The sequence below is a fragment of the Psychroserpens sp. genome (assembly GCF_045105015.1).
Lineage (GTDB): Bacteria > Bacteroidota > Bacteroidia > Flavobacteriales > Flavobacteriaceae > Psychroserpens.
In genome coordinates this window covers 1-57,168 of sequence record NZ_JBGCCX010000137.1, presented here as the reverse complement: position 1 = coordinate 57,168, position 57,168 = coordinate 1, and the positions used below count along the sequence as shown (strand labels likewise).

Genomic DNA, 57,168 nt, shown 5'->3' with positions numbered 1-57,168 from the left:
ATGAGTTTGAAGGAGGTGGTTTCCATGTTATAAATATATAATAAAAGCTTATACTTTAATTGCAGTTGTATGTTTAACTTCATTTATCATAAAAGCACTCTGTGTACTACCAATATGACTTATAGATGTAAGTTTTTTCACCATAAACTCTCTAAACTCATCCATATCTGCCACTAAAACTTTAAGCAAATAATCATAGTCACCACTGATATGATAACACTCTAAAACTTCATCTAATTTCGCAACCTCTTTTTCAAATTTCATAACATAGTCTTTACTATGCTGAATCAACTTAATACTGCAAAAAGTTACAAATGCCTTGTCGACACTTTTTTTATCAATTAAAGCTACATATCCAGAAATCACACCTTCGCGCTCTAATTTTTTAATGCGTTCATAGACTGCTGTAACTGAAAGTCCTAACTTATTAGACAATTCTTTGTTGGTTTGCTTACTATCATTTTGAATAAGCTGAAGAAGGTTTTTATCAATTTCATCTAATTGGATCATCTCTTGAAAATTTTTCTATTAAAAACGCACTATCACATAAAATTTAGTAAATATAACTACAAAAATTCACTTATATAGTTTTATTTATCATGATAACAATAATCTATTGATTAATATTCTAATTATTACGATTTTTGATGTGAATTAAACTAAACTTAACAATTATGGCTTTTAAACCTGCAAACAATATTCAAGACCTTCAATATTTTGGCGAATTTGGTGGTGTTAATCCTTCTATTTCAGATTCGTCTACTTACACATTTCTTTCTGCAAAAACGATGTTTGATACATTTGAAGGAAATGCTGACGGTTGTTACCTATATTCTCGTCATTCATCACCTTCAAATTTATATTTAGGTGAAGCTCTTGCAGCTATGGAAGGAACTGAAACAGCCAATGTTGCTGCTTCAGGCATGGGAGCAATCACTCCTGTTATTATGCAATTATGTGGTGCAGGTGATCATGTTGTTTCTAGTAGAACAATATATGGAGGTACTTATGCTTTTTTAAAAAACTTCACCCCTCGTTTTAACATTAAAACTTCTTTTGTAGATATCACCAAATTAGATATCGTTGAAGCAGCAATTACGGAAAACACAAAGGTTTTGTATTGTGAATCTGTAAGCAATCCTTTATTAGAAGTTGCAGATATTAAAGGTTTAGCTGAAATCGCTAAACGTCATAATTTAAAATTAGTAGTTGACAATACGTTTTCACCACTTTCTGTTTCACCAGTTAAATTAGGTGCAGATATTGTAATTCATAGTTTAACAAAATTTATTAATGGCTCAAGTGACACTGTAGGTGGAGTTGTTTGTGGTACTCAAGAATTTATTGACGACCTAAGGAATGTAAATGATGGTGCTTCAATGCTTTTAGGATCTACAATGGATAGTTTGCGTTCAGCTTCTGTATTAAAAAACTTAAGAACACTCCATATAAGAATGCAGCAACACAGTCATAATGCTACTTACTTAGCTAAACAATTTGAGAAAGATGGTTTAAAAACTGTTTATCCTGGTTTGACATCTCACCCTTCACATAAATTATTTAAAACAATGATGAATGAAAAATATGGTTTTGGTGGAATGCTTACCATAGATGTTGGAAGTTTAGACAATGCAAACGCGCTTATGGAAATGATGCAAGAACGCAATTTAGGTTACTTAGCAGTAAGTTTAGGTTTCTATAAAACATTATTCTCTGCACCTGGAAGTTCAACCTCTTCTGAAATTCCTGAAGAAGAACAAGTAGCAATGGGATTGAGTGATGGTTTAATTCGTTTTTCTATTGGTTTAGATGCTGATATTGAACGCACATATAACATCATGAGAGAATGCATGGAATCCCTAAATATTTTAGATAAAAAGGAAGATACCGTTGTAGCTTAGAAAAGCTAAAAAATATTATAATCAAAAAACCTTTTGAATGTATTCAAAAGGTTTTTTTATGTGTTTAGTTTATAAATCATATTCCTTTCATACGAATCCAAAGTGAGTTCATCGTAAATTCAAAGTCTTCCATTTCTGGCTCAAATGGCTTCATATCTAAACGATTATTAGATTCAAACAGTTTAAGGTTAAACACAGGCTTGTAACCTTCCTTGGTATTAACCATTGGATATCGCAAATCGAAATAAATGTATTCATTGTTACTAGTTTTCTCAACATTATAATAACCATTACTAAACCAAGCTAGGCAAGCAATATCACTATTATACTTAGAAGTTTCTAATCTTACTTTAGGAATTGTTTTCCATTCTGAAAAGCGATTCGTTCTGTCTAATAATGAATAAAACGCAACTTGATAATTATGTTCAGTTTCAGCAATTCCATACCACAAAATATTATTCAAAATGGACGGTTGTGTGCTAAATCTAGTGTGAACAACCTGGTTTTCGGTTAATGAAGATTTGAAAACAGAATCTATATAAATCTTATTTATTATTGTGAAAATCATGTAAGCAGAACTAATGCCAACTCCCAACTTTAACCACAACTTTCGTTTAGAATTTTGACGTTTAAAGAACATCACTATGATCATACTGAACAAAAAAGGAAGTGTATATCCTAAATCAGCAACCGCTATATTATTGAAAGCTATTCTGTAGTTACTTAAAGGTGCGAATAATTGTGTTCCGTAGGGAGTAAAACAATCTAGAATAGGATGCGTGAATAAGGACCAAAAAAATAATGAGATCCAATTTTTTTGAGTGGTAGTATTTAATCGCTTTCCTGTATTATATAATTTGTGAATTAACCACCCTAAGATGAATGCTGCTAAAACTGCAAAAAATATAGAGTGCATAAACCCTCTATGAAACAACATCGCATCAATTTCATTCCCATACAAAAGACTTCCAATAAAAACATCAAGATCAGGTATGGTTCCACCAATAGCTCCAAAGAGCAAAGCTTTATTTCCTATTTTTCTACCTAAAACAGCTTCTCCACAAGCTGCACCAAGGACGATCTGAGTCAATGAATCCATAACTAATTTTAAATACTTGACAAAAGTACGGAACTCTTCCGATTTGCAATTCGTACCACAAAATCGTAACATTACAAAACTAAAACCATGACCAAATGCAAGAGGACGATAATATTTCCAATTTTAAAGCTGACAAACAGAATATAGTTAAAAACAAAGAACTTAATATTTATGAAGCTCTTGTTCCTGTTGTTATATTAATGGGTTTATTAGCATATAATATCTTTTTTGTTGAAGGACAAGAATGGTTAGGCAGTTACACAAATCAACTGATATTACTAATGGGTGCATTTGTAGCTATGATTGCAGGTTTCATGAACCAAGTACATCCTATTATCATGGTAAAGGAAGTTTGGGAAAACATTAAAAGTGTTTTTGTTCCAATTATGATTTTATTTTTAGTTGGTGCTTTAGCTGGAACCTGGTTAATTAGTGGTGTTATACCTGCAATGGTTTATTATGGTTTACAAGTTTTAAGCCCTGAAATATTTTTGCCTGCTTCGGTTATTATTGCAGCTGTAATATCTATTGCTACAGGAAGTTCTTGGACAACCTCAGCGACTGTTGGAATTGCTTTAGTTGGAATTGGAACTGCTCTTGGAATTAACCCAGGAATGATTGCTGGTGCTGTAATATCTGGCGCTTATTTTGGAGATAAAATGTCTCCTTTAAGTGATACTACTAACCTTGCTCCTGCAATGGCAGGAACCGATTTATTTACACATATAAAATATATGACATATACTACTGTACCTACTATTCTTATTACTCTTGTAGTATTTGCTATAATTAGTATGAATATAGATACTACAGGTAGTGCTGATATAAGTAGCTTTTTAAACACAATACAAAGCACCTTTAATATTACTCCTCTATTATTTTTAGTTCCTGGAATTGTTATTGCGTTGATCTTATTTAAAACTAAACCATTAATTGCGTTAGGAAGTGGTGTATTAATAGCCATAATATTCGCGCTTATTTTTCAACCAGAAATTTTAAGTAAGCTTTCAGATTCAAATTCTGAAGCCATTATAAATTCAATTTTAACAGATACCTCAATCAAAACCGATAATGAAAAACTTAACGATCTCTTTTCCTCAGGAGGAATGAATGGCATGCTTTGGACTATTTATCTCATCCTTTGTGCTATGGTTTTTGGTGGTATTATGGATGCGATTGGTGCTTTGTCTAGAATAACACAAGTGCTTTTATCTGTTGCTACTTCCATTTTTGGATTATTTGTTAGTACAGTTATTAGTTGTTTAGGTTTAAATGCGATTGCTTCAGATCAATATTTAGCATTGGTAATCCCTGGAAAAATGTTTAAAAAAGCATACGAAGACAGAGGATTAGCTCCAGAAAACTTAAGTCGTACACTTGAAGATTCAGGAACAGTTACGTCAGTATTAATTCCATGGAATACCTGTGGAGCCTATCAATCTGGTGTTTTAGGTGTTGGTGTTGGCGAATATTTCTTCTATGCAGTTTTTAACTGGTTAAGTCCTTTCACAACACTATTATTTGCTGCTTTGAGAATAAAAATTAGGATGCTCAAAAACAAATAGTATTCAATTTAGTTATCGATATAAATACATGTGATAGCTAAAAACTATTGTCTTATAAAAAATTAGAATTTCTATAGTACAAATATCTAATCTACTAAAGTATCTTTGTATCGTAAAATATTAATAATTTAAAAACGATAATACAATGGCATTAGTAGGAAAAAAATTTCCAAATTTAAACGTAGACGCGATGAACGAAATGGGTGATACTTTTAAACTCAACGTTCTAGAAGAAGCAGTAAACAACAAGAAAAAAGTTTTATTATTTTGGTATCCAAAAGACTTTACGTTTGTATGTCCAACAGAATTACATGCCTTTCAGGCAGCTTTAGGTGAGTTTGAAAAAAGAAATACTATCGTAATAGGTGCATCTTGTGATACTCCAGAAGTACATTTCGCTTGGTTAAGCACTCCAAAAAATAACGGAGGAATTGAAGGTGTTACTTACCCAATATTAGCAGATAGTAATAGAAACTTATCAAGTATCCTTGGTATTTTAGATATTTCTAACGAAACCTATGATGAAGAAACTGGAACTGTTCAAGTTGATGGTGATAATGTTACCTACAGAGCTACATACATTATTGATGAAGAAGGAACTGTTGTTCATGAAGGTATTAACCATATGCCTTTAGGTCGTAATGTAAATGAATTTTTACGTTTAATCGATGCATACACACACGTGCAAGAAAAAGGAGAAGTTTGTCCAGCAAACTGGGAAGAAGGAAAAGAAGCAATGGCTCCTAATGCAAAAGGTACTGCTGATTACTTAGCATCTCACTAATATTAAATTTATGTCATTGCTAATCATTCGAGATGAAGATTAGCAGTGATATTTTAATCAAATTAAAGTTATGATTCAAGAATTAGAACAAGATAATTTACAAAACATCATCAACGATAATGATACTGTAATTGTGCAGTATTCTGCAACATGGTGTGGCAATTGTAGAATTATGAAACCTAAATTTAAAAAATTGGCTTCAGAAAATGAGGGCGTAATATTTGTTATTGCAGATGCTGAAAAATTTCCTGAATCTAGAAAACTAGCAACTGTAGATAATTTACCAACTTTTGCTACTTTTAAAGGCGGAACTTTCAAAAATCAAGTTCAAACAAATAAATTTGAAGTCCTAAAAGATTTAGTTGAAGAAGTCATATAAACACAAACTATGAAACTACCCGTTATAAAACATCTCACACAATTTATTGAAGATAATGATGAGGATTATTTAATTGAAACGATTGAAACATTAGAGAATCTTACGGAAGTGCCTTCCTTAAAGGATGAAGAACTTGATGTTATTGGTGAGCTTATCTCAAATATGTATGGTGCCATTGAAGTTAATAAAATGATTAAAGATGGTGCCTCAAAAAAAGATGCCCTTAACAATTTCATGAAACGAGTTATGGGTTCAATAGATAACTAATTCTTAACATACATTGTAAAAGCCGCTTCAAATAAAGTGGCTTTTTTTTATAGTTTAACTAAAAAAGCCATGTCCTAAAACATGGCTTTTCAACAACCTAACTAAATCAATCAAAATATTATCTAGCGATAATTCTTTATTGTTTAACAAATATACAAAAACATTAAACAAAAAATTTATTTATTTGTAAAAATTTAACAAATTAATATGAAAAACGTTAATAGAATAAGTGGCATATTTTTTGTAAATTACTAATAGATTAAAACTAAAGATTATGACAGATACAAATTATAACAAAATCTTCTCTGGCAATTTTATAATTGTACAAATGATTAAAGACAGGTTGGAGAGCGAAGGCATCAGCCCTATTATTAAAGATGAATCAGAATCTGGCCGTTTGGCAGGATTTGGAGCTTCAATTCAAGGATTTCAAGAATTATATGTAAGTAATGAAGAACTTACAAAGGCAAATGCTATTGTTGAAACTGTAAATAAAGACTTAGAAAACAAGGAGTAAAAATTATTTATTTAATATTCTTGATCGATTTATTTTAAAACAAAAAAGTTGGTATTTCATTAATACCAACTTTTTTGCTATAAGATGTCTAGTTGCTTAAACAGAAACTGAATACATTTTATCTCTAAGCTCTTTTATTTTTTTGTCACTCATATACTCATCAAATGTTAAGTATCGATCTATGACACCACCTGGAGTTAATTCTATTACTCTATTCGCTACTGTCTGTGCAAACTGATGATCGTGTGTTGTAAACAACACTGTTCCTTTAAAGTTTTTTAGGGAGTTATTAAATGCTGTGATACTCTCTAAATCAAGATGGTTTGTTGGCTCGTCAAGCATTAACACATTAGCTCTAACCATCATCATACGACTTAACATACAACGCACTTTCTCTCCTCCAGAGAGAACATTTGAGGTTTTTAAAGCTTCTTCTCCACTAAAAATCATTTTCCCTAAGAAACCTCTGATATAAACTTCTTCACGTTCTTCTTCAGTTGTCGCCCATTGACGTAACCAGTCTACTAACGTTAAGTTATTACTAAAATATTCACTATTATCTAGAGGTAAGTACGATTGAGATGTAGTAATTCCCCATACATGTTTTCCTGCATCAGCAGCTTGCTTTCCGTTTATTATTTGGTAAAACGCAGTAGTCGCTCTTGAATCTTTCGAATACACTACAACTTTATCACCTTTATTCAAGTTAATGTCAATATTCTTAAATAAGACTTCATCATCAATAGAAGCAGCTAAGCCATCAATATTAAGAATTTGATCACCAGCTTCACGATCACGTTCAAAAATTATTGCAGGATAACGACGACTAGAGCGTCTAATATCAGCAATATTTAATTTTTCAATCATTTTTTTTCTACTAGTTGCCTGCTTCGATTTTGCAACATTTGCTGAGAAACGTCTAATAAATTCTTCTAATTCTTTTTTCTTTTCTTCAGCTTTTTTATTTTGCTGTGCATGTTGTCTAGCTGCAAGTTGAGATGATTCATACCAGAATGTATAGTTTCCTGAATAATGATTTATCTTTCCAAAGTCTATATCAGAAATATGAGTACAAACGGCATCAAGAAAGTGTCTATCGTGAGATACAACAATCACACAGTTATCGTAATTGGCTAAGAAATTTTCTAACCAAGAAATAGTTTCATAATCTAAGTCATTGGTTGGCTCATCCATAATTAAAACATCAGGATTTCCAAACAGCGCTTGTGCTAAAAGGACACGTACTTTTTGTTTACCATCTAAATCTTTCATTAAAGTATAATGATATTCTTCTTTAATTCCTAGATTAGATAGCATTGCTGCAGCATCACTATCTGCGTTCCAACCATTCATTTCCTCAAATTGTACTTGAAGTTCACCAATCTTTTCTGCGTTTTCATCAGTATAATCAGCATACAAAGCATCAATTTCAGATTTTAATTTAAATAAGGGTTTATTCCCCATTATGATAGTTTCTAAAACAGTATGCTCATCATATAAGTTATGATTTTGCTCAAGAACAGACATACGTTTACCTGGTTCTAGATGAACACGTCCTGATGTTGGCTCTTGTTTTCCAGCAAGAATCTTCAAAAAAGTTGATTTTCCTGCTCCATTGGCTCCAATAATTCCATAACAATTTCCATTATTGAAAGTTGTATTTACTTCATCAAAAAGAACACGTTTGCCAAATTGAACTGATAAGTTAGAAACTGATAACATAAATAGTATTTTAATTTTTTGCAAAAGTAGAAAAATCAATCCATTGAAAGAAACAACTTAGAGTAATTTATTTTTTAAAAAATCTATAAAAACTTAGTGTTTACAAGATTTAACAACGAATTAACAAGAGTTAATATCGACAAGTTCTATTTTTGTTTGACATATTGAACTACCCACAATATATATATGAAGTTTTATTTCTACACGTTTATACTAACACTGCTTACATTTAGCTGTGAAAATTCTAGCTCTGTAAAAGGTGATCTTGCGTATTTTGGAGGTGAGATTATAAATCCTTGTAACAGCTATATAACCATCAATAATACAATTGGTAGTAGAGATACAATTTACCTAGATAAGAACAATAGATTTCTTCACAAAATTGATAATTTAACACCTGGATTGTATTCTTTTACACATGGTGGAGAATATCAGTCCATATTACTCGAGCCAAATGACAGCTTATTATTTAGGTTAAATACAAACGATTTTGATGAGTCATTAGTTTACACAGGTTTAGGAGCAAAAAAGAACAATTATCTTATCAAGTCATTTTTAAATGATGAGATTGAAAATAAAGAGTTTATGAATACTAGTCATTTAGAACCAGAAGTATTCATGAAACATATGAAAAAGCTCAGAAAGCGAAAATTGGCACATTTAGAAAAATTTATGTCCAATAAAGAAACTTCTGATTTATTTAAAAACATTGTAAAATCTAGTATCGATTATAGTCATTATGCCTATCATGAAATGTTTCCTTTTGGTTACTATGGAAATAATAAATTAATTCATTTTAAAGATTTACCTGAGGGATTTTATGACTATAGAAATGAAATAAATCTTAATGACGAAAAATTAAGTGATCTCTATGTTTATAATCGATTCCTTTTTTGGCATTTTAATAATATGGCTTTAAAACAATTTTATAGCCATGGTCACCATGAAGCGTTTAATAGAATGGCTTATGATTATAACATTGAAAAACTAAGACTAATAGATAGTACCATAACTAGTGAAAAGATTAAAAATTACTTATTAAAGCACACCACCAAAGACTTTATTCTAAATACCGAAAATAATAGTGAAACGAATAATATGATTAAGTATTATTTAGAAAAAACATCCAATTCGGAAGATAAATCTTATATAAAAGACTTAGCAATTACGGCAGAAACTTTACGTCCACAGAATATACTTCCAGATGCAGGTTTAATAAACTTTAATGGTAATGATTTAAAATTAAGTGCAATTATAGATTCACCTACAGTAATTTATTGCTGGTCTACAAACTTTAAAATGCATTCTAGGAACAGTCATTATAGAATCAAAGAACTAAAAGAAAAATTCCCTAAGGTCAATTTTATTGCGATTAACTTTAATGATAACGATATTCACTATTGGAAGAAAACATTAAGGTCTTTGAAATATCCTTCAAAAAATGAATTTATGTTTTCTAATCCTTCAAAGGCTATTGAAGAATATCTTATTACTTTCTCACATAAAGTTTTTGTTGTAAATGAGCAAATGGAGATCATTAGCTCAAATACTGGTCTTTTCAGTGAAGATATGATAGAAAGTTTAAAAAAAGTATCATCTTTATCTAAGAGTATTAGATAAAACACTCTTGAATAATGTACTACTCAAGAGTGCATAATGAATCCTTTAGATCAGTTTAATTTCCTTTATTATAATCTGCTAAAAACTTTTCTAAACCAATATCAGTTAATGGATGTTTTAACAATCCAACAATCGAGCTAAGAGGTCCAGTCATTACATCTGCTCCTAGTTTAGCACAATCAATAACATGCATTGTATGTCGAACTGAAGCTGCAAGAATCTCAGTATCGAAACCATAGTTATCATAAATCATTCTTATTTCAGCTATAAGATTTAAACCATCTGTTGATATATCATCTAAACGACCAATAAAAGGAGATACATAAGTTGCTCCAGCCTTGGCTGCTAATAATGCCTGTCCGGGAGAAAACACTAGAGTCACATTTGTTTTAATGCCTTTATCACTAAAATATTTACATGCTTTTATGCCGTCTTTAATCATTGGTAATTTGATAACTATCTGGTCGTGAAGTTCAGCTAAAGCCTCTCCCTCTCTAACCATACCATCAAAATCTGTAGAAATTACTTCTGCTGAAACATCGCCATCTACTATATTGCAGATATTAACATAGTGCTTCATAATATTATCATGACCAGTGATTCCTTCTTTAGCCATTAATGATGGATTTGTTGTAACGCCATCTAAAATACCCATATCCTGAGCTTCTTTAATTTGATCAAGATTTGCTGTATCGATAAAAAATTTCATATAAAAATGTATTAGTATTTCTTCATATTAAGCTGAATAAATTTCAGATTTGAAGAAATATATTTGTGATTAATTATTATCACGAAATTACGACTTTAAGGTAGCTTAAATGATATCTTTTTTTCAAAACATATCAACAAATATTGAAAGTATATAAAACCTAGTTAACGGTTATTGAAAATTCCTTTGAAGTCGAGTCAGAGCACATTACATTTTCAAATTCACCAGAATCATTATCATAATTTAAAGGTGGATCGACATATAATAAAAGTGTAAATGTATATGTTCCAGCAACCTCAGGAGTTCCTTCAAATGAAACGGTTCTGTAGTTTGCAAACATCTGAATTCCATCAGGTAATCTTCCGTTTATTTCGTAAAAATAGCCATAATCATTATCACGTGGTTCATTTTTAATTTCAGTAGTGACTTCTTGATAGTAGTACACTCCTATTCGACCATCTCCAAAAGAAGCGTCGTGAATTTGTGGTCGTCTATTAGCCACACAGTCTAAAATATTCTCACAACCAGAGAACATAAAAAAAGAACAAAAAAGTAGAAGGAATAATTGTTTTTTCATGATGATAAGATTTTTTCTATTGTCATCAAAAAATGTACCATAAGCTATAATTTATGGTGATTGAGTAATAATTTCTCGTAGATTTTTCCTGGTAGAATTCTTTTTAGTACTATTGAAAACTTCTGCATAAAAGCACCTGCTTTATAATTTATTTTTGGATTAGGTGTTTTGATAATTCTGTAGACTGCTTTTGCTATTAACATAGGATCGTTACCTTTATCTACATCTTGGTCAATAGCTTTTAAAACAGATCCATATTTCGGATCATAAGGTGAGTTTTTTATTGCTGGTACATGATATCGACCAGCTGCAATATTAGTTGCAATATCACCTGGAGCTAAGTTTGTCATTTGAATATTGAAATCCCTAATTTCCATTCTAAATGCTTCCGTAATTAATGCCAAAGCCCCTTTGCTTGCAGAATATACTCCACGATATGGTAATCCCATAAAACCAGCAATAGATGTAATATTGATTATTAAACCAGAATTTTGCTCTCGCATTTGAGGCAAAACTGTTTTTATGACGTTAATTGGTCCAAAAAAATTAGTTTCAAAATTTCGTTTGATTTCTGTATCAGGAGTTTCCTCAATCGGACCTGTAATTCCGGCACCTGCATTATTGATCAGTATATCCAATCTCCCTGATTGTTCAACCACAGTATAAATGGCTTTTTGAATAGAATTAATATCTGCAACATCTAAAGTTATCAATTTAAACTTTGATGATTCGTAACGTTCAGGATTTCTACTTGTTCCAAAAACTACATATCCTTTAGATAAAAGAAACTCACCTATAGACTTTCCAATACCAGAAGAACCTCCTGTAATTAATACAACTTTAGACATAAATAAATTAAACTATTAAGAGTTAAAAATACAATATAAATAGGAAAGTTTGGGGTACAAAAAAAGGCAAGCTACCTACATCACACTGCTACAACCGCGTACCTTTGCTTCGTTCCCGACCTGGAGGATTAAGCAGGAGCTAGTTGTGTAGGACTTGCCGACTGCAAAGATACAATCTTTTAATACTTCTGCAATGATTTTTTAAACCGAATTTTATTAAATAACTTGCATTAAAATTTGATAAAAAATGTCTGCATTTAAACCTTTCATTCTCATAACCTTATCCCTATTATTAATAAATTGTGGAAATTCGGAAAGTAATACTATTAATTTTTCAATTCGAACAAATGTTAAAGACAATGTTGTCAAATTAGGAGAAACTCTAAAACTTTCAATTGACAATCCCGATAACATTGACATCACTAAAATTAGTTACAATTTAAATGGCACTTCAATAAGTGAAACTACTGACATAAAAAATCAACGTTTAGGTCTGCAAACGTTAACAGCAACAATTAATTATGGTGATTCAAAAAAAGACATCTCAACAAAAATTACAATACTTAATAATGAGCGTCCAAAAATTTATAACTATAAAATTGTAAACCAATATCCTCATGATATTACATCTTATACACAAGGTTTAGAGTTTTATAATGGTGAACTCTATGAAAGTACAGGTCAGTATGGCGAATCTAAACTTAGAAAAGTAGACTATACTACTGGCAGTGTTTTAACGAATATTAGCTTAGCTAATCAATATTTTGGTGAAGGACTTACCATATTAGATGAAAATATTTACCAGCTCACATGGCGAGAAAATACTGGTTTTGTATATGATGTTGAATCTTTTGAAAAAACAAGTAGTTTCAAATATGGTCAAAGTAAAGAAGGTTGGGGAATTTGTAATGACGGAACAACACTTTACAAATCTGACGGAACTGAAAATATTTGGCTATTAAACCCAGAGACACTAACTGAAGATTCTAAAATTCAAGTGTACACCAATAAAGGTAAAATCGTAGGTCTAAATGAAATGGAATGGATTAATAATAGAATCTATGCCAATCGCTATCAAAAAAATGGTGTCGCTATAATAAACCCTAATAATGGAGCAGTTGAAGGTGTGATAGATTTTTCTCCTTTAAGAAAGTTAGTCACACAGCATCAAGGACTAGATGTGCTTAATGGTATTGCTTATAACCCTGAGTCTAAAACTATTTTTGTGACTGGAAAGCGATGGGACAAATTATTTGAAGTTGAAATATTTGAGAAGTAGATTTTTAATAATTTATTTCCTGATCATAACTGTTAAAGTATCATAATCTTCTACTTATTCTCATTCAATTTTTTTTAATTTGAATAGATAAATCATTTAGTTTGACTCGTGAATAAGTTTTTTTTAGTCATTTTTTTATGCTTACCTATCAGTTTGGTGTCTCAAACAATTAATGGAAAAGTTTACGATGCAGAAACCACAGTCAAAGGTGCATTAGTCGTTAATATTTCTCAGAATATTATGACATATACCAATGATAACGGTGATTTTAAAATTGAAGCAAAAGTAAAAGACACTTTGTATGTTAGCTCTCTTTTTCACACAAAAAAGCTAAGAGTCATTAATGCTAAAGACTTCAAACACATTGTAATAATTGAGGTAAAAAAGACAGTTAATGAATTAGATGCTGTACTTCTTAGAGATGAACGGGAAAAGAAATTTGATTCCATAAAGATGGAAACACAAATTAACAACCAAATTAAAGAAGATATAAAAAGGCATCCATACAAATATGGTGTTCAACCTAAGGGTAATATAGATTTCATTTACATTGCAAACATGATTGGTCGTCTTTTTAAAAAGAAAAAACCAATTAAAGAACCCATAATTCCTATTACGTACAAAGATTTCAATAAACTTTTTAAAAATGACCCCTTATTCAATGATGTTTTGCTAACTTTTGATCTAAAAATCCCTAAAGAATATCAAACGTTATTTTTTGACTATTGTGATGCGCAAGAGATAGATTCAAAATTATTAGATAAAAATAAGCAAGTCGATTTGTTAGAAGAACTTGTGATTTGTAGTCAGGAATTTCAAAATATCATAGCGGAAGCAAAAAAAGACAATTAAATTATACGATTTCTTCTAAATTTTGGTTTTTATACTACAAATTGACATCAAAAGTTATATTTTTAACGCATAATGCGCATTAGATTACTCACTATTGCTCAGTATACATTAAAATAATTATGAAAAGAATATTATCATTCCTGTTTACCATTGTCATCTTAGTATTTTGGAGTTCATGTAGAAAAGATTTTGATTTTTCTCCTAGCACTGGAGACCTTGCTTTTTCAAAAGACACGATTTATTTAGATACTGTTTTTGCTGATATTGGATCAAGCACCTACAATCTTAAAGTGTATAACAGAAGTGATGACGATATTTCTATTCCTACTGTACGATTATCACAAGGTGAAAACTCAAACTACAGATTAAATGTTGATGGAATTGCTGGAAAAGTTTTTGAAAATGTAGAATTATTAGCAAATGATAGTCTTTTTATTTTTGTTGAAACTACATACAATACCAATGTAAATCCGCTATCTGAATTACAATTTTTAGATACAGATGCCATAGAATTTGATTCTGGCAGCAACCTACAAAAGGTTGAACTTGTTACGTTAATAAAAGATGCTGTTTTTATTTTCCCAGACAGAGACAATACGACCAATATCATTGAAACTTTAAGCTTTGATGTAGATGGTGATGGTACTCCTGATGAAACCACATTACAAGGTCGATTTCTTGAGGATAATGAACTAACATTTACAAACGAGAAACCTTATGTTATATATGGTTTTGCAGCTGTTGACGAAGGCGATATTCTTACAATCGAAGCTGGAGCACGTATCCATTTTCATGCTAATTCAGGATTATTAGTAACAAACAATGCTTCATTAAAAGTTAATGGCGAATTAAGTGATGATCAAGAATTATTAGAAAATGAAGTCATTTTTGAAGGAGATCGTTTAGAGCCTCTTTTTGAAGATATTCCTGGGCAATGGTCTACCATATATTTGTTTGATGGAAGTGTAGATAATGAAATTAATTACGCAACCATAAAAAATAGTACTGTTGGTGTTTTATGTGAGTTCAATCAAGATGCACCTAATGATAAACTGACCATCAGAAATTCAAAAATTTACAATTCTAGTAACTTTGGAATTTTAGCTAGAGCCACCTCCATTCTAGGAGAAAACTTAGTTATTAATAATTCTGGACAATCTTCTTTTGCTGGAACTTTAGGTGGAAAATATAATTTCACTCATTGTACGATAGCGAATTATTGGAACTCTAGTTTTAGACAGTTCCCTTCTGTTTTGCTTAATAATTTCTTTATAACTGAAGACAATACTGTTGTTGTAAATAATTTAGAAGAGGCTAATTTCAATAATTGTATTATTTACGGAAATGATAACGTTGAAATAGATGTCACAGGTGAACCAAGTGGAGATTTGGATTATAAATTCACAGATTGTTTAATTCGCTTTAATACCAATAATAATCCGTTTGACTTTGATGATGGTATTAATTTTGAACGTATCACTTTAAACGATAATCCAGACTTTAAATCACCTTTTGAAAATGATTTAAGATTGAATGAAAATTCGCCTGCAATAGGATTAGGTAGTGATCTTTTTTTAATAGCTAATGATATTATAGGTACATCAAGAACCTCTCCTCCAGATTTAGGAGCTTATCAGTTTGTGCCTTCAGATGATTAAATAAAATCACTTAGAACAATTTATAAAAAAAACCTCTAAAATTAAATTTAGAGGTTTTTTTATATGTAATAATATATTATGAGAACAATGGTTTATCACTCATCATAGCATTCACTTGTTGGGCAATAGTTTCAAGTTTTACTTCGTTTTCACTGTTATTAATGACCTCATCTATAAAGGCCACAATAGCTTCCATATCAGATTCTTTCAAACCTCTTGTAGTTATTGCTGCAGTTCCAACACGAATACCTGAAGTTACAAACGGACTTTTATCATCAAATGGCACCATATTTTTATTAACAGTTATATCAGCTTTCCCTAAAGCTTCTTCAGCAGCTTTACCAGTTATATCTTTGTTACGCAAATCTATAAGCATCATATGATTATCTGTTCCTCCAGAAATAATATGATACCCTCTATTAACAAAAGCTTCAGCCATAGCAGCTGCATTGCGTTTTACCTGAAGCATATAATGCATAAAATCATCAGACAACGCTTCACCAAAAGCGATAGCTTTTGCTGCAATAATATGTTCTAAAGGACCACCTTGATTCCCTGGAAAAACGGCTGAATCTAGAAGTGATGACATTTTCTTAAGGTTGCCGTTTTTCAGTTTTAGACCAAATGGGTTTTCAAAATCTTGTCCCATCATTATTAATCCACCACGAGGTCCACGCAACGTTTTATGAGTTGTAGTTGTTACAATATGACAATGTGGTAAAGGATCATTTAAAATACCTTTCGCAATCAAGCCAGATGGATGAGAAATATCAGCCAACAATAAAGCATTCACACTATCTGCGATTTCTCGAAAACGTTTAAAATCGATGTCACGAGAATAAGCTGATGCTCCTGCAATAATTAATTGTGGTTTTTCACGCGTAGCAACTTCTTGTATTTTGTCATAATTTAAAACACCAGTCTCCTCTTCTACTCCATAAAATACTGGATTGTATAATTTTCCAGAGAAATTAACGGGAGACCCATGAGTTAGATGTCCACCATGAGACAAATCAAAACCTAAGATTTTATCACCTGGTTTTAAACAAGCTGCAAATACTGCTGTATTGGCTTGACTCCCAGAATGTGGTTGAACGTTAGCCCAAACTGCACCAAATAAGGTTTTCACTCTATCAATAGCAATTTGTTCAACCTCATCAACAACTTCACAACCACCATAATAACGCTTTCCTGGATAACCTTCAGCGTATTTGTTTGTTAAAACAGAACCCGCAGCTTCCATAACTTGATCACTGACAAAGTTTTCTGAAGCAATAAGTTCTAAACCATTAATTTGTCGCTGTTTTTCAGCTTCTATAAGTTCAAATATTTGTAAATCGCGTTGCATAATTACTATTAGAATTAAAATTTATCAAAAATAAGAAATCATCTTATGAAAAGGTTTTAAAAATTTGAGTTTAACGCAATGTTTTATGAGCAGGTTATTAACATAATTATTTCATCTATTTTTTAGAGATTTATGCAATTAAAACAAAAAAAAATATGTAGGTTTGAATAGAAAACAATAATACATCAGTTATGCCTTTATCAGCAAATAATCCAAATAGAACGTCTTGGTTATACGTCAATAAATATTCAGATTTTCCAATTCAAAATATCCCTTTTGGTGTTTTCCTTACTAGAGAGGATATCATTACCATTGGAACACGAATAGGCGATACAGCTATTGACCTTGGAGCACTGCACCAACTAGGTTATTTTGAAGGGATTCCATTAACAGATGACATCTTTCTTCAAGATACCCTTAACGACTTTATTGCTGATGGTAGAAAAACTTGGAGAGCTGTTAGAAATCGTATTGCTGAAATTTTTGATGCCAATAATGATACATTAAAGAACAACACAAAACATAAAGAAATCGTTTGTTTTAGATTAGACGAAATCGAAATGCAAATGCCTGTTCTTGTTGGAGATTATACTGATTTTTATGCGAGTAAGGAACATGCTACTAACGTAGGAACTATGTTTAGAGATCCAAACAACGCGTTGTTGCCAAACTGGGTTCACATGCCAGTTGGTTATCATGGAAGAAGTTCTTCAATAGTCACAACTCACATTCCTATTAATAGACCGCAAGGACAAACAATGCCTGAAGGCGCTGACAAACCAGTTTTTGGTCCTTCAAAACTAGTAGATTTCGAATTAGAAATGGCATTCATCACCACAGATGCAAACGATTTAGGCGAACCTATCCCAATAGAGGAAGCAGAAGAATATATTTTCGGATTAGTTGTATTTAATGACTGGTCTGCAAGAGATATACAAAAATGGGAATATGTGCCATTAGGCCCTTTCTTAGGAAAAAACTTTGCATCATCTATGTCTCCATGGATTGTAACACTTGATGCTTTAGAACCATTTAGAGTTCAAAGTCCGAAACAAAACCCTAAACCATTAGAATATCTACAAACTAAAGGAAAACACAGTTTTGATATTCATTTAGAAGCTGGAATAATACCAAAAGACGGTAAAGAAACTACAGTTTGTAAATCAAACTTTAAATATATGTATTGGAATATGGCACAACAATTAGCACATCATACTGTTAATGGTTGCCCAGTAAATTCTGGTGATATGATGGGAAGTGGAACGATTTCTGGTCCAACTCCAGAATCTTATGGTTCTATGTTAGAATTATCTTGGAAAGGCACAAAACCTTTAAAAATGAAAGATGGAACAGAACGAAAATTTATAAACGATTACGATACCGTAGTTATGAGAGGGTATTGTGAAAATGATGACGTTAGAATTGGTTTTGGTCAAGTTAAAACCCAATTGTTACCTGTTTTTAATCCGAAGAAAAAGAAATAGTTTTTAATAAAACATCAATAACATCTAACTCGAAGTATCTATAATTATACTTCGAGTTTTCTTTTGGCATCATATTTGGATTCTATATTAAAACAATCATTAAAATCCAGAATTATGAAGCAATTACTACTCACAACAGTACTTCTTCTGGTACTAACATCATGTAGCGGAAGAAAACACATTGAAAGCGCCATTAGTCATGGCAATTATGATCAAGCCATCAATGATGCGTTACGAAAACTTGACAAAAACAAAGACAAGAAGCGTAAGCAAGATTATATCGTTATGCTTGAAGATGCGTATTACAAAGTCTTAGCAGAAGATTTACAAGATATTAATCATCTTAAAAAGGATGGGAATCCAGAACAATTTAAAACCATATACGAGTTGTATTTAGACTTAGATGCAAGACAGAATGCAATAAAGCGTGTACTCCCTTTACAAATTAACGGAAAGAACTTGGAGCTTGACTTCAATGATTATTCTTCTGAAATTGTAGATTACAGATATAAAACTTCAGAATACCTCATTGATGAAGGTATTGCACTTTTAGATTCTAAAAACAAGTATGACGCGAGAGAAGCCTATGGCATTTTTAATTACATAGAACAAATCAATCCAAATTTTGAGGAGACCAGATCTTTAATAACTGAAGCAATACAAAAGGGGAAAGACTATGTGATGGTGTCTATTGAAAATCATTCGTATGAAATTATCCCACAGCAACTTGAGGCAGATTTACTAAATTTCAATACCTATGGGCTCAATAAATTTTGGACAGAATATCATTCTAGTATTGCTCAGGACATAGATTATGATTACGCAATGCAATTACAACTAAAACAAATTAATGTATCTCCTGAACAAGTAAGCACGCAACAAGAGCTGAAACAAAAGCGAATAGTTGATGGTTGGGAATTTAAAAAAGACATTGAAGGAAATTTTGTAACTGACAGCTTAGGAAATAAAATTAAAATTGATAAAATTATCAATGTTAGAGCACGTTATTTTGAAACACATCAATTTAAATCAACCCATGTAAAAGCTGATGTTGTATATACAGATTTAAAAACAAATCAAATTTTAGATGTATTCCCTATCGACAGTGAATTTATTTTCGAACATGTTTACGCAACATTTAGAGGTGACAAAAGAGCTTTAAACAAAAGAGAACGAGATTTAATTAGAAACAGACCATTATATTTTCCATCAGACGCTCAAATGGTTTATGATACTGGAGAAGATTTAAAAATAAGACTTAAAGATGTAATTAGCGCTTATAGAATAAGACAAAGTTGATATTAAAACAAAACTCCATGATTAAATAGTCATGGAGTTTTCAAATTTTTATGTAACATTTAATCATTATTAGTTACAAACAAATAAATAAACCATCTCATCTAGCCTATTTAAGTTATTGTACTTTAGAATATTAATGTGTATATTCCATTGACATAACCAACCCATGAAAAAAAAGACAAAACTTTTAATAAGAGATGCATTTTTCTCTACTATTCTTTCTTGTATTTTATTATTAGTTCTTTCTATTGCATTTCTTAATATTCGCTTTTTTAACCCTTTTCACAAAGCATTTTCTGATTTTAGTTTTTTAGATATTTATTATTCTGAAAAATTTAACAATACAGATAAAGTTAATAGTGATATCATTCTTGTAAATATTGAAAATCATGATAGAGAAGTAATTGCAAATTTACTAGATGCTATTTTAAAGGAAGACCCAAAAGTCGTTGGGTTTGATATCATTTTAGAAGAACGACCGGAAAAAACTAAAGTTGATACTTTTTTAGCAAAATTACTTCAAAATAAAAAAATCATTACAGCATTTGAAGCCTCAAATAGTAATTTTATTTATAACGATTCATTTTTTAAAACGAAAAATAATTCAGGCTTTGCGGAGTATAATTTCAAAGATAATACTGCAGTAGTAAGAGAATTTATAGGAAAAAAACTATTAAATAACAATCAGGAATTTTCTTTTGCAACATTAATTGCTAAAGCCTATTTAAGTAAAAAGAAATGGAAAAAATATGAGTTTGATGAAAAATTAACAAAACTACAAACTATTAAGTATACAGGAAATTATGAAGCTTTTCTTAATTTAAGTCTGGATGATTTTATTTTAAATGAAAATAAACCATTTCTTAAAGATAAAATCGTCATTGTGGGATACATTGGCACTCCTACAGGAAGTCCTTATGACATTCAAGACAAGTTTTTCACACCATTAAACCCTTCTCCAACAGGTAAAAGCGATTCAGATATGTTTGGCTCTGTTCTTCATGCAAACATTGTTAATATGCTTATAAAAAATGACTTGAAGCATCAAGTATCATTGATTTGGGTAAGTATCATCACATTTATTTGTATGTATTTTTCAACTATACTTTACATGAAATGGAACAAAAAATACAAAATAAGTTATCGTACAAGAAAACAGACATTCCAACTCATTTTTGCGATTACTCTTTTTGCGTTAGTCATTTGGCTATATAAAAATGATATTATTCTTAGTCCATTTCCAATCATTATTGGAGTTATAATTGCTGGAAGTTATTTCAAATATTACAAACATTTAACGCGTTACATAAATACCAAAAGAAAATGGAAAACATATTTAAAATAAACAAAGCCTTTAGTTTGCTAGTGGTTTTAATGTTAACAGGTCAATTCTGTTTTGCTAAAAAAAACAAGTTATTTGTTTACAAGTATGAAGGCACACCAAATATTGAAGTCAATGATTCTCTAAAAGTTGTAAAAAAAGGAACTTTATTGGACAAAAAAACAAAACTAATCATGCATCGAGACGATGTAGTATTTATGGTAAATGATTCGGGAGATGTTTTTGAATTAATTCAAACAGGAACTTTTTCTCACAAAGAATTACTTGATTTAAAACCAATAACAACCAATTCTTCTTTTGCTAAGACATATTTTTCTTACGTATGGAAAGAATTTACAAATACCGATGTATTGAGACGAGATAAAAGCGGTGTAGTTTACAGAGGCGATGATATTATTTTAATGCGTTATCCTGCGGATAGCACTAATATTTATAATAATGAAATTCGTTTTGAATGGGATCGTATTCCAAACAAAGAAAAAGACTATTACATTATAGTCAGAAATGCAGATACTAAAGAGATTGTTAAAATCGGAACTCCCGTAAATACCATCTCTTTAATGATTGACGGAACCATTCTTAAACAAGGACAAAGCTATGAATGGGCTATAACCGAAACCAAGTTTCCAAATATGAATAAAATTCCTTTTTATACATTTCATATCATGACGAATGATGAATTTAAGGATATTAAAAAGAACATCTCATTAATTAGTACCGACTTAAAAAGAATGGGCTTAACAAATTCAGAAATTCAAGACGCTATTTGTCAAGACTTCAAACTTTGTTTTTAATATTATTCTTTAATAAGTCTTACTGTTTTTAAACCTTTATCTGATTTTATTATAACAAAATATATAGCAGATTCTAATTCTTGAATGTTTATCGTATCAAATTCACTTTCAATGTGTTTTATCAACTGACCTGATATAGATATAATATCAATACTAGTTATAGTATTTAAATTTCCGGTTAAGTACATATAATCTGATGAAGGATTTGGATACAACTTAATAGTATTCAATGCATCTTCAGCATGTATCGATAGTGTATCTTCGGTAACTATAACTTCAGCTGAAGTCGAATCGCAAACTCCATTATCGTGTGTGTATGTATAAGTACCAGGTCCAGCAAGTGCTGGTGTCCAAAAACCACCAGCATCTGGAGTGCCTTGCAAAGCGTCAAACAATTGCATTTCACTAACAGTTTGTCCAACTGGAATTTCTAAATCTCCATTGGTTCCTGGATTTAAAGGTATTTGTTCTGTTACTGTAACAGTAGCTGAAATACCACCACATTCTGGTAAGAAGTCCTCGGCATTAAAAAGATAAACACCTGGTCCAGTATAATCTGAAATCGATATATTATTAGAATCAAACCAATATTCATCAGGATTAAATTCAGAATCATTTGTTCCGTCCACAATAATAAATTGATTATACAAATCTGATAATGACACATCTGCTCCTTCACATACAGTAAGCACTTTATCTTCTCCTGGACCAAATGGTATAGTTAACCAATGCCAAATATCAGCTTGATCCTGCAAAACTATTGGTTCAGCACTACCAAAAAACTGAACTTCTCTTCTAACAGATAACATATATGAATAGGCAAATTTACCTGCGCCAGTGTCTGGGAAATCAACAGCAGAACCAGTAAAAGAAACTCCTGAAGGTCCACCAACTTGCTGGTATTCAAAAACTGTATTGTCGTAAATAATACTACTAAAATCAGTACCTTCACCTGCATAAACACTTAAATCAAATGTGTCATTCCCACATAAACTGCCATCAGCTTCAACGCCATTTGCTACATTTGGGTCAATAGGTTGAAAATCATCACCTGCATTAAAATTGGCTGCATTTATTACAAATGTAGCATTAGTATCATAACTCAACGAACTTCCTACTGCATTAAACATTGTATTATATTGAATAAGATTTCCTATTTGATCAATGTTAAATGTATATCCCCAAACAAGTTCCTCAGGACTATAAACTACAGCTTTACCATTATTATTTAGCCATTCTAGGATATCATTTTCGTTCCCTATACCATCGAAAAAGACAAGTTCATCAGTTGCATCTTTACTACAGATTGAGTTATCTGTGTAAGAAGCGGTCAAATCAATAAACCAGTTAGTAGCTGACTCAGAATAAACCGAAGAATCAACAAGTATACATGTCAAATTTGGATTATTATTCAAGCTTACTTGAAACATTTGTGTATTAACTCCATTTTTAAGATTAATAATTTCTAATAATGGATTATCAAACGCATTTAATATAAATAATGGATTAGCTGAAACATCTAAAACTGAAATATCTGTATCAATAGCTTCCAATTGGTTTAGTTGTATAAGCGATGATAAATTTATATCGCTTATCGATGTAGAGGATATATCTAAAAATTCTAGTTGATTATTATTTAGTAAATTAAGACTTACAACGTTACTACAATTTTCAATATCTAAACCTTGTAAATTAATATAATTTGTTGTGCTGAGTGAGGAAATACTAGTATCACTAAGATCAATGAACTCTAAAAATACACTATTTGGCATTTGAAGATTTGCTAATCCAATATTACCAGACAAATTTAGATTAATCAAGTTTATATTTTGTGAAAAATCTACACCATCAAAGCTACTGCTATTTGTTTGAATAGTGATATTGGTTAACGCTGTATTTTGTGAAACATTAACATCAAAAAGTCGAGGGGAATTAAAAACTCCAATTCCTTCAAGTAAAACATTTCCTGAGAAATCAATAGTAAAAAAATTAGGTGTTGCATTGTTAAACATTGTAAAATTCTTTAGACCAACAAAGTTCTCCAATCCTGAAAAATTCGAAATAGCATAATCAGAAATAAATAAACTTTCTATGCTAGCTATATCACAAGTTTGTATCTCACCATTTAATTGTTGATCATTATCAATTTCTCTATCTATTAAATATGCTTCAAATAAAGGATCAGAAATAGTGTAGGTTTCAAAAGTTTCTGAAACAAGTGTTACAATAGTATCCTCAGCACCACATTCTGGTAAAAATCCCCTAGCATTAAATTTATAGTCACCTGGACCTGTTATTTCGGTTAAGGGGCTTGCCGTTAAAGGATCATCACCAACATTAAACCAAAAATCGTCTGGGTTAAAAGTAGGATCCTCAGTATCATCAATTAATTCTAGCTGACTATATAAATCATCAAATGTTATGGTATTAAAATCACATACAGCTATTGTAATATTTGGACCAGCTTTAAACGAAATTGTTACATCGTTAACGGTTAAAAATGCATCCGATTCTATGGTTACAGGTTCTAAGGTTCCAATACTAAAGCTTGTTATGATATTAACTTTAAATGTGTAGAAAAATTTACCTGCTCCTGTATCAGGAAAATCTACAAACAATCCCTCAATATTATCAACCGCAGGACTAAATTCAGGATCTATGCCTTCTTGTGAAACATCAAAACTTGAATTATCAAATTTTTCATCATGAGGATTCAGACCTGTGATGTCTCCCAAATCGTAATTCTCAATTTCGCATAATACACCATTAGTGCCTGTACTTTCTCCTGCAACTGCAAATCCGTCGTAGAAAATAGTAACTGATGAAAAAGCGGTATTACCAAAAAAATCTTCAGCAGTAAAACCGATCAAAAATGATAAAGTATCATCTGATAATTGTTGATTTATAATTGCATACGTCCAGGTTACATCTGTAAGTGAAGAAACAGTCGCTCCTCCATTATTATTTAACCAACTATTCAATTCTACCTGATTACCTTGTCCATCGTAAATAAGAAACAAATTACTAGCTGATTGAGTTAAAAGGATAGTTGTTGTAGAACTATCAATATAGGTGGCTGTGCTATCCTTAATCCAGTTTGTGTTATTCTGAGCTGTGGTAGCATTATCGACATAAATAAACTCTAGATTTGGATTACCGAACAGTGAAACATTAGATAATGTTGAATTTGCATTGTTATTGAGATTCACCTGAGTTAAATCTGCATTAGAACAAAACAAAAATTCTAAAACAGGGTTATTTGAGATATCTAAACTACCAATATTTGAATTACTACATTGAAGCACAGTTAATCCTAATAAATTTGATACATCTAACTCAGAAATTGGGTTATCATTAATAAAAAGACTTGTAATATTTGAATTGCCTGACAAATCTAATTCAGACAAATTATTGTTACTTAAACTTAAAGCATTGATATTAATGTTATTTGTTAAATCAATTGAATCAAATTCGGTACCAAACGTTCCTATAGTTAAATCACTTAATGCAATATTGGATGCTATATCAATAGCAGAAAGCAATGGAGTATCAATAATTCTTATAACGGTTAATAGTGAATTAGAATTAAAATCTATGGTATTAATAACGACCTGATTATCTATCAATTGAAAGTTAGTCAGTGAATTAAAATCCTCGAGTCCTGTAAAATCAGATATATCATATCCTGAAATATCCAAACTAGGAATTAACGATATATCACTAGTTAATACTTGACCATTTACCTGTCCATCACTATCTATATTTTCTGTAACAAGAAACAACTCAAATTCCTCATCGGGTATCGACGTTAATTGAGCGCTTAAATTAAAGCTTATCAGAAAAATGGAAAAAAGAAAAAAGTAATTACTGTTTTTTGAAATTATAGTCAAAGACATATAATACATTGCACGTTTTATCATGTTGGTTGGTTTTAGTCCATACATGATTAAGTATTTTAGTAAAATGGGGCTCGTGCTATTAAAATTGAATCATAAAAATCAATGATTCTATAAAAAGATATTTAAATATATTAAAACTAGCTTTGTTTTCAAAGGAAATATCTTTCAAATGATAATACTTGAATTTTAAAAATATGCGAACAAGACTTAAGTTCTCTACTCAAATAATACAAAAGCTGCCCATTTTAATGGTTCATTATAATATTTTTCTTGCATAGTTCGTTGTGCAAAAGAAAACGCTTTTCTCACTTGTTTATCTTTAATCCAGCTTTTATAAAACAAGCTCATGAACTCAGCTGTTTCTGAATCAGGCACTTGCCACAAACTCATTACAATAATATCAACTCCAGCCATTTTAAAGGCGCGTTGCAACCCATACACACCTTCACTACTATCAATATCTCCTAGTCCTGTTTCACATGCGCTCAAGACAACCATATCTGTGTTAGATAAATCCATATTTGAAATTTCCATAGCTGTTAAAATCCCATCTTCTTTTGTGTTCGGATTACTACCATGTTTCCATGTATAGTTTGCTCCAGCTAAAATAAGTCCTGAACGTAATAAAGGATCTTCTGACAATCGGTATTGATCTTCGGTACTTAAATTATATTCATTGATATCTTCAAGATTTAAATTCTCATAAAAAAAGCCGTGTGTTGCTATGTGAATAATGTTAGGACTATGACCACTAATCGATTTAAAATTAGCTTCCGTAGCCTGTTTTCCAGATAGAACTTTACTCGATTTGTTATTTGTTAAAAATAAATCATGTAACGTATTGACTTCACCTAACGCTCCTTTTAAATGTGTCCAGCTCTCACCTCTACTTCTTGTTGCTTTTGTGCTTATCAATGCTTCAGAATTTAAAAATTTATAGTTACTGGTCATTTTAGTTACACTATCATTATCATTTAGTTCAACATCATAATCAATACCACCTATAAATAATGTAAAATCAGATTTTGGTTCTGTAATTTCTTTAGCAAGGATTGCCGAACTACTTAATTGTACTATAGGGTAAATTTGTCCCAAAGACTTCTTATTAATTTTTCTGAGAGCTGAAAATTGAATTTGATTTAATAACCCAGAAGGAGAAAAGTAAATTGTATCGCTTTTAGAAACATGCTTATTAATAGGCTTCCAAATTAAATCGTATAAACGTGAACTATTATAAAGCTCATTGGGTTTTGTGTTTTCTAAAATTGAACTTAATTCTCGCTCTTCAAATAAATAAGTGATTTTTGGAGTTTTCCAATTTCTTTTGTAAATGTATGCAGCATACATTATATTATCTGTTTTCATATTATTATTAGACAGCACAAAGTTTGTGAACTCTATTACAATTGAATTATCATCTAGTTTATCTCGTGAATCTTTCCAATCCTTAGATAATTTTAAAACATCTCCAAACTCTAAACTATAGCGCTTTACTAGCTGAGATTCTTCTGAATTTATATGTACTTTTAGGCTATCGGTATCTACGGTTCTTTCAATAATAGGTTGACTTAACACTTTAGCCAATAAACGTTTATTGTTTCTATAATCATCTATTTTTAATTTAACTTCTAAGTCATCTAATGTTCTTAGCTGACTTAATACATCTTTGGAATTATTTAATAACAACCCTTTCAGCATTAATTGGTTGTTTAAGTTTAATTCGTTCCAAGAATTTTTTATTTTTGGATTACTGAAAGGAATAGATTGCATGTCATCAAAATGTTTGAAAATTACTTTTAAAAATGCTTTTTTTTCAGTTTCACTCCTGAATTTAAAAATTTGATCCAATTCTTTAATCAATACTTCATTTGAAGTCTGCATTATAGGAAGCGCTTTTTGATAATCATTCAAACCAATGTACGTATGCCCCAAACTTTTTAGCATCATACCATAATCAGGATGCGCTTCACTAAACTTCAATTTAATATTTGTTGTTGCATTTTTGAGTAATGGCAAAGCCTCTTCAAAACGAAATAAGTTATTATAGGCATTAGCTAGATTAAATTGACGATTGTAAAACGCTTCAGTATCAAATGTTAAATTATTTTTAGCTAAAGCTATATTTTCTTGCATTAATGAAATAGCTTTTTCTTCTTGACCTAATTTCAAGAGTGTTTTAGCATAATCGTTGAGTTGATAACCATACTGTGGGTGATTATTATCAAATCTATCTAAGAAAATAGTTAACGCTTCTTTAAAAAGCTCTTCTGCTTTAGTATAATTTCCAATGCTGTAGTAATAATCACCAATATTATTAATAAGTTTTCCGTAGTCATCATGAGTCTTTTCATGAGTTTTTTCCATGGCATCTTTAGCAGCATTGTAAAATTCTAATGTTTTTTGTTTTTCGCCCAGTCTATTATATATATACGCTATATTCTGCAATCTAGTGCCATAACTTGTACTTGTTGGTTTTGTTAAATTGATAGATTTCTTTGAATAAAACAGAGATTTCTCATAATTACCAATTCTATCATAAGCTTGTCCAAAATTATTATAAAGATTTGGAAGAAATTGACTTTTAGCACCTAGTATCGTTTCTACTTCTTTAAGTAGAGCAATTTCTTTTTTAAATTCATCAACATTATGATACAAAATTGATAACGTATAAATTGCAACAGCATAATAGATGTCATTCTTCTGTTCATCACTAAAACTATCAACTACATCTTTTTGAAGTACGATTGCTTTGCTATACTCACCTGTTTTTTCATATATCTGGGTAAGATTTGTAACAGCATTTGTATAATCAGAATTCTTTTTTCCTGAGTAGGATTCAATTATAGAAATTGACTCTTCAGCAGTAGTAATAGCTATTTCATAGTTGCCTTGACTCTTATAAATTGCGGATAAATCTGAAAGGCATCTACCATACTCAATATGTGTTTTACTATAAAGGTTTTCAATAAGGCTCAGTGAAGATTTCAAATATTTTTCAGCTAAAGTATAATCTCCAATAGCTCTGTAAGTCATTGCTATACTATTTAAGTTTTTAGCAAACTCTATATTCTTATTTTTTCCTTTTTGTTTAAATACATCTAATGCTTCTTGAAAGTAAAAAATTGCATCTTCATATTGCTCAATGAAACGACATAAATTTCCAAAATATATAGACTTATTAGCATAATTGAGTGTGTTATCTTTGGCGTTTTGTTTAAGTATATCAAGCGAAGTTTTCACTAATGGAAATGCTTCTTGTCTCAATTCTAATTCTACATAGGATTTTCCTAGATTGAATAGTGTATTTGTTTTTTCTGAAAGGTATTTTGGAGAAAAGTTTTCGGATATGGTTTTAGCCTCAATAAAAGCAAGTTTAGCAGCTTCAAAATCAGTCGAATCTAGCGCTAAAAGACCTCTATTATAATTAGATGCCAAATCACTATAATCTTCCTCTTATGCCTGAACAAAATTTATAAAAAGAAAACACAAACAATCTAACTGCTTACGAATCAAATTAGGTATTGTCATAATAATTAATAGCTTAATTAATTATAACTAAAGTTTATTAAATTAAAGGTAGAGATGGTTATAGTGTACTTAAAGATTAAAAATACTGTAATAAAATAAGTATACCAAACTATACAAATCGTATATGAATCATAACGCATTAAGCAAACTTTACTAAATCTACTTCATTAATAGCTCCATGAGATGCATAAGCCACAGTAACTCCATTTTTTATAATGAGCAATTGAGGTGATTGATGCATCACTTGAAATTTATAACCTACTTCATTAGAGACATCACGATGACTTAATAAATCCAAATAATACAAATCTATATTAGCATCTAAATCATACATACTCACAAACTGATTCATAACCATACTACTTATTCCACAGCGTGTTGAGTGCTTAAAAACAACTTGAGTTTTAGTTTTAGAACGCTCACTAATATCTTCTAATTGAGATATACTATTTAAAGCTTGCCAAGGCAACACTTTTTCATCCTTAGGTTCAGAAGAACCAAATATACTTTTTAAAAATCCCATGATCTGTTTTTATAGTTAAGTCGTAAACTATTTGACAGCTTACACCCTGACGAAACGTCATTAGATATTACACAAAACCAGTCATTTTGTCGTTAGTTTTCTGCAAAACTGATTTGGTAAGATTATTGACTTATCACTATCGAAATTACTAATAATAAAATTAAATCATACATATGAACTTTAATAATTATACTATAAAATCTCAAGAGGCAATCCAGCAAGCACAACAGCTTGCTCAAAGCTTGGGACATCAGCAAATTGAAAATGAACACATTTTTAAAGCCATTTTTGAAGTTGACGAAAACGTTTTGCCATTCATACTAAAAAAGCTTAACGTTAATATTGATGTTTTAAAATTAGCCTTAGATAAGCAATTGGAGAGTTTTTCTAAAGTATCTGGAGCAGACATTATGCTTTCAAGAGATGTAGGAACAACACTCAATGAAGCGTCAATTATTGCAAAGAAGATGAATGACGATTATGTGTCTGTTGAACATTTAATTCTTGCAATTTTTAAATCAAAGAGCAAAATTGCACAAATGCTTAAAGATCAAGGTGTCACTGAAAAAGCCTTAAAAAGTGCCATTGAAGAATTACGTAAAGGCGATCGAGTGACTTCTCAAAGTCAAGAAGATACCTATAATTCACTAAATAAATATGCTAAAAATTTAAATCAGTTGGCTAAAGATGGAAAGCTTGATCCTGTCATTGGTCGTGATGAAGAGATTAGACGAATTTTACAAATCTTATCTAGACGTACAAAAAACAACCCGATTTTGGTAGGTGAACCTGGAACTGGTAAAACTGCAATTGCAGAAGGCTTAGCTCATCGAATTATTGATGGAGATATTCCAGAAAATTTAATCGATAAACAAATCTATGCTTTAGATATGGGAGCCTTAATAGCTGGTGCAAAATTTAAAGGTGAATTTGAAGAACGACTTAAGGCTGTAATCAAAGAAGTTACCACAAGTGAAGGTGATATTGTTTTGTTTATAGACGAGATTCATACATTAGTAGGTGCTGGTGGTGGACAAGGTGCTATGGATGCTGCGAATATTTTAAAACCTGCTCTCGCTAGAGGTGAACTTCGAGCTATTGGTGCCACGACTCTTGATGAGTACCAAAAATATTTCGAAAAAGATAAAGCTCTCGAACGTCGTTTCCAAAAGGTTATGGTCAATGAACCTGATACTGAAAGCGCTATTTCAATATTGCGAGGAATCAAAGAAAAATATGAGACACATCACAAAGTTCGTATAAAAGATGATGCTATTATTGGTGCAGTTGAATTATCTGAACGTTATATTACTAATCGTTTTCTTCCGGATAAAGCGATTGATCTTATGGATGAGGCAGCTTCTAAACTTCGAATGGAAATTAATTCTAAGCCTGAAGAGTTAGATGTTTTAGATAGAAAAATCATGCAAATTGAGATTGAAATTGAAGCCATCAAGCGTGAGAAAGATGAAGTAAAACTTAAAACACTTCGAGCAGATTTAGCAAATCTTAAAGAAGAACGTAATGAGCTTAATGCCAAGTGGAAGAGTGAAAAAGAAGTGGTTGATAATATTCAAAATGCAAAATCTAATATTGAAGACTATAAATTAGAAGCTGAACGTGCTGAACGCGAAGGCGACTATGGAAAAGTAGCAGAAATACGCTACGGAAAAATTAAACAAGCTCAAGAGCAATTAGAAGCTCTTCAAAAAGAATTGCAAGAAAATCAAAATGAAAGTTCTTTAATTAAAGAGGAAGTTACTTATGATGATATTGCGGAAGTTGTAGCAAAATGGACTGGAATCCCTGTAACTAAAATGTTGCAAAGTGAACGTGATAAACTCTTAAAACTAGAAGATGAGTTACATAAAAGAGTTGTAGGACAAGAAGAAGCAATCGTTGCTGTTAGTGATGCTGTAAGACGCTCAAGAGCAGGTTTACAAAATCCACAAAAACCAGTAGGTACTTTTCTTTTCCTAGGAACACCTGGTGTAGGAAAAACAGAATTAGCTAAAGCTCTTGCTGAATATTTATTTGACGATGAAAATGCGATGACTCGAATTGATATGAGTGAATATCAAGAACGTCATAGTGTGAGTCGCTTAGTCGGTGCGCCTCCAGGTTATGTTGGTTATGATGAAGGTGGACAATTAACTGAAGCTGTGAGACGTAAACCCTATTCAGTAGTATTATTAGATGAAATTGAAAAAGCACATCCAGATACATTCAATATTTTATTGCAGGTATTAGATGAAGGTCGATTAACAGATAACAAAGGTCGTGTTGCCGATTTTAAAAATACAATCATTATTATGACTTCAAATATGGGAAGCCATATCATTCAAGAGCGTTTTCAAGCAACAAAAGATATTGATTCTGCTATGGAAGCAGCTAAAGTTGATGTCTTAGGATTACTGAAACAAAGTGTCAGACCCGAATTCTTAAATCGAATTGATGATACGATTATGTTTACCCCTTTAACAAAAAAAGATATCTCAGCCATTGTTGGGTTACAATTAAAAGGTGTTCAAAAAATGATTGCAAAACAAGGCATAACATTTGACGCAACGACAGAAGCAATGGCCTATTTAGCAGAGAAAGGTTATAATCCAGAATATGGTGCAAGACCTGTAAAAAGAGTGATTCAAAAAGAAGTATTAAATGCGCTAAGCAAAGAAATTTTATCAGGAAAAATCACAACTGATAGCATTATACTACTAGATGCTTTTGATAACAATCTAGTATTTAGAAATGAAGCAAGCTTTGTAGCAGAAGAATTTTAAAATATTGTGTAACAAAATATTAATATAATAGTCTTTTAAGTGGTTGGTTAGTTGAAAAGCAATGCGAATTTTAGAAATAAAATAAGCGTTGCTTTTCTGTTATAAGAATTGAGTACAATTTTAAATACTGACAAATAAAAAAATGAGCCGATATCGACTCATTTTTTTATTTTAAATCTATTAATAAAGTGATTAGAACTTCATTCCTACACCAAAACCAATAATAATTGGATCAACATTAACTTCTGCTGTACTGGTAGAGTCATTATTTGCTGTCACTTCAGTTTTAAGAAAGACTTTTTTAAAGTCAAAATTAATAAACCATTTTTCGCTTAAGTTATAATCTAAACCTGCTTGAATTAAATATCCAACTTGATTTTTGTAATCAATAGAATTTAAATCTCCAGCATCTTCGTTATAAAAAGAAGTGTAATTTATTCCAGCTCCAACGTAAGGCTTGAAATCATTAGAATAAAAATGATGTTGTAATGATAATGTTGGAGACAATAGTGAAATACTACCAAGGTTATTACCATCCGCAATTTTCACATCGTGAGTTGACGTCGTTAGCATTAATTCAACAGACATCTTTCTACTTAAAAAGTAAGTAATATCAATTTCTGGGGCAAATGCCGTAGATAATTCAACTTCAATTCCGTCAACATTATCATAAAAGTATGTTGCTGGATCTACCATAACAACTCTAACACGAGCTTGCCATTTATTATAATCTTCATCATTAGTCTTTTCTTCATCTTGAGCTTGTGCATTGAAGACAAACAAACAAGTTATAATTGTGCTGAGTATTAGTTTTTTCATAATGTAAGCGGTTTAATATTTAATGCAATATATATGATTTAAAGATTAATGCAAAAATATTATATAAATACTGTTAAAAACATAGGGATTATTCTTGTTTTAGATACAGGCTGTACTTTATTTAAATAAAAACAACTAATACAGAAAAAATAAAATTAAAAATATACCATTCGGTATATTTTGTATATTTGTATTATGTTGACCAAATCAGAACATACTAAATTACACATACTAAGAACAGTTGCTCCAATATTTAATAAAAACGGGTACGCTGCTACTAGTATGAGCGATATAACAAAAGCAACAGAATTGACAAAAGGAGCTATTTATGGCCATTTTAAAAATAAAGAAACATTATCCGTTTCGGCATTTAAATTTAATGTAAAGCAAATGATGTCTAAAATTACTGAACATTTATCTACCAGTGATTCTCCAATAAAAAAGCTATACTTAATTTCAGATTTTTATCGTAATTATTATTCTTTTAGCAAGAAACTTGGAGGTTGTCCAGTGTTAAATATTGGTGTTGATGCAAACAATCAAAACACACTTTTATTAAAGAATGTTAGAATAGTAATTGAACGTATTCAAGACCAAGTGGCCTCAATTATTGAGGATGGAATTGAATTAGGTGAAATATCTTCTGAAATAAATGCAATGCAGTATGCTAAACGCTTAGACACATTAATACAAGGTGCAATCTTTATGACCTATACTATGAATGATGATTACTATATGGAAGAAACAATGGATCAAATTGATCACATGATAACTAACGAAATGAGACTATAAAAAATTTAATCTAAAATATACCGATTGGTATATTTATAATACCATACAAATGAAACTATTAAAAACTGTAACCAGTGAAGCCAGAATCAGATTTCAAGATTGCGATCCTTTTAATCATTTAAATAATGCCAGTTATATTAATTACTTTTTGAATCATCGTGAAGACCAATTATTAGAACAATACAATATTAACATCTACCAAATGGCACAAAAAACAGGAATTAGTTGGGTCTTAAAAAGCAATCAAATAGCTTATCTCAAACCCGTTTTATTAATGGAAAAAGTTTTAATTGAATCACAACTTATTGCATTTGACAAAAGTAATTTAAAAGTTGAAATGCGAATGTTTAATGCTGATAAGTCTCATTTAAAAGCTTCTTTATGGTGTAATTTCACTCATTTTAATTTACTAAAACAACAAAAAGAAATACATAATGAAAGGTTTAAGACTTTATTTGAATCTATACTAAACCCAGTAAATGAAACTATTTTTGAGGATAGAATTTTAACTTTAAGAAGAAAAAACACTAGTGCACATCAAAAAAGCGAACCTAAATAGATTCACTTTTTTGATATAAAAACTTTGTTTTTAACGTCTTTAAAACTTCATTCCGACACCTAAACCTATAACTCAAGGATCAATTCCTACTTCTGAACTCTCTGTCGCACCTTTTGGTGTTACATCTGTTTGAAGAAATAGTTTTTTAATATCTAAGTTTAAGAACCATTTTTCATTTAAATTATAATCCACACCAGCTTGTAATGAAAAACCAACTGTATTTTCATAGTCTAGGTCTTCTAAATCTCCACTATCGACTCCATAAAAAATAGTATAATTTATACCTGCACCTACATAAGGTTTAAAGTCATTTGCATAGAAATGATATTGTAAATTAAGTGTTGGTGGTAATAACCAAACATGACCTAAGTCTGCAACATCTTCAATTTCTACTTCATGCTTAGTTGTTGCTAATATTAATTCTGCAGCAATATTTTTATTGAAAAAATAAGTAAAATCAAATTCAGGTGTAAATGCAGTAGAAATATCTACATCTGCACCATCAATATCATCACTTGGAGAAGGAACTACAGAAAGAACTCTAAAACGAACTTGCCATTTATTATAATCATCGTTAGATGTTTCTTCATCTTGAGCTTGAGTGTTGAACACAAATAAACAAGCTAAAACTGCACTAAAAATTATTTTTTTCATAATATCTATGTTTTAATATTTAATGCAAAAATATTCCGCAAAACAAGAATAAATACTGATATAAATCATTGTTTAACATCTATAATTAATTCAGATTTTTAAAACCTAAATAAATTATTTCACATTTTGATTTTCAAGAAAACAACTAATAAAAAAAAGTTTAGACAACTCCCTTTTTGTGGATTAATTAAATTTTAAAAAAAATATTCGACGAACTGCACAATAAAAATTAAGTTTTAACATTAGTATTCGTATATAAGTATTAACTTTGAAATGCTATTAATTCCAACTTCAGCTTAAGACAATAATTACATTTTGTTATAGCTATCCCTCAGCTTATAAAGAGTTTTTAAGTTATTTTCAAATACCTACTAAAGAATACTATGGAATTAAATAAATACATTGACCACACCCTGTTAAAGGCTACAGCCACTGAACGAGACATTATTGATTTATGTAATGAAGCTAAAAAATATAAATTCTTCTCAGTATGCATTAACAGTAGTTTTATACCATTAGCAAAACAATTACTTAAAGGATCTTCTGTTAAGATTTGTACTGTTGTTGGATTTCCACTAGGAGCTACTGCCACTGAAACTAAAGTTTTTGAAGCAAAGCAAGCTATTACAGCAGGAGCACATGAAATAGATATGGTTTTAAATATTGGTTTTTTAAAGAGTAAAAACTATGTTGAAGTCTTTAAGGACATTAGTGATGTAAAACTTGCCATCGGTAAAACCACGCTTAAAGTTATCATAGAAATAAGTGAATTATCTAAAAATGACATTGTTAAAGCATGTGAAATCTGTTTAGATGCTAAAGTTGATTTTGTTAAAACTTCTACAGGTTTTTCTAAAAGTGGAGCAACACTTACTGCTGTTAAAATCATGAAGAAAACAGTAAAAAATAGAGCTAAAATAAAAGCATCAGGAGGAATTGGTGACTTAGAAACTGCAAAAAAATACATTGAAGTTGGTGTTGAAAGAATTGGAACCTCTAAAGGTGTAGCTATTATATCAGAAGAAATGTCTGAAGCTTAAAAGATATCTCTCCTTTTGTTTATATTTGAACCATGAGTGTACATATTGAAGCCAAAAAAGGCGATATAGCAGAAACTATTTTATTACCTGGAGATCCACTGCGAGCAAAATGGATTGCTGAAACTTTTCTAGAAAACCCAAAATGCTTTAATAAAGTTAGAGGTATGCTTGGTTATACAGGTACCTACAATGGCAAGTCAATTTCAGTCATGGGAACAGGAATGGGAGTTCCGAGTATTTCTATTTACACACACGAATTGATTACTGAATATGGTGTTAAAAATTTAATCCGTGTTGGTAGTGCTGGTTCATATCAAAAAGATGTAAAAGTTAGAGATATTGTTTTAGCAATGGCTGCATCTTCAAACTCTGGTATAAACAATTCAAGATTTGATGGCGCATATTACGCACCTACTGCTAACTTTGATTTGTTTATTAATGCTGTAAACATAGCCAAGGAAAAAAACATACCTATCAAGGCCGGAAATGTTTTATCGTCTGATGAATTTTATGAAGATGATAGTGATTCTTACAAAAAATGGTCAAAATTTGATGTTCTTTGTGTTGAAATGGAAGCTGCTGGTTTATATACTGTTGCTGCAAAACATGATGTTAAAGCTCTTGCTATTCTTACAATTTCCGATTCATTAGTGACTGGTGAACACACTAGCAGTAAAGAACGAGAAACCACATTTAGAAGCATGATTGAAATTGCACTAGAATTGGCTTAACAATAACTTTAATAAATATTTGCTAGAGCTCTTTTCCATTAATAAGTTAATTTGATTTAATATTCATCAACTATGAAACATATACTAATACTCGCCTTTGCTTTCTGTTTAATTGTACCTGCTAATGCCCAAGAAGATAATAAATCGACTACAACCACTTATTATCTGATTAGACATGCAGAAAAAGACCGTACAGACAAAAGCAATAAAAATCCTGATTTAACTAAAGAAGGTCATTCTAGAGCTGAAAATTGGAATAATGTTTTTCAAAACATAACATTTGATGCTGTGTACTCTACCAATTACAATCGTACCATACAAACCGCTACTCCTACTGCTAAGTCACAAAGTTTAGAGATTAAGTCTTATGATCCTAGAAATCTGTTTTCAGATGAATTTGCAAATGAAACTAAAGGTAAAACGGTTTTGATAGTCGGACATAGTAATACAACTCCAATGTTTGTTAATGCCATTTTAGGTGAAAAGAAATATGAATTTATTGATGATAACGATAACGGCTGCTTGTTTATCGTTACAATTACCAATGAAGTAAAAATTGATCAAGTACTAAAAATCAATTAACCTTTATATTCTTTAATTCAATTTTAGAAAGTAATGTTAGAGCACCATCTTCAAACAATTTTGGAAGTTCTTTTAGAGTCTTAATTTTATCGTTTGGTTTGTAATTATTATAATCTAAAAAACGAATATCATTAATAAAACGTTCGTTATAAGCTTCTCTAAAACGCATTCCCTTCCCATCAATCTCATTATATGAATACGCTAAATAACCAAGCTTAAATGATTCACTATTAATCCAATACACAAAAACATCTTCGTAATCCTCGCCTCCGCCTTCTTTATGAAATGTCACCTTTATAGCGTAATGCTTTTCATTATTAATTACAACATCATCTAGACGTTTTTTATTCACAGCTTTATCATTTAATCCGTATGGCAATACTGAAAAATAATGAACCGAATTTACAGATGCTGAATAGTTTACTTTCATAGAATCTTCAACAAAAACTGCTTCATTAGTATTGATATGCCTTTCGAACCCATCGTTACTAAGCACATCAAAAATCGAATCTTTATTATTTTCAATAGTCATACGCATAAGCATAAATTTTCCCTTATCTCTATCTGCATAATAATATTTGTCTCTAAAATCAAATCCAATTTTAGATATTCCAACCTTTTCGCTTCCAGAAATTTGAATTGATTTATTGATGATAAATTCAGCTGAAAGCTGCTCATTATCTAAATTTTTACAGTTCAAAAGAAAAGTAGCAAAGACAGAAACTAGTATGTATTTCATTATGTTATATTTTAATAAACTCTAAGTCGTAAAGTTAGTTTTCCAATTACATAAAATAAAACTTATAAGGTCTAAACTTTTAACTTATAACTATAAAAACTACCTTTGCTTTCTATGCACAAACCAGTAAACATAAAGAATAAAAAAGCCAAGTTTGAGTACGAAATACTTGATACTTATACTGCTGGTATTGTTTTAACTGGTACCGAAATTAAATCGATTAGAGATAGTAAAGCTTCTATAGCAGAAAGCTTTTGTGAATTTAATGATCGAGGTGAATTATTTGTTATTAATATGACCATTCAAGAATATGTTTATGGTAATTATTACAACCACAAACCAAAAGCAGAACGAAAATTACTTCTAAATAAACGTGAGCTTAAAAAATTAGAAAAAGAGGTTAATATTAAGGGTAATGCTATTATTCCACTACGATTATTTGTAAATGAAAAAGGTTTAGCAAAATTAGAAATTGCTCTAGGTAAAGGTAAAAAACTATATGATAAACGTGATACCATAAAGGACCGAGATAATAAGAGAAACCTTGACCGCATCAAAAAAATATACAAATAACATTGTTTCCTTTGGCATCGTATTTGTACGAAAATATTTAACAATTACATTAGTTTTATTTATGATTGTTTAACAATCAGCACGTATTAAAATGTCTAAGTTTGGCATTAGCTAGGCAACCCTTTTAATTAAAAGTACGTCTATTAATAAAAGACCATCAATCAACTCTATGAAGACAACTCTACTCTCTGCATTTGCATTACTTTGCACAATCACAACATTTTCACAAATTAAAGGAACCGTTACTAATACTAAAAGTGAACCTTTACCCTTTGTAAATATTTTCATTGAAAACACCTATAAAGGTACTACTAGTAATGAAGATGGTAATTATGAACTCAATATTACCACACCAAATACTTACACTGTGGTTTTTCAATTCTTAGGCTACAAGACAGTAAAAAAAACAGTGACTATTGAATCTTTTCCATTTAACCTCGATGCTGAATTAGCTGATGAAGAAATTTCATTAAATGAAGTCGTTGTAACTGCTGGAGAAAATCCTGCTAACAATATCATAAGACAGGCTATTGCTAAACGAAAAGAAAATCTTGAGAAGATTAAAAGCTTTAAAGCTGATTTCTATTCTCGTGGTCTAATTAGAATTAAAGATGCTCCTGAAAAAATTCTTGGTGAAGAAATCGGTGACCTTGGTGGTGGTCTAGATTCTACTAGAAGTGGTGTGATTTATTTATCTGAAACCATCTCTAAACTTGAATATTTAAGGCCAAATAAACTGAAAGAACGAATCTTAGCTTCTAAAGTAAGTGGTGACGACAAAGGCTTCAGTTTTAATAATGCTATTGATGTCGAATTTGAATTGTACAACAACTCCATCGAACTTGGAAACCAAATCATATCACCAATAGCTAATAATGCCTTTGGTTATTATAGTTATACTTTGGAAGGTGTCTTTTATGATGACAAAGGACATTTAATCAATAAAATTAAAGCAACACCTCGTCGTAAAAACGATCCAGTGTTTGAGGGTTTTATTTACATTGTTGAAGACCAATGGACAATTTATGCGGCCGAACTTGACATTACTGGTATACAAGCCAAACTTCCAGCTGTAGACAAAATCACTCTAACACAAAATTATTCGTATTCTGAACAAGATAAACTCTGGACTAAAATATCTCAAAACATCGATTTTAAATATGGTTTATTTGGAATAAAAGGCGATGGAAGATTTACAGCTGTATACAGTAATTACATCATCAATCCAGGTTTAACAAGAAAAAACTTTAGTAAAGAAATTGTGTCTTTTGCAAAAGAAGCCAATAAAAAAGATTCTATGTTCTGGGAAACAGTAAGACCAGTTCCGCTTACAGATGAAGAAGTTAATGACTACATCAAAAAAGATAGCATTCAAATTATAAAAGACTCTAAAGTATATAAAGATTCTGTAGATGGAGTGAATAATAAATTTAAAATTGGTGATATTCTTGGCGGCTATAATTACAGCAATACATACAAGAATTGGAGCGCAGGAATCACCTCTCCTATTGAAGCTATTAGCTTCAATACTGTTCAAGGTTGGAATGGAAATATTGGTGGTTATTTCACTAAAGCCTATGACGAAGATTATAATCGCTACCTAAGTATTAACGGGAATATGAACTATGGCTTTAGTGATGATCGCTTGCGTGGTACTATATCAACAACATATAAATTTAATAATATTAGTCGACCATTTTTAACAATTTCTGGTGGAATCCAAGCTACACAATTTAACGGCACTAATCCTATCTCAAGGATAGAAAATACTGTTAGCAGTTTGTTTTTTGAAGACAACTACATGAAGCTTTATGATAGAAGTTTTGTTCAAGCCAGTTATTCTGAAGAGTTATTTAATGGGTTTAGATTTTACTCGACACTCAGCTATGAAAGACGTAAAGCATTATTTAATACTAGTGATCAAGTCTTTTATCCTGAAGGTGATGATATATACACAAGTAATAACCCTTTAAGTGAAGCTGCTTATGGCATTGCACCATTTGAAACACACAATATTGTAAAATTAAATGTGCTAGCACGTATCAATTTCGGCCAAGAATATTTGAGTTATCCTAATGGTAAATATAACATTACTAAAGCTAAATATCCTACGCTATTAGTTGGATATGAAAAAGGCTTAGGTGCAACTATTGATGATTACAATTTTGATCAAATAAAAGCAAGACTTTATCAATCTTTTAATGTATCAAATATGGGTAGATTTAGCTATAATATTAGAGCTGGAAAATTCTTTAATGCAGATGACATATCATTTGTCGACTTCCAGCACTTTAACGGAAATCAAACACATTTTAGTCAAAAAGGAAACTATACAGATGTTTTTAATAATCTAGGGTATTACGATTTGAGTACGAATGATTCATATTTAGAAATGCATGCTGAACATGATTTTAATGGTTTTATTTTAAGTAGAGTACCATTGTTGAAAAAACTAAACTTCAATTTAGTTGTTGGCGCGCATGCGCTATCAACACCAGACAATAAGCCATATCAAGAATACACCATTGGTTTAGATAATATTGGTTGGGGAAAATGGCGCTTCTTACGTGTTGATTACGTGCGTTCTTATCAAAGTGGATTTATGAGTGATGCTGTATTATTTGGATTAAAATTCTTTTAGTACTAATTTTTCAAAAGCTTAAATGTTTCATCTAATTTTTCAGAAGAGACATTTAAAAAATATAATCCAGAAGATAAGTTAGATGTATCAACTTGTGATTGATTTTGAAATTGAGCAACTTGCTTTCCAAAGCTATCATAGATAATAATATCATAATTAGTCAGTTGAGACGCAATTGTGATTGTGTTACTAAATGGGTTTGGGCTAACAAAAAAACCTATAGTATCATTTTCTGAAATGCTCAGTAAATCACAATTTGGATTTGTAGAAGATGTATTTGAAAACGAACCGTTATTGACCGACCAATCTTCCCAAATAACTCCCTGAGAATTTGACCAGTCTGTTAAATCAATATAATTTTCTGCGCTGTAAAGTCCTGGTATTTTCGCCACTTTTATAGCTTCTCCTGTATGATTCCATGTTAGTGGTTGCCCATCAATACAATTTTCTGGCATAAAATTGGCCACACAGTTAGACTGTAAAAAGAATGCAAACTCAGGATAATCTGGATACTCCCCATACACATAAGCTCTTCCCGAATCATCAATACAAACTGCAGTATATTCGTTACAAGCAATTCCAAAAGCGCGTGAATTATTATCGGTTGCATAACGTGCTAAAAAAGCAGCATGTCGACCTCTTCGGTCTGGATCATCATAATGTGTATCAGTAATTACATTTTCTAAAAAAGGAATGTCTAAAAAATCGTTATAACCCAAAGTCATTCTACTATGATATGGATTTGATAGAGCTTGAGCATTAGTAACTGTTCCATTTTCAGCAGAAAAATAACCACCTCCTAAAATTGCCATTCCAGCACTTGTGCCTCCAATTACTCCTCCTTTTGTATTTATAAAGTTATTTAAAACATCTTCCATAGCATTATCCTTAAAATAACTCACATAATCAAATTGATCGCCTCCAGCAAACCAAATGGCTTCAGCATTTGCCACCTTTTGAAGCACATAAGAATCTGTAGCTCCAGCTTCGTTATCAATAACGAAAGTAGTTACAGAATTTAAAGTCACTCCCAAATCAGTAAAAAAATAATCGTTATAGCCATCACTACCAGAAGCTCTTAGAACTACAACATCACCTCCATTGGCTTTATTTAAAAACCAAACCATAGCGTCATCATTTTCACTTGCTCCTCCCATTAAACAAATTCCAAACTCGTGATTCGTTTCTGCATCAACAGAGCTTCCTGTTGCATACTCGGTATAATTTTGAGCAACTATCAGTTTTGTGAATAACACTATTGTCAATGTAATTTTATTCATAAACTAGTTTTTATCTTCTAATAAGGGTACAAATCTAAATTCTCCAAATTCATGTTGTTCAAATTCTTTTGGACCTTTTCTAATAAATAAGGTCATAATTTGAACTGCATCTCCTACAGGAATCACTAACCGACCTCCTATTTTTAACTGACTCAATAAGGGCTTTGGCACAAAAGGTGCTCCAGCTGTTACAATAATACTATCAAAAGGCGCTTCATCTTTTAGTCCAATATAACCATCACCAAAAATGAGTTTTTTAGCTCTATAGCCTAATTTAGGAAGGAACTTACATGTTTTTTTGTACAACTCATGCTGACGTTCAATACTGTATACCTTAGCGCCTAATAAACATAAAACAGCTGTTTGATAACCACTCCCTGTACCGATTTCTAAGACTTTATCATCTTTTGAAATATTAAGCAATTCACTTTGAAAAGCAACTGTGTAAGGCTGAGAAATAGTCTGATCTGCTCCAATTGGAAACGCTTTATCTTGGTAAGCGTGATCTAGAAAACTGGAATCCATAAACAAATGTCTTGGTATTTTACCAATAGCATTTAATACGACTTCATCTTTAATTCCTTTTGCTTTTAAGGTTTCGACTAATTGTTGACGAAGCCCTTGATGCTTAAATGTATCTTTCAAAGTAATTCTATTTACTAGGTAAAAATAATTGAAACATTTTTATGTTGAAAGTTAAATCGTATGGAATTATCAACGCTTCAAAAAGCTGTATTATTTATTATAAAATTCACATAAAAAAACTACGAAAAATCCTATTTTTGTGTAAAACGTAAATACAATGCTAAAAGCTGGTGTTCTTGGTGCTGGTCACCTCGGAAAAATTCATTTAAGACTTCTAAATCAATCTGAAAAATATGATCTAGTAGGATTTTATGATGCAGATGAAACAAATGCAAAAAAAGTAGTTGAAGAGTTTGGCTATACATACTTTGATACCATTGAAGGACTCATAGATGCTGTAGACATGGTAGATATTGTTACACCAACTCTATCTCATTATGATTGTGCTAAAAAAGCTATTGCCAAAGGCAAGCATATATTTATTGAAAAACCCATAACTAATACTGTTGAAGAAGCTGAACACATTAGAGAACTTTTAGCTGAACATGATATTCGAGGACAAGTGGGTCATGTGGAGCGATTTAATCCAGCATTTATAGCTGTGAGAGATCAGGTTAATAACCCTATGTTTATAGAAACACATCGTTTGGCAGAATTTAATCCACGTGGAACAGATGTTCCTGTAGTATTAGATTTAATGATACACGACATCGATATTATTTTGAGTGTTGTTAAATCTAAAGTAAAACAGGTATCAGCAAGTGGTGTTTCGGTTATTAGTGATACACCGGACATCGCTAACGCTCGTATAGAGTTTGAAAACGGATGCGTTGCAAACTTAACTGCGAGTCGTATTTCTCTCAAAAATATGCGTAAAACACGTTTTTTTCAGAAAGATGCTTACATCTCTGTTGATTTTTTAGAAAAGAAATGTGAGGTTGTAAAAATGAAAGATGCTCCAGAACAACCAGGTGATTTTGATATGATTTTACAGAATGCCGAAGGTATCAAAAAGCAGATTTATTTTGACAACCCTGAAATTGCAAACAACAATGCTATTTTAGATGAATTAGAAACTTTTGCTGATGCTATCAATAATAATACAACTCCTATTGTAACGCTTCATGATGGTACGGAAGCCCTTCGTGTTGCAACAATGATAATAGATCAATTTTAACTCAAAACCTTGTTTCTGTTAAATAGAAACACAAAAGAATATAAAAAAATGAAAAATGTAGCAGTTATTGGAGCCGGAACCATGGGAAATGGAATTGCCCACACCTTTGCTCAATCTGGATTTAAAGTACAATTAATAGATATTAGTGAAGCCTCTTTAAAACGTGGCATGGATACGATTACAAGAAATCTAGATCGTATGGTCGCTAAAGAGAAAATTTCTGAAGCCGATAAACAAGCGACTTTAAATAACATCACCACGTTCACCAATGTCACTGAAGGTGTTGAATATGCTGGATTAGTTGTAGAAGCAGCTACCGAAAATATAGATTTAAAACTTAAGATTTTTAAACAATTAGACGAAGCTTGTGGTGAAGACACAATTTTAGCTACTAATACATCCTCAATTTCAATTACTCAAATTGCTGCAGAAACGTCTCGTCCAGAAATGGTTATAGGGATGCATTTTATGAATCCAGTACCAATCATGAAATTAGTAGAAATTATTCGTGGTTATAATACGAGTGATGAAGTGACAAATACCATAATGGAATTATCAAGAACATTAGGAAAAACTCCTACTGAAGTTAATGATTATCCTGGTTTTGTTGCCAATCGTATTTTAATGCCAATGATTAATGAATCAATTGAAACTTTATACAATGGTGTCGCTGGCGTTGAAGAAATTGACACGGTTATGAAATTAGGAATGGCCCATCCAATGGGTCCACTTCAATTAGCAGATTTTATCGGACTTGATGTGTGTCTTTCTATTTTAAATGTGATGTACGACGGATTTAAAAATCCTAAATATGCGCCATGCCCACTACTAGTAAATATGGTAAGAGCTGGTAAATTAGGTGTAAAATCTGGTGAAGGTTTCTATGATTATTCTGAAAGCAGAAAAGCCGAAAAAGTGTCGAAGCAGTTTCAGAAATAAAACATTATATGGCAAAAGTAATTCCATTTAAAGCAGTTAGACCAACAAGAGCTATTGTTGGTTTGGTTGCCGCACGACCATATCAAAGTTACACAGTTGATGAACGTGAATCTAGAATGGACTACAACCCTTTTAGTTTTCTTCACATAGTAAATCCAGGTTATAAATATGATCAGGTTATTACAGGCGAAGAACGCTATAAACTGGTTAAAAATAGATATCTAGAATTTAAAGAAGATGGCGTTTTTGTTCAAGATGAAACACCTTCATTTTATGTCTATAAAATTGTAAACAGACACGGACAAGAATTTAACGGAATTATTGCTGCAACAAGTGCTGAAGATTATGAAAAGGATATTATAAAAAAGCATGAAGACACTTTAGCTAAACGAGAAATAACATTTAAGACCTATTTAAAAACTGTTGGTTTTAATGCCGAACCAGTATTACTTACCTATCCAGATAACGACATCATTTCTGAAATAATAAAAGAAACTCAACAGGGCTATGCTGAGTATGAATTTACTATGACCTACAGAGATACTCATTACTTATGGAAATTAGACAATGTTAATTCTATAGCAATAATTCAAAAAGAGTTTGAGCAAATGAATACGATTTATATTGCTGATGGTCATCATCGCTCCTCTTCTTCTTACTTGTTATATAATGACGAAAAAACGAATAACCCTGAACATAATGGTTCAGAATCTTATAACTTTTTCATGTCTTATCTCATACCAGAATCTGATTTAGTCATTCATGAGTTCAACAGGCTAATAAAAGATTTAAATGGATTAAGTAAAGAAGAGTTTCTAATTAAACTTGATGAATTTTATAGAATTGAAAACAGAGGAGAAATGCCATACAATCCTTCTAAACCACATCATTTTAGCATGTATTTAGATGGTGAGTTTTATTCATTATATCTCAGGAAAACGATTTATGAATTCAAAACATCTCTAGATAAGCTTGATGCACAACTACTATTCAAAACAATATTGCAACCTATTTTAGGAATTGATGATTTACGTAATGATAATCGTATAGAATATGTAAATGGTAGACATGAAATGATTACAATTAAAAGTAGCGTTGATAGTGGTCAATTTAAAGTTGGCTTCGGAATGTGTGCTGCAACAGTCGAACACATGAAACAAATTGCTGATGAAGGTTTAAAAATGCCTCCCAAAAGCACCTATATCCTACCAAAACTGAGAAGCGGAATTACTATTTATGAATTTTGAATTATGGATTTCATGAATTTTTTGATTTCTGAATGACTTAATGTATGATTGAAAATGAGCATTAAAAAAAATCTAGCTAAAATAAAATCACAGTTACCCGAACACGTCACTTTAGTTGCTGTTTCTAAAACTAAACCAGTGTCTGATTTAATGGAAGCATATAATGCTGGTCAGCGAACTTTTGGAGAAAACAAAATCCAAGAAATGGCAGAAAAGCAAGAACAAATGCCTAAGGATATTGAGTGGCACATGATAGGACATGTACAACGAAACAAAGTCAAATATATGGCTGAGTTTGTAAGTTTAATTCATGGTGTTGATAGTTTAAAATTACTTAAGGAAATTAATAAACAAGCAACAAAACATCAAAGAATAATAAATTGTTTATTACAAATTAAAATCGCTGAAGAAGATAGTAAGTTTGGAATGTCTCCAAATGATGCTAAAGCCCTACTAACCTCTGTAGAATATACTTCATTAACAAATATATGCGTTACTGGTGTTATGGGAATGGCCACATTTACAGATGATACAAATCAAATAGAACAAGAATTCAAACTACTTAAATCTATTTTTGAAGATTTGAAAACTATTCATTCAGAACTTGAAATAATTTCAATGGGAATGAGTGGCGATTTCAAATTAGCAATTGATTGTGGAAGCACAATGGTTCGCGTTGGAAGTAGTATATTTGGACATAGGAATTATTCAATTTAAAATAAGAACATATTTACGCAATCTTAGACATAGAAACAACTGGCGGAAAGTACAATGAAGAAGGAATTACTGAAATCGCTATCTATAAGTTTGATGGTCATAAGGTTGTAGATAAATTTATAAGTCTTGTTAATCCCGAACGTGAGATTCAGCCTTTTGTAGTAAATCTTACTGGTATCAACAGTAACATGCTAAAAACTGCTCCTAAATTTTATGAGGTTGCTAAACGTATTGTAGAAATTACTGAAGATTGCATTATTGTAGCGCATAACTCATCTTTTGATTATAGAATTCTTCGTACTGAATTTAAGCGTTTAGGATTCGGTTTTAAACGTGAAACCCTTTGCACTGTTGAACTATCAAAACAATTAATTCCAGGTCAACCCTCATATAGCTTAGGAAAATTAACAAGATCATTAGGAATCCCTGTTAGTGACAGACATCGTGCCAATGGTGATGCCATGGCAACCGTGAAATTATTCAAAATGCTACTGACTAAAGATTTAGACAAGTACATTATAAAGAATAATATTAAAAAAGCTGTTGCTGAAAAACGACTAAATCCGAATCACAAAGTCATCATTGATGCTTTACCAGCAGAAACTGGAGTGTATTATATTCATGATGCTGATGGGAAAATTATTTACATAGGGAAGAGTAAAAACATAAAACACCGAATCAATCAACACTTAACAGATAAAAGTACCAAATCTAAAAAAATACAACTTCAGGTTGCTTCTGTTACTTATGAAAAAACTGGAAGTGAGCTTGTTGCTCTACTGAAAGAAAGTGAAGAAATTAAACGCAACAAGCCCATACATAACAGAGCATTAAGACGAAATATATTTACACATGCCTTATATAGCTATCAAGACGATAATGGGTATACAATTTTGAATATTGACGTTGCTAAAGGTGATAATCGTCCAATAACAACATTTACTAACCGTCAGAGTGCTAAAAGTTTTATGTTTAGAGTTGTTGAAGATTATAATCTGTGTCAAAAACTGACAGGATTATATCCATCAAAACAAAGTTGTTTTAATTATACTATTAAAGAATGTTTTGGTGCATGTATCGAAGAAGAAAATCCTGAATCTTACAATAAACGTGTACAACAACTAATTGATAAATACAGTTATGAAAACAAAGATATGCTAATCATTGATAAAGGGAGAGATATTGATGAGCGAACTGTTATTTATATTCAAAGTGGTATTTTTAAAGGATTAGGATTTTTTGATCTAAATTATCAAATCACTAATACAGAAGTATTAGAATCTATAATTACTCCAATGGAAAACAACAGAGACACACAGCATATTATTCAGAGTTTTTTGAGACGTAATAAACGTGTGAAAACGATTTCTTTATAATCATATGAAAAAAATTGCTTTATTCTTATTAATAATATTTACAAAAGTAAATGCACAAGAGAATAATTATTCGCTCACTCAAGTAGTTACACGTCAAGATATTGAACAAAAAATATATTCAAAAGATTCAACAGCAAATGCATTAGTCATTTACGAAAAAGGTTATAGCTATGTTGATAAATCCAGTTTTAGATTGAATACTAAAATTTCTAAAAAATTAAAAGTTTTTAATAAAAATGGCTTCAAACATGCAGAAATAACTCTACCTATTTACGACAACAAAAAAGGTAAAAAAGAAAAAATAAAGGATATTAACGCTACTATTTACAATATTGAAAATGGAAAAGTCATAAAAACAAAACTCAAAAATTCTGATATTATTGAAGAAAAATATAATGACAATTATACACTAATAAAGTTTGCGTTTCCAAATGTAAAAGAAGGCTCTGTTATAAATTATAGCTATACTATTGATTCTCCTTTTATGTATAAATACAAAAGTTGGAATTTTCAAGATGAAATACCCAAATTGTATAGTGAGTATAACGCTAGTATTCCTGGTAATTGGGAATACAATACAAAACTAGTCGGTGGAAAAAAATTATTTCATAATAAATCTAAGCTGGAGAAAAAATGCCTTGAATCTGGAAGTGCTAACGCTAACTGTGTTATTAGTACTTACATAATGAAAGATATTCCTGCATTTATTAATGAAGATTACATGACTAGTCGAGATAATTATTTAGCTCGAATAGAATATGAATTAAAGACATTTAGAGGATTTGATGGTAGAGTTGAACACATAACTAAAAGTTGGAAAACTGTTGATAACGAAATAAAAAAAGACACAGATTTAGGCAGAGAGTTACAAAAACAAAGTAGAGTCAAAGGCATTTTTTCTAATGAGATAACACAATATAACAACCCTCTAGATAAAGCCAAAGCGATATTAAAGTATGTTCAAAAAAATTATAGTTGGAACGAAAAATTCAACCTCTTTGAAAACATTTCAGTTAAGAACTTATTAAACGAAAAATCTGGTTCTGTAGGAGACATTAACACCTTATTATATTTGCAATTAAAAGAATACAATATCGATGTTAAGCCTATTATTTTGTCTACGAGATCAAACGGATTTATAACTCAAATTTACCCTGTTCTAACAGATTTTAATTATTTAATTGTAAAAGCAGATATCGATGGCAAAACATATCTACTGGACGCTACTGAAGATTATCTTTACTTTGGTCAAATACCTTTTAGGTGTTTAAATCAATATGGAAGAGAACTTAATTTTAATAGTATTGGCTCGCTATACAACATTGAAATAAAGGATATGAGTCTACAAACCTATAGTTATGAACTAAATTTAAATTCAAATAATGTTATAAAAGGGAACGTAAATTACAAGTCTAACGGATACCATTCTTTAGATTCTCGAAAAGCATATTTTAGAAACCCAAATTCATATACCGAAGCTTACGAAAATGAATATAATTCAATACGTTTCTCAGATTTTAATGTTACCAATACACAACAAACCGATGATGATTTCATCATAAATTTTAATATTGAAACGACAACAGATAGCGTTGGAAACAATATTTATTTAAATCCATTTTTATTTAAGTTTTTTGATGAAAACCCATTCAAATTACAAGAAAGGAGTTATCCAATTGATTTCGGCTTCAAAGATGCTTATATCTACAGCATAAAAATCAATATAGATGAGACTTATAAAATCTCTGAAATACCAAAATCTTTAAGCTTAAAACTTCCTCAAAATAAAGGGTCTTTATTATTTTCAACTCAACAAGCTGGAAATACAGTATCAATGTATTTTAAATTATCATTTAACGAAACCATCTATGATTCGGCCTATTATGAGGGTTTGAAAACTATTATGGATAGAGTCGTTGATATCCTTAACAACACTCTTATTGTATTAGAGAAGAAAGATTAAACTTTTTAGTATTTTTGAAATAATGAGTGAAGAAAACTCAAATAGAACTTGGAAAGGCAAACTCCATGAAATTATTTATGAAGCAGATACTCCTGCTGGTAAATTTTTTGATGTTGTTTTACTAATTTTTATTATCGCTAGTATTGTTTTAGTGATGTTGGAAAGCGTCAAAACAATTGATGCAAAATTCCATAATATACTATACTATGGTGAATGGATTGTTACTATATTATTCTCTATAGAATATATAGCTAGAGTCATTTCAGTTAAAAAGCCTTGGAAATATATTTTTAGTTTCTACGGAATAATTGACTTATTATCAACAATACCAATGTACTTATCCTTTGCATTAGCAGGTTCTCATGCTTTAGTTGCTTTAAGAGCATTACGCTTACTTAGAGTATTTAGAATACTCAAACTAGCGAGATATTTGGGCGCATCAAATCAACTCGCAAATGCCATCAAAGCAAGCAGAGCTAAAATTGCAGTTTTTCTTTTTGCAGTTCTCATTGCTTCAATAATCTTCGGAACTATTATGTACTTGGTAGAAGGTGAAGAACACGGATTTACAAACATTCCAAAAAGTGTCTATTGGTGTATCGTAACCTTAACCACTGTTGGGTTTGGAGATATTGCTCCAGAGACACCATTAGGTCAACTTATTGCTACAATTATTATGATCTTAGGTTATGGTATTATTGCTGTTCCAACTGGAATTGTTTCTGCTGAATACACTAAGGCAAGTGGTGACGATAAAAACAAAATATCTGACGAAGAGCATGAACACATTAAAGATCTTCAGTTAAATACACAATGTTGTGTAAATTGTCTTGCTGAAACACATCAGGATGGCGCAAAATTCTGTCACAAATGCGGTTGCAAGTTACATCATGACTAAAACTCTAATCTCCATTGTAGGTCCGACTGCCATAGGAAAAACAGCTTTAAGTATTAAATTGGCAAACTATTTTGATACCGAAATTATTTCAGCAGACTCAAGACAGTTTTACAAAGAAATGCATATTGGTACTGCAGCTCCTACTCCATCTGAATTGTCTTCAGCACCACACCATTTCATACATCACAAATCCATTCAAGACAATTATAGTGTTGGCGATTTTGAAAAAGAAGCTCTTAAAACACTGGACATACTTTTTAATACTAAAGATGTCGTTATTATGGTTGGAGGTTCCGGACTTTATGTTGATGCAGTTACCAAAGGACTAGATGAGTTCCCAAAGGTAAATTCTAGTATTAGAACTTCATTAAATGAACGGCTTCATTCAGAAGGGATAGAATCGCTTCAAGTACAATTAAAAAAATTAGATCCAAAATCGTTTGAGAACATTGCTCTTGACAATCCACATCGATTAATAAGAGCCTTAGAAATCTGTATAGGGACAAAAAAACCATATTCTTCATTCTTAACATCTACTAAGAAAGCAAGGTCTTTCAAAACTATTACGATTGGTTTAACTGCTGAAAGAGAGATAATTTATGATAGAATAAATATTCGTGTAGATCAAATGATTATTGAAGGATTGCTTGATGAAGTCAAAAGATTACAATCAATGCAAGATTTGAATGCTTTAAATACGGTAGGATATAAAGAACTGTTTAAGTATTTAAATAATGAATGGACTCTAGAATTTGCAATTTCAGAAATTAAAAAGAATACCAGGCGATTTGCCAAACGTCAACTAACATGGTTTAAGAAAAATACAGACACCTTATGGTTTGACTATAGGACTGATAGTGAAATTATGATAAAGAAAATTACTGGCTAAAAAAATGAATTAAGTTAATTATTAAAATAAAAACACAAAAACACTATTATTCAATTAATTAAGACTAAGTTCGCAACTTAAATAATTATAAATTTTATTATGAGTAAAGGTACAGTAAAATTCTTCAACGATTCAAAAGGATTTGGATTCATTACTGAAGAAGACAACAACAAAGAACATTTTGTACACATTTCTGGTTTAATCGATGAGGTTAGAGAAGGTGACGAAGTAGAATTCGATTTAACAGAAGGAAAAAAAGGATTAAACGCTATTAACGTTAAAGTTATCTAATATTCAATTCGTTTTTAAAAAACTAAAAGCCCATCATTGATGGGCTTTTTTTTATGTAAAAAATTAGATTCAAAAAACTAATTTTTAAAATATTTAACATACTAAACATCTTGGTTGACTACCAACCTAAATCCTTCTCCATGAATATTTAAAATTTCTACTTTTTCATCAAGCTTCAAATACTTTCTAAGTTTAGCTATGTAAACATCCATACTTCTTGAAGTAAAGTAATTATCATCTCTCCAAATTTTAGTTAATGCTAATTCTCTTGGCATCAAATCATTTTCATGAAGTGCTAAAAGACGCAATAATTCGTTTTCTTTTGGAGATAATTTTATTGGATCTTTTCCATCAAACTTTAAAAAACGCAACTTAGAATTTAAGTCAAAACGTCCAATCTTAAATTCAAACTGTTTACTATCTGCAATAGTGTCTGTTGCTTTACGTTGAATAATAGCTTTTATTTTCATTAAAAGAACTTCACTATCAAACGGTTTGTTTAGGTAATCGTCTGCTCCAACTTTGTAGCCTTTAAGCACATCCTCTTTCATTGCCTTAGCAGTCAAGAAAATAATTGGAACATCGGTATTTTTCTCTCGTATTTCTTTAGCAAGTGTAAATCCGTCTTTATAAGGCATCATTACATCAAGAATACAAAGATCAAAATCATCTTTCTTGAATTTCTCAAAACCTTCCATTCCATTTTTTGCATGAACAACATCATAATCATTCATATTGAGGTAATCTTTTAAAACGGTTCCAAAATTTGGATCATCTTCGACTAAAAGTATTTTTTTGTTTTGTTCTTCCATAATTTATGATATTAATGGTAGCTTAATTGTAAATACGCTACCTTTTCCTTTTTCACTTTCTACTGATATATGACCTTGATGATCATCTACTATTCGTTTAACATAGGCCAAACCTAATCCATGACCTTTAACATTGTGTACATTTCCTGTATGTTCTCTATAAAATTTTTCGAACACTTTTTTCTGTACTTGTTTAGACATTCCGTTACCTTGATCTGCAATTTTTAATAAAATACTGTTTCCTACATTTTCAGTATACACATCTATTTTAGGTGCATCATCACTATATTTCACAGCATTATCTAAGATGTTAACAATAACATTTGTAAAATGAGTATCATTTGCTAAAACGGATGATTTTTCAGCCTCTAAATGCGTTTTAACGTATCCTTTCTTATCTTCAACTATTAATTCTATATGAGTTACAGCATCTTCTAATAGGTCGTGTAACTTTACTCTTTCCTTACTAATATTGAGTTCATTTTTTTCTAACTTCGAAATTCTTAACACATTTTCTACTTGAGCGTGCATACGTTTATTTTCATCTTTTATCATTTTTAAATAACGCATTACTTTTTCTTGATCTCCTATTATTTTGGGATTCTTAATAGAGTCTAAAGCCAAATTAATTGTAGCAATTGGTGTTTTAAACTCATGTGTCATATTATTAATAAAATCTGTTTTGATTTGTGATATTTGACGTTGTTTAATTAACTGATAAATAGCACTTGTATACGCGATAATTATAATAGATGTAAATAGAATTGATAATACAATCATACCTAATATAGAAGACAGTAAAAATTTACCTCTTTGAGGGAAATCAACATAAAGCTTATAATCACTTTCCTTGTTATTGTCTAAAAAGACAGGGACTCCAATTGTAGAATCTGGATTTAAATCAAAATTACCCGATTGTACTTTGGTAGAAAGATCTCTATCGTAAATGGCAAATTCAAAATTAGTATTTATACCATTATAATCAAGTTGTTTCTCTAAAAGATAAGATACTTCGTCTATAGATACACGTTTATAAATAGGGATATTTTTAAATTGATCCCTAGTTATGGATTCAAACTGAGCCTTTTCTAAATATGTAAGATTACTGATGTTTTTAATAGATTTCTGTAGGCTTATAAAACCTCCATCGATATTATTATTATCATATGTTTCAGTAATTCTAGTGTTTTTTACGCGACTTAATTTGAAACTATCTAAACCAATGTCAAAGAACAATGATGGTACTTTAAAGTTTTCTTCAGAAATGGCATTACCATAAATTCTGGTCTCATTTGACAGATCATCTTGTTCTAAAATAAAAACTTGTCGTATCGCTGTTGAATCTGGATCTACTCCACTTTCAATAAGATTTTGAAGTTTTTTTGAATACACTTCAAACTCCTTATCTTCAATAGCTTTTGATACTGAGCTTAGAGAACGCTTTACATTAAGTGTAAAGTTTTTCTCTTCGTTTTGTAATGTATTATTAATAAAATACGCTTGAACGAAAATGATGCCTATGAGTGATAAACTCATTAAAACCACCAACAAAATGAATAGCTTTTTGCCCATCAATCAAATTTAACATTTTAACATTTACATGAGTTGCCCTTTAACCTTACATTAACACAAATGTTAATTTGAAGTATTTCGACATTGCTGAAGTATAGACTTATGAATTTTATGTATTTGATTTTCTAATGTACCCATATCATTATTAAGAATTACAAAATCTGAAAGTTGAGCTTTTTCAATATCATCGATTTGATTACTCATTATAGCAAAAACCTTTTCTGGTGTAGTTTTATCTCTACTAAGAACACGTTCCAAACGTTTTTCTTTATCAGCAATAACTGTTATAATTAAATCATATTTTGATTGCTGCTGATGCTCAAAAATAATAGCTACCTCTTTTATGACATAAGGGGAATTTTGCTCTTTAATCCACTGCTCAAAATGTATTTTTACTTTAGGATGTATTATAGCATTCATATTATCTAAATACGCTTTATCATTAAAAATCTTGTCCGCAATAAACGGCTTGTTTAGCTCATCATTAAGATATGCATTGTTACCAAAAAGTTCAATCAACTCTTGTTTGATTTGTTCAGATGAATTCATCAAGCGTTTTGCTTCAGCATCTGCAATATAAACTGGAATGCTATAATTACCGAACAACTTAGCTACAGTTGTTTTACCACTTCCAATCCCTCCTGTAAGTCCAACTATTATCATTCTGTTATAATGTATTCTATTTTATTTTGTTTCATCTTTACATGCTTCACATTACTAGGTAATCTTTTAAACCTCGGTGTAAAATATGATGCATTTGAAGATTTAATCTCTAAAAAATCGCATTCAATTTTAAAATCTGTTGGTTTGATTGATTTGTATTGATCTAAACTGACTTCATATGATACTTTTATTTTTTTTGGAAAATAATTGATTTGTACATCAGAAGGAAGGTTATTGATAATAACAGGAATTTCGAGTGTGCCCTCTGTAAACTTTTCAATTTCAGCTGAAACTGATATTTGTTCTTGAGATAATTTTAATGCAGAACTATTATCTGGAAGCTTAAGATTAACTTTTTGATTGATATTTTCTTTTATATCTAATAATTTTAATTCAGCAGTTTCAACGTTGTTAATCGTCTTTATTTCAGCGTCTGTACCAATGACAGTTATAGAATCTGGAACAAGTACTAAACCTTCTAGAGAATTATATCCAAAAGCATAATTTATGTTAGACTTAAGTGTTATTGGTACTTTTTTAGAAGATAAAATACCAAAAGGAAATTTCAATGTGTCTGGTTGCAGAGTAAGAATTTCAAAACCTTTACTAAACTGTTTCTCAATTTGTGGCAAAGCACGATTGGCTAGCCATATATAAGAATTCTTATCGATATAAGCGTCCTTTTCTAAATCAACTTCAATAGATTTATCATAGAAATAGGAACCAAAAAGGTAAAAACCATAAGTCTTTACTGTAATATTTAATTTTGGCTGGTCATCTATTGTTAATATTTTATCCTTGGGTAAATTAATAACACGAGTCTCTACAGTTAATGTCTCTGAATAAGACTTT

The 57,168-nt window shown here is 30.8% G+C and carries 50 protein-coding genes and 1 other RNA gene; 31 read left to right on the top strand and 20 right to left on the bottom strand.

Features of this window, described 5'->3' with window-relative positions:
* Positions 1–48: 48 nt before the first annotated feature.
* A complete protein-coding gene (locus tag AB8B90_RS10485; RefSeq protein WP_405336620.1) occupies positions 49–507 on the bottom strand; it encodes an Lrp/AsnC family transcriptional regulator in 459 nt (152 codons plus the stop codon).
* A gap of 167 nt (positions 508–674) precedes the next feature.
* Between AB8B90_RS10485 and AB8B90_RS10480 the strand changes: the two genes are divergently transcribed.
* Positions 675–1,901 carry an aminotransferase class I/II-fold pyridoxal phosphate-dependent enzyme gene (locus tag AB8B90_RS10480; RefSeq protein WP_405336616.1) on the top strand — a complete coding sequence of 409 codons (1,227 nt, stop codon included), beginning with the start codon at positions 675–677 and terminating at the stop codon, positions 1,899–1,901.
* A 76-nt stretch (positions 1,902–1,977) separates the two neighbouring features.
* Here AB8B90_RS10480 and AB8B90_RS10475 read toward each other — a convergent pair whose 3' ends face one another.
* On the bottom strand, positions 1,978–3,000 hold the full coding sequence (locus tag AB8B90_RS10475; protein ID WP_405336614.1) for a metal-dependent hydrolase: 1,023 nt from the start codon (positions 2,998–3,000) through the stop codon (positions 1,978–1,980).
* Positions 3,001–3,095: 95 nt separating this feature from the next.
* On the opposite strand from AB8B90_RS10475, the gene nhaC reads away from it, so the two are divergent.
* The 5 genes from nhaC (at position 3,096) to AB8B90_RS10450 (ending at position 6,512) form a co-directional block, all read left to right on the top strand.
* Positions 3,096–4,565, top strand: a complete 1,470-nt coding sequence (nhaC, locus tag AB8B90_RS10470) for a Na+/H+ antiporter NhaC (protein ID WP_405336612.1) — start codon at positions 3,096–3,098, stop codon at positions 4,563–4,565.
* Between the two features lie 145 nt (positions 4,566–4,710).
* Complete coding sequence (locus tag AB8B90_RS10465) at positions 4,711–5,349, top strand: peroxiredoxin (protein WP_405336610.1); 639 nt, start codon at positions 4,711–4,713, stop codon at positions 5,347–5,349.
* Between the two features lie 70 nt (positions 5,350–5,419).
* Positions 5,420–5,728 carry a thioredoxin family protein gene (locus AB8B90_RS10460; RefSeq protein ID WP_405336608.1) on the top strand — a complete coding sequence of 103 codons (309 nt, stop codon included), beginning with the start codon at positions 5,420–5,422 and terminating at the stop codon, positions 5,726–5,728.
* Between the two features lie 9 nt (positions 5,729–5,737).
* Entirely contained in the window at positions 5,738–5,995 is a 258-nt protein-coding gene (locus AB8B90_RS10455) for a DUF6952 family protein (protein ID WP_405336606.1), read from the top strand.
* Positions 5,996–6,269: 274 nt separating this feature from the next.
* Positions 6,270–6,512: a putative signal transducing protein gene (locus AB8B90_RS10450; protein WP_405336604.1), complete on the top strand. Its 243-nt coding sequence runs from the start codon at positions 6,270–6,272 to the stop codon at positions 6,510–6,512.
* Positions 6,513–6,608: 96 nt separating this feature from the next.
* On the opposite strand, the gene AB8B90_RS10445 is transcribed toward AB8B90_RS10450, so the two are convergent.
* Positions 6,609–8,234, bottom strand: coding sequence for an ABC-F family ATP-binding cassette domain-containing protein (locus AB8B90_RS10445; RefSeq protein ID WP_405336602.1), 1,626 nt, complete (start codon positions 8,232–8,234; stop codon positions 6,609–6,611).
* Positions 8,235–8,420: 186 nt separating this feature from the next.
* On the opposite strand from AB8B90_RS10445, the gene AB8B90_RS10440 reads away from it, so the two are divergent.
* Positions 8,421–9,854, top strand: coding sequence for a TlpA family protein disulfide reductase (locus AB8B90_RS10440; protein WP_405336600.1), 1,434 nt, complete (start codon positions 8,421–8,423; stop codon positions 9,852–9,854).
* A 55-nt stretch (positions 9,855–9,909) separates the two neighbouring features.
* Here the strand turns inward: AB8B90_RS10440 and fsa are convergent, their stop codons facing one another.
* From fsa to ffs, 4 genes are all read right to left on the bottom strand, one after another.
* Complete coding sequence (gene fsa, locus AB8B90_RS10435; RefSeq protein ID WP_405336598.1) at positions 9,910–10,563, bottom strand: fructose-6-phosphate aldolase; 654 nt, start codon at positions 10,561–10,563, stop codon at positions 9,910–9,912.
* A gap of 160 nt (positions 10,564–10,723) precedes the next feature.
* Positions 10,724–11,140, bottom strand: coding sequence for a hypothetical protein (locus AB8B90_RS10430; RefSeq protein WP_405336596.1), 417 nt, complete (start codon positions 11,138–11,140; stop codon positions 10,724–10,726).
* Between the two features lie 44 nt (positions 11,141–11,184).
* Positions 11,185–11,988: an SDR family oxidoreductase gene (locus AB8B90_RS10425; RefSeq protein WP_405336594.1), complete on the bottom strand. Its 804-nt coding sequence runs from the start codon at positions 11,986–11,988 to the stop codon at positions 11,185–11,187.
* A 61-nt stretch (positions 11,989–12,049) separates the two neighbouring features.
* Positions 12,050–12,148: signal recognition particle sRNA small type (gene ffs, locus AB8B90_RS10420), an RNA gene on the bottom strand.
* A gap of 87 nt (positions 12,149–12,235) precedes the next feature.
* On the opposite strand from ffs, the gene AB8B90_RS10415 reads away from it, so the two are divergent.
* The 3 genes from AB8B90_RS10415 (at position 12,236) to AB8B90_RS10405 (ending at position 15,777) form a co-directional block, all read left to right on the top strand.
* The gene (locus AB8B90_RS10415; protein WP_405336592.1) at positions 12,236–13,267 is read left to right on the top strand and encodes a glutaminyl-peptide cyclotransferase; all 1,032 of its coding nucleotides are present in this window, start codon (positions 12,236–12,238) and stop codon (positions 13,265–13,267) included.
* A gap of 108 nt (positions 13,268–13,375) precedes the next feature.
* A complete protein-coding gene (locus AB8B90_RS10410) occupies positions 13,376–14,119 on the top strand; it encodes a carboxypeptidase-like regulatory domain-containing protein (protein ID WP_405336590.1) in 744 nt (247 codons plus the stop codon).
* A gap of 119 nt (positions 14,120–14,238) precedes the next feature.
* Complete coding sequence (locus tag AB8B90_RS10405) at positions 14,239–15,777, top strand: hypothetical protein (protein WP_405336588.1); 1,539 nt, start codon at positions 14,239–14,241, stop codon at positions 15,775–15,777.
* Positions 15,778–15,853: 76 nt separating this feature from the next.
* Here the strand turns inward: AB8B90_RS10405 and glyA are convergent, their stop codons facing one another.
* On the bottom strand, positions 15,854–17,125 hold the full coding sequence (glyA, locus tag AB8B90_RS10400) for a serine hydroxymethyltransferase (protein ID WP_405336586.1): 1,272 nt from the start codon (positions 17,123–17,125) through the stop codon (positions 15,854–15,856).
* Positions 17,126–17,316: 191 nt separating this feature from the next.
* Here glyA and fahA point away from each other — a divergent pair, with 191 nt between their 5' ends.
* The 4 genes from fahA (at position 17,317) to AB8B90_RS10380 (ending at position 22,044) form a co-directional block, all read left to right on the top strand.
* Positions 17,317–18,609: a fumarylacetoacetase gene (fahA, locus tag AB8B90_RS10395; protein ID WP_405336584.1), complete on the top strand. Its 1,293-nt coding sequence runs from the start codon at positions 17,317–17,319 to the stop codon at positions 18,607–18,609.
* Between the two features lie 114 nt (positions 18,610–18,723).
* Positions 18,724–19,908 carry a hypothetical protein gene (locus tag AB8B90_RS10390; protein WP_405336582.1) on the top strand — a complete coding sequence of 395 codons (1,185 nt, stop codon included), beginning with the start codon at positions 18,724–18,726 and terminating at the stop codon, positions 19,906–19,908.
* 166 nt (positions 19,909–20,074) lie between these two features.
* Complete coding sequence (locus AB8B90_RS10385; protein ID WP_405336580.1) at positions 20,075–21,253, top strand: CHASE2 domain-containing protein; 1,179 nt, start codon at positions 20,075–20,077, stop codon at positions 21,251–21,253.
* Positions 21,232–22,044, top strand: coding sequence for a hypothetical protein (locus tag AB8B90_RS10380; protein WP_405336578.1), 813 nt, complete (start codon positions 21,232–21,234; stop codon positions 22,042–22,044). The genes AB8B90_RS10385 and AB8B90_RS10380 overlap by 22 nt, the downstream gene beginning before the upstream one ends.
* A 2-nt stretch (positions 22,045–22,046) precedes the next feature.
* Here AB8B90_RS10380 and AB8B90_RS10375 read toward each other — a convergent pair whose 3' ends face one another.
* The 3 genes from AB8B90_RS10375 to ytxJ form a co-directional block, all read right to left on the bottom strand.
* On the bottom strand, positions 22,047–25,988 hold the full coding sequence (locus tag AB8B90_RS10375; protein ID WP_405336576.1) for a T9SS type A sorting domain-containing protein: 3,942 nt from the start codon (positions 25,986–25,988) through the stop codon (positions 22,047–22,049).
* Between the two features lie 171 nt (positions 25,989–26,159).
* Positions 26,160–29,378 carry a CHAT domain-containing protein gene (locus AB8B90_RS10370; protein WP_405336574.1) on the bottom strand — a complete coding sequence of 1,073 codons (3,219 nt, stop codon included), beginning with the start codon at positions 29,376–29,378 and terminating at the stop codon, positions 26,160–26,162.
* Between the two features lie 232 nt (positions 29,379–29,610).
* On the bottom strand, positions 29,611–29,994 hold the full coding sequence (gene ytxJ / locus AB8B90_RS10365; RefSeq protein WP_405336572.1) for a bacillithiol system redox-active protein YtxJ: 384 nt from the start codon (positions 29,992–29,994) through the stop codon (positions 29,611–29,613).
* 173 nt (positions 29,995–30,167) lie between these two features.
* Between ytxJ and clpB the strand changes: the two genes are divergently transcribed.
* Positions 30,168–32,777 carry an ATP-dependent chaperone ClpB gene (clpB, locus tag AB8B90_RS10360; RefSeq protein WP_405336570.1) on the top strand — a complete coding sequence of 870 codons (2,610 nt, stop codon included), beginning with the start codon at positions 30,168–30,170 and terminating at the stop codon, positions 32,775–32,777.
* A gap of 192 nt (positions 32,778–32,969) precedes the next feature.
* Here the strand turns inward: clpB and AB8B90_RS10355 are convergent, their stop codons facing one another.
* Positions 32,970–33,596 (bottom strand): OmpW/AlkL family protein, encoded by a 627-nt coding sequence (locus tag AB8B90_RS10355; RefSeq protein ID WP_405336568.1) that lies wholly within the window; start codon positions 33,594–33,596, stop codon positions 32,970–32,972.
* Positions 33,597–33,791: 195 nt separating this feature from the next.
* On the opposite strand from AB8B90_RS10355, the gene AB8B90_RS10350 reads away from it, so the two are divergent.
* Both AB8B90_RS10350 and AB8B90_RS10345 read left to right on the top strand, forming a co-directional pair.
* Positions 33,792–34,388 carry a TetR/AcrR family transcriptional regulator gene (locus tag AB8B90_RS10350; protein WP_405336566.1) on the top strand — a complete coding sequence of 199 codons (597 nt, stop codon included), beginning with the start codon at positions 33,792–33,794 and terminating at the stop codon, positions 34,386–34,388.
* Between the two features lie 49 nt (positions 34,389–34,437).
* On the top strand, positions 34,438–34,947 hold the full coding sequence (locus AB8B90_RS10345; RefSeq protein WP_405336564.1) for an acyl-CoA thioesterase: 510 nt from the start codon (positions 34,438–34,440) through the stop codon (positions 34,945–34,947).
* Between the two features lie 72 nt (positions 34,948–35,019).
* On the opposite strand, the gene AB8B90_RS10340 is transcribed toward AB8B90_RS10345, so the two are convergent.
* Positions 35,020–35,601 carry an OmpW/AlkL family protein gene (locus AB8B90_RS10340; protein ID WP_405336562.1) on the bottom strand — a complete coding sequence of 194 codons (582 nt, stop codon included), beginning with the start codon at positions 35,599–35,601 and terminating at the stop codon, positions 35,020–35,022.
* A gap of 383 nt (positions 35,602–35,984) precedes the next feature.
* Between AB8B90_RS10340 and deoC the strand changes: the two genes are divergently transcribed.
* The 3 genes from deoC (at position 35,985) to AB8B90_RS10325 (ending at position 37,954) form a co-directional block, all read left to right on the top strand.
* A complete protein-coding gene (gene deoC, locus AB8B90_RS10335; protein ID WP_405336560.1) occupies positions 35,985–36,641 on the top strand; it encodes a deoxyribose-phosphate aldolase in 657 nt (218 codons plus the stop codon).
* 32 nt (positions 36,642–36,673) lie between these two features.
* Complete coding sequence (gene deoD / locus AB8B90_RS10330) at positions 36,674–37,372, top strand: purine-nucleoside phosphorylase (protein WP_405336558.1); 699 nt, start codon at positions 36,674–36,676, stop codon at positions 37,370–37,372.
* Positions 37,373–37,444: 72 nt separating this feature from the next.
* Positions 37,445–37,954 carry a phosphoglycerate mutase family protein gene (locus tag AB8B90_RS10325; RefSeq protein WP_405336556.1) on the top strand — a complete coding sequence of 170 codons (510 nt, stop codon included), beginning with the start codon at positions 37,445–37,447 and terminating at the stop codon, positions 37,952–37,954.
* On the opposite strand, the gene AB8B90_RS10320 is transcribed toward AB8B90_RS10325, so the two are convergent.
* A complete protein-coding gene (locus tag AB8B90_RS10320; RefSeq protein WP_405336554.1) occupies positions 37,947–38,693 on the bottom strand; it encodes a DUF6503 family protein in 747 nt (248 codons plus the stop codon). The genes AB8B90_RS10325 and AB8B90_RS10320 overlap by 8 nt on opposite strands.
* A gap of 114 nt (positions 38,694–38,807) precedes the next feature.
* Between AB8B90_RS10320 and smpB the strand changes: the two genes are divergently transcribed.
* Both smpB and AB8B90_RS10310 read left to right on the top strand, forming a co-directional pair.
* Positions 38,808–39,266, top strand: a complete 459-nt coding sequence (gene smpB, locus AB8B90_RS10315) for an SsrA-binding protein SmpB (RefSeq protein ID WP_405336552.1) — start codon at positions 38,808–38,810, stop codon at positions 39,264–39,266.
* 169 nt (positions 39,267–39,435) lie between these two features.
* Positions 39,436–41,907, top strand: coding sequence for a DUF5686 and carboxypeptidase regulatory-like domain-containing protein (locus AB8B90_RS10310; RefSeq protein WP_405336550.1), 2,472 nt, complete (start codon positions 39,436–39,438; stop codon positions 41,905–41,907).
* A 2-nt stretch (positions 41,908–41,909) separates the two neighbouring features.
* Here the strand turns inward: AB8B90_RS10310 and AB8B90_RS10305 are convergent, their stop codons facing one another.
* Both AB8B90_RS10305 and AB8B90_RS10300 read right to left on the bottom strand, forming a co-directional pair.
* The gene (locus AB8B90_RS10305) at positions 41,910–43,187 is read right to left on the bottom strand and encodes a T9SS type A sorting domain-containing protein (protein ID WP_405336548.1); all 1,278 of its coding nucleotides are present in this window, start codon (positions 43,185–43,187) and stop codon (positions 41,910–41,912) included.
* 3 nt (positions 43,188–43,190) lie between these two features.
* Positions 43,191–43,832 carry a protein-L-isoaspartate(D-aspartate) O-methyltransferase gene (locus AB8B90_RS10300; protein ID WP_405336546.1) on the bottom strand — a complete coding sequence of 214 codons (642 nt, stop codon included), beginning with the start codon at positions 43,830–43,832 and terminating at the stop codon, positions 43,191–43,193.
* A gap of 157 nt (positions 43,833–43,989) precedes the next feature.
* Here AB8B90_RS10300 and AB8B90_RS10295 point away from each other — a divergent pair, with 157 nt between their 5' ends.
* The 9 genes from AB8B90_RS10295 to AB8B90_RS10255 all read left to right on the top strand — a co-directional run bounded on the left by AB8B90_RS10295 (position 43,990) and on the right by AB8B90_RS10255 (position 53,269).
* Complete coding sequence (locus tag AB8B90_RS10295) at positions 43,990–44,949, top strand: Gfo/Idh/MocA family protein (RefSeq protein ID WP_405336544.1); 960 nt, start codon at positions 43,990–43,992, stop codon at positions 44,947–44,949.
* A 48-nt stretch (positions 44,950–44,997) separates the two neighbouring features.
* Positions 44,998–45,888 carry a 3-hydroxybutyryl-CoA dehydrogenase gene (locus AB8B90_RS10290; RefSeq protein WP_405336542.1) on the top strand — a complete coding sequence of 297 codons (891 nt, stop codon included), beginning with the start codon at positions 44,998–45,000 and terminating at the stop codon, positions 45,886–45,888.
* An 8-nt stretch (positions 45,889–45,896) separates the two neighbouring features.
* On the top strand, positions 45,897–47,135 hold the full coding sequence (locus tag AB8B90_RS10285) for a DUF1015 domain-containing protein (protein WP_405336540.1): 1,239 nt from the start codon (positions 45,897–45,899) through the stop codon (positions 47,133–47,135).
* 54 nt (positions 47,136–47,189) lie between these two features.
* The gene (locus tag AB8B90_RS10280) at positions 47,190–47,852 is read left to right on the top strand and encodes a YggS family pyridoxal phosphate-dependent enzyme (RefSeq protein ID WP_405336538.1); all 663 of its coding nucleotides are present in this window, start codon (positions 47,190–47,192) and stop codon (positions 47,850–47,852) included.
* An 11-nt stretch (positions 47,853–47,863) separates the two neighbouring features.
* The gene (locus AB8B90_RS10275; RefSeq protein ID WP_405336618.1) at positions 47,864–49,228 is read left to right on the top strand and encodes an exonuclease domain-containing protein; all 1,365 of its coding nucleotides are present in this window, start codon (positions 47,864–47,866) and stop codon (positions 49,226–49,228) included.
* Between the two features lie 4 nt (positions 49,229–49,232).
* Positions 49,233–51,191: a DUF3857 domain-containing protein gene (locus AB8B90_RS10270; RefSeq protein WP_405336536.1), complete on the top strand. Its 1,959-nt coding sequence runs from the start codon at positions 49,233–49,235 to the stop codon at positions 51,189–51,191.
* Positions 51,192–51,213: 22 nt separating this feature from the next.
* Entirely contained in the window at positions 51,214–52,089 is an 876-nt protein-coding gene (locus tag AB8B90_RS10265) for an ion transporter (protein ID WP_405336534.1), read from the top strand.
* Positions 52,040–52,978 (top strand): tRNA (adenosine(37)-N6)-dimethylallyltransferase MiaA, encoded by a 939-nt coding sequence (gene miaA / locus AB8B90_RS10260; protein ID WP_405336532.1) that lies wholly within the window; start codon positions 52,040–52,042, stop codon positions 52,976–52,978. The genes AB8B90_RS10265 and miaA overlap by 50 nt, the downstream gene beginning before the upstream one ends.
* A 99-nt stretch (positions 52,979–53,077) precedes the next feature.
* Positions 53,078–53,269, top strand: coding sequence for a cold-shock protein (locus AB8B90_RS10255; RefSeq protein ID WP_040253741.1), 192 nt, complete (start codon positions 53,078–53,080; stop codon positions 53,267–53,269).
* A gap of 101 nt (positions 53,270–53,370) precedes the next feature.
* Here the strand turns inward: AB8B90_RS10255 and AB8B90_RS10250 are convergent, their stop codons facing one another.
* From AB8B90_RS10250 to AB8B90_RS10235, 4 genes are all read right to left on the bottom strand, one after another.
* A complete protein-coding gene (locus tag AB8B90_RS10250; RefSeq protein ID WP_405336529.1) occupies positions 53,371–54,081 on the bottom strand; it encodes a response regulator transcription factor in 711 nt (236 codons plus the stop codon).
* Between the two features lie 3 nt (positions 54,082–54,084).
* Positions 54,085–55,653 carry a sensor histidine kinase gene (locus tag AB8B90_RS10245; protein ID WP_405336527.1) on the bottom strand — a complete coding sequence of 523 codons (1,569 nt, stop codon included), beginning with the start codon at positions 55,651–55,653 and terminating at the stop codon, positions 54,085–54,087.
* 63 nt (positions 55,654–55,716) lie between these two features.
* On the bottom strand, positions 55,717–56,316 hold the full coding sequence (coaE, locus tag AB8B90_RS10240; protein WP_405336525.1) for a dephospho-CoA kinase: 600 nt from the start codon (positions 56,314–56,316) through the stop codon (positions 55,717–55,719).
* Positions 56,313–57,168, bottom strand: an 856-nt coding sequence (locus AB8B90_RS10235; RefSeq protein ID WP_405336523.1) for a YbbR-like domain-containing protein, incomplete at its 5' end; no start/stop codon positions are given. The genes coaE and AB8B90_RS10235, both read right to left, overlap by 4 nt.

Coding starts and splice junctions, on each gene's coding strand:
- ytxJ (WP_405336572.1), bottom strand. CDS start 29,994: ATGGGATTTTTAAAAAGTATATTTGGTTCTTCTGAACCTAAGGATGAA.
- AB8B90_RS10325 (WP_405336556.1), top strand. CDS start 37,445: ATGAAACATATACTAATACTCGCCTTTGCTTTCTGTTTAATTGTACCT.
- AB8B90_RS10465 (WP_405336610.1), top strand. CDS start 4,711: ATGGCATTAGTAGGAAAAAAATTTCCAAATTTAAACGTAGACGCGATG.
- AB8B90_RS10305 (WP_405336548.1), bottom strand. CDS start 43,187: ATGAATAAAATTACATTGACAATAGTGTTATTCACAAAACTGATAGTT.
- deoD (WP_405336558.1), top strand. CDS start 36,674: ATGAGTGTACATATTGAAGCCAAAAAAGGCGATATAGCAGAAACTATT.
- AB8B90_RS10255 (WP_040253741.1), top strand. CDS start 53,078: ATGAGTAAAGGTACAGTAAAATTCTTCAACGATTCAAAAGGATTTGGA.
- AB8B90_RS10320 (WP_405336554.1), bottom strand. CDS start 38,693: ATGAAATACATACTAGTTTCTGTCTTTGCTACTTTTCTTTTGAACTGT.
- fahA (WP_405336584.1), top strand. CDS start 17,317: ATGCCTTTATCAGCAAATAATCCAAATAGAACGTCTTGGTTATACGTC.
- deoC (WP_405336560.1), top strand. CDS start 35,985: ATGGAATTAAATAAATACATTGACCACACCCTGTTAAAGGCTACAGCC.
- miaA (WP_405336532.1), top strand. CDS start 52,040: ATGGCGCAAAATTCTGTCACAAATGCGGTTGCAAGTTACATCATGACT.
- AB8B90_RS10265 (WP_405336534.1), top strand. CDS start 51,214: ATGAGTGAAGAAAACTCAAATAGAACTTGGAAAGGCAAACTCCATGAA.
- AB8B90_RS10245 (WP_405336527.1), bottom strand. CDS start 55,653: ATGGGCAAAAAGCTATTCATTTTGTTGGTGGTTTTAATGAGTTTATCA.
- AB8B90_RS10425 (WP_405336594.1), bottom strand. CDS start 11,988: ATGTCTAAAGTTGTATTAATTACAGGAGGTTCTTCTGGTATTGGAAAG.
- AB8B90_RS10475 (WP_405336614.1), bottom strand. CDS start 3,000: ATGGATTCATTGACTCAGATCGTCCTTGGTGCAGCTTGTGGAGAAGCT.
- AB8B90_RS10390 (WP_405336582.1), top strand. CDS start 18,724: ATGAAGCAATTACTACTCACAACAGTACTTCTTCTGGTACTAACATCA.
- smpB (WP_405336552.1), top strand. CDS start 38,808: ATGCACAAACCAGTAAACATAAAGAATAAAAAAGCCAAGTTTGAGTAC.
- AB8B90_RS10355 (WP_405336568.1), bottom strand. CDS start 33,596: ATGAAAAAACTAATACTCAGCACAATTATAACTTGTTTGTTTGTCTTC.
- AB8B90_RS10430 (WP_405336596.1), bottom strand. CDS start 11,140: ATGAAAAAACAATTATTCCTTCTACTTTTTTGTTCTTTTTTTATGTTC.
- AB8B90_RS10285 (WP_405336540.1), top strand. CDS start 45,897: ATGGCAAAAGTAATTCCATTTAAAGCAGTTAGACCAACAAGAGCTATT.
- AB8B90_RS10375 (WP_405336576.1), bottom strand. CDS start 25,988: ATGTATGGACTAAAACCAACCAACATGATAAAACGTGCAATGTATTAT.
- glyA (WP_405336586.1), bottom strand. CDS start 17,125: ATGCAACGCGATTTACAAATATTTGAACTTATAGAAGCTGAAAAACAG.
- AB8B90_RS10295 (WP_405336544.1), top strand. CDS start 43,990: ATGCTAAAAGCTGGTGTTCTTGGTGCTGGTCACCTCGGAAAAATTCAT.
- AB8B90_RS10250 (WP_405336529.1), bottom strand. CDS start 54,081: ATGGAAGAACAAAACAAAAAAATACTTTTAGTCGAAGATGATCCAAAT.
- coaE (WP_405336525.1), bottom strand. CDS start 56,316: ATGATAATAGTTGGACTTACAGGAGGGATTGGAAGTGGTAAAACAACT.
- AB8B90_RS10310 (WP_405336550.1), top strand. CDS start 39,436: ATGAAGACAACTCTACTCTCTGCATTTGCATTACTTTGCACAATCACA.
- AB8B90_RS10380 (WP_405336578.1), top strand. CDS start 21,232: ATGGAAAACATATTTAAAATAAACAAAGCCTTTAGTTTGCTAGTGGTT.
- AB8B90_RS10345 (WP_405336564.1), top strand. CDS start 34,438: ATGAAACTATTAAAAACTGTAACCAGTGAAGCCAGAATCAGATTTCAA.
- AB8B90_RS10280 (WP_405336538.1), top strand. CDS start 47,190: ATGAGCATTAAAAAAAATCTAGCTAAAATAAAATCACAGTTACCCGAA.
- AB8B90_RS10440 (WP_405336600.1), top strand. CDS start 8,421: ATGAAGTTTTATTTCTACACGTTTATACTAACACTGCTTACATTTAGC.
- AB8B90_RS10445 (WP_405336602.1), bottom strand. CDS start 8,234: ATGTTATCAGTTTCTAACTTATCAGTTCAATTTGGCAAACGTGTTCTT.
- AB8B90_RS10350 (WP_405336566.1), top strand. CDS start 33,792: ATGTTGACCAAATCAGAACATACTAAATTACACATACTAAGAACAGTT.
- AB8B90_RS10455 (WP_405336606.1), top strand. CDS start 5,738: ATGAAACTACCCGTTATAAAACATCTCACACAATTTATTGAAGATAAT.
- AB8B90_RS10270 (WP_405336536.1), top strand. CDS start 49,233: ATGAAAAAAATTGCTTTATTCTTATTAATAATATTTACAAAAGTAAAT.
- AB8B90_RS10415 (WP_405336592.1), top strand. CDS start 12,236: ATGTCTGCATTTAAACCTTTCATTCTCATAACCTTATCCCTATTATTA.
- clpB (WP_405336570.1), top strand. CDS start 30,168: ATGAACTTTAATAATTATACTATAAAATCTCAAGAGGCAATCCAGCAA.
- AB8B90_RS10450 (WP_405336604.1), top strand. CDS start 6,270: ATGACAGATACAAATTATAACAAAATCTTCTCTGGCAATTTTATAATT.
- AB8B90_RS10480 (WP_405336616.1), top strand. CDS start 675: ATGGCTTTTAAACCTGCAAACAATATTCAAGACCTTCAATATTTTGGC.
- AB8B90_RS10290 (WP_405336542.1), top strand. CDS start 44,998: ATGAAAAATGTAGCAGTTATTGGAGCCGGAACCATGGGAAATGGAATT.
- AB8B90_RS10385 (WP_405336580.1), top strand. CDS start 20,075: ATGAAAAAAAAGACAAAACTTTTAATAAGAGATGCATTTTTCTCTACT.
- AB8B90_RS10405 (WP_405336588.1), top strand. CDS start 14,239: ATGAAAAGAATATTATCATTCCTGTTTACCATTGTCATCTTAGTATTT.
- fsa (WP_405336598.1), bottom strand. CDS start 10,563: ATGAAATTTTTTATCGATACAGCAAATCTTGATCAAATTAAAGAAGCT.
- AB8B90_RS10340 (WP_405336562.1), bottom strand. CDS start 35,601: ATGAAAAAAATAATTTTTAGTGCAGTTTTAGCTTGTTTATTTGTGTTC.
- AB8B90_RS10460 (WP_405336608.1), top strand. CDS start 5,420: ATGATTCAAGAATTAGAACAAGATAATTTACAAAACATCATCAACGAT.
- nhaC (WP_405336612.1), top strand. CDS start 3,096: ATGCAAGAGGACGATAATATTTCCAATTTTAAAGCTGACAAACAGAAT.